The 56,915-nt window shown below is 72.3% G+C and carries 52 protein-coding genes (2 of these 52 cut by a window edge); 30 read left to right on the top strand and 22 right to left on the bottom strand.

The genetic code is table 11. The features are described from left to right. Positions 1-1,758 carry the 3' portion of a 1-deoxy-D-xylulose-5-phosphate synthase gene (gene dxs, locus ABZ801_RS19125; RefSeq protein WP_360699537.1) on the top strand. It extends 174 nt beyond the left edge of the window, so 1,758 of the gene's 1,932 nt are visible here — the last part of the coding sequence; its start codon lies off the left edge, out of view; its stop codon occupies positions 1,756-1,758. A gap of 290 nt (positions 1,759-2,048) precedes the next feature. Here dxs and ABZ801_RS19120 read toward each other — a convergent pair whose 3' ends face one another. Continuing rightward, positions 2,049-2,294, bottom strand: coding sequence for a hypothetical protein (locus ABZ801_RS19120; RefSeq protein ID WP_360699271.1), 246 nt, complete (start codon positions 2,292-2,294; stop codon positions 2,049-2,051). Between the two features lie 152 nt (positions 2,295-2,446). Next, positions 2,447-2,881 (bottom strand): hypothetical protein, encoded by a 435-nt coding sequence (locus tag ABZ801_RS19115; RefSeq protein ID WP_360699269.1) that lies wholly within the window; start codon positions 2,879-2,881, stop codon positions 2,447-2,449. Positions 2,882-3,229: 348 nt separating this feature from the next. On the opposite strand from ABZ801_RS19115, the gene ABZ801_RS19110 reads away from it, so the two are divergent. Beyond that, the gene (locus ABZ801_RS19110) at positions 3,230-4,300 is read left to right on the top strand and encodes a hypothetical protein (RefSeq protein WP_360699267.1); all 1,071 of its coding nucleotides are present in this window, start codon (positions 3,230-3,232) and stop codon (positions 4,298-4,300) included. A 48-nt stretch (positions 4,301-4,348) separates the two neighbouring features. Here ABZ801_RS19110 and ABZ801_RS19105 read toward each other — a convergent pair whose 3' ends face one another. From ABZ801_RS19105 to ABZ801_RS19080, 6 genes are all read right to left on the bottom strand, one after another. Then, positions 4,349-4,714 (bottom strand): hypothetical protein, encoded by a 366-nt coding sequence (locus ABZ801_RS19105; protein WP_344956174.1) that lies wholly within the window; start codon positions 4,712-4,714, stop codon positions 4,349-4,351. Between the two features lie 182 nt (positions 4,715-4,896). Beyond that, positions 4,897-6,243: an FAD-dependent oxidoreductase gene (locus tag ABZ801_RS19100; RefSeq protein WP_360699265.1), complete on the bottom strand. Its 1,347-nt coding sequence runs from the start codon at positions 6,241-6,243 to the stop codon at positions 4,897-4,899. Positions 6,244-6,376: 133 nt separating this feature from the next. Then, positions 6,377-8,467, bottom strand: coding sequence for a 3-hydroxyacyl-CoA dehydrogenase NAD-binding domain-containing protein (locus ABZ801_RS19095; RefSeq protein WP_360699263.1), 2,091 nt, complete (start codon positions 8,465-8,467; stop codon positions 6,377-6,379). Next, positions 8,464-9,666: a thiolase family protein gene (locus ABZ801_RS19090; protein WP_344956180.1), complete on the bottom strand. Its 1,203-nt coding sequence runs from the start codon at positions 9,664-9,666 to the stop codon at positions 8,464-8,466. The genes ABZ801_RS19095 and ABZ801_RS19090 overlap by 4 nt, the downstream gene beginning before the upstream one ends. 115 nt (positions 9,667-9,781) lie before the next feature. Further along, positions 9,782-10,963: a HAMP domain-containing sensor histidine kinase gene (locus ABZ801_RS19085; protein ID WP_360699261.1), complete on the bottom strand. Its 1,182-nt coding sequence runs from the start codon at positions 10,961-10,963 to the stop codon at positions 9,782-9,784. Positions 10,964-10,968: 5 nt separating this feature from the next. Further along, positions 10,969-11,622 carry a response regulator transcription factor gene (locus ABZ801_RS19080; RefSeq protein WP_344956184.1) on the bottom strand — a complete coding sequence of 218 codons (654 nt, stop codon included), beginning with the start codon at positions 11,620-11,622 and terminating at the stop codon, positions 10,969-10,971. A 139-nt stretch (positions 11,623-11,761) separates the two neighbouring features. On the opposite strand from ABZ801_RS19080, the gene ABZ801_RS19075 reads away from it, so the two are divergent. The 8 genes from ABZ801_RS19075 to ABZ801_RS19040 all read left to right on the top strand — a co-directional run bounded on the left by ABZ801_RS19075 (position 11,762) and on the right by ABZ801_RS19040 (position 18,020). Next, complete coding sequence (locus ABZ801_RS19075) at positions 11,762-12,595, top strand: phosphoribosylaminoimidazolesuccinocarboxamide synthase (RefSeq protein WP_344956186.1); 834 nt, start codon at positions 11,762-11,764, stop codon at positions 12,593-12,595. Positions 12,596-12,641: 46 nt separating this feature from the next. Next, positions 12,642-13,643, top strand: coding sequence for an ABC transporter substrate-binding protein (locus ABZ801_RS19070; protein ID WP_360699259.1), 1,002 nt, complete (start codon positions 12,642-12,644; stop codon positions 13,641-13,643). Positions 13,644-13,716: 73 nt separating this feature from the next. Beyond that, positions 13,717-14,226: a hypothetical protein gene (locus ABZ801_RS19065; RefSeq protein WP_344956228.1), complete on the top strand. Its 510-nt coding sequence runs from the start codon at positions 13,717-13,719 to the stop codon at positions 14,224-14,226. Then, a complete protein-coding gene (locus tag ABZ801_RS19060; protein ID WP_360699257.1) occupies positions 14,223-15,272 on the top strand; it encodes a peptidoglycan-binding protein in 1,050 nt (349 codons plus the stop codon). The genes ABZ801_RS19065 and ABZ801_RS19060 overlap by 4 nt, the downstream gene beginning before the upstream one ends. Further along, a complete protein-coding gene (locus tag ABZ801_RS19055; protein ID WP_360699255.1) occupies positions 15,269-15,958 on the top strand; it encodes an ABC transporter ATP-binding protein in 690 nt (229 codons plus the stop codon). The genes ABZ801_RS19060 and ABZ801_RS19055 overlap by 4 nt, the downstream gene beginning before the upstream one ends. Beyond that, positions 15,955-17,172 (top strand): ABC transporter permease, encoded by a 1,218-nt coding sequence (locus ABZ801_RS19050; protein WP_360699253.1) that lies wholly within the window; start codon positions 15,955-15,957, stop codon positions 17,170-17,172. The genes ABZ801_RS19055 and ABZ801_RS19050 overlap by 4 nt, the downstream gene beginning before the upstream one ends. Positions 17,173-17,230: 58 nt before the next feature. Next, positions 17,231-17,593 carry a hypothetical protein gene (locus ABZ801_RS19045; protein WP_344956236.1) on the top strand — a complete coding sequence of 121 codons (363 nt, stop codon included), beginning with the start codon at positions 17,231-17,233 and terminating at the stop codon, positions 17,591-17,593. 97 nt (positions 17,594-17,690) lie between these two features. Next, complete coding sequence (locus tag ABZ801_RS19040) at positions 17,691-18,020, top strand: tetratricopeptide repeat protein (RefSeq protein WP_360699250.1); 330 nt, start codon at positions 17,691-17,693, stop codon at positions 18,018-18,020. A gap of 68 nt (positions 18,021-18,088) precedes the next feature. Here the strand turns inward: ABZ801_RS19040 and ABZ801_RS19035 are convergent, their stop codons facing one another. The 3 genes from ABZ801_RS19035 to ABZ801_RS19025 form a co-directional block, all read right to left on the bottom strand. Then, positions 18,089-19,330 carry a ribonuclease D gene (locus ABZ801_RS19035; RefSeq protein WP_344956460.1) on the bottom strand — a complete coding sequence of 414 codons (1,242 nt, stop codon included), beginning with the start codon at positions 19,328-19,330 and terminating at the stop codon, positions 18,089-18,091. Between the two features lie 175 nt (positions 19,331-19,505). Further along, the gene (locus ABZ801_RS19030) at positions 19,506-20,087 is read right to left on the bottom strand and encodes a DUF3000 domain-containing protein (protein ID WP_344956239.1); all 582 of its coding nucleotides are present in this window, start codon (positions 20,085-20,087) and stop codon (positions 19,506-19,508) included. Positions 20,088-20,220: 133 nt separating this feature from the next. Beyond that, positions 20,221-20,529 carry a hypothetical protein gene (locus ABZ801_RS19025; protein ID WP_360699248.1) on the bottom strand — a complete coding sequence of 103 codons (309 nt, stop codon included), beginning with the start codon at positions 20,527-20,529 and terminating at the stop codon, positions 20,221-20,223. 253 nt (positions 20,530-20,782) lie between these two features. Here ABZ801_RS19025 and hemE point away from each other — a divergent pair, with 253 nt between their 5' ends. The 4 genes from hemE to ABZ801_RS19005 all read left to right on the top strand — a co-directional run bounded on the left by hemE (position 20,783) and on the right by ABZ801_RS19005 (position 24,764). Continuing rightward, on the top strand, positions 20,783-21,808 hold the full coding sequence (gene hemE, locus ABZ801_RS19020) for a uroporphyrinogen decarboxylase (RefSeq protein WP_344956462.1): 1,026 nt from the start codon (positions 20,783-20,785) through the stop codon (positions 21,806-21,808). A 76-nt stretch (positions 21,809-21,884) separates the two neighbouring features. Then, a complete protein-coding gene (gene hemG / locus ABZ801_RS19015) occupies positions 21,885-23,420 on the top strand; it encodes a protoporphyrinogen oxidase (RefSeq protein WP_360699246.1) in 1,536 nt (511 codons plus the stop codon). Then, positions 23,320-24,024: a hydrogen peroxide-dependent heme synthase gene (gene hemQ / locus ABZ801_RS19010; RefSeq protein ID WP_360699244.1), complete on the top strand. Its 705-nt coding sequence runs from the start codon at positions 23,320-23,322 to the stop codon at positions 24,022-24,024. Before hemG ends, hemQ begins: the two co-directional genes overlap by 101 nt. 110 nt (positions 24,025-24,134) lie before the next feature. Continuing rightward, complete coding sequence (locus ABZ801_RS19005; protein WP_360699242.1) at positions 24,135-24,764, top strand: hypothetical protein; 630 nt, start codon at positions 24,135-24,137, stop codon at positions 24,762-24,764. A 57-nt stretch (positions 24,765-24,821) separates the two neighbouring features. On the opposite strand, the gene msrB is transcribed toward ABZ801_RS19005, so the two are convergent. Next, positions 24,822-25,223, bottom strand: coding sequence for a peptide-methionine (R)-S-oxide reductase MsrB (msrB, locus tag ABZ801_RS19000; protein WP_360699240.1), 402 nt, complete (start codon positions 25,221-25,223; stop codon positions 24,822-24,824). A 104-nt stretch (positions 25,224-25,327) separates the two neighbouring features. On the opposite strand from msrB, the gene ABZ801_RS18995 reads away from it, so the two are divergent. Both ABZ801_RS18995 and ABZ801_RS18990 read left to right on the top strand, forming a co-directional pair. Next, positions 25,328-26,386, top strand: coding sequence for a DNA polymerase domain-containing protein (locus ABZ801_RS18995; protein ID WP_344956250.1), 1,059 nt, complete (start codon positions 25,328-25,330; stop codon positions 26,384-26,386). Between the two features lie 415 nt (positions 26,387-26,801). Next, positions 26,802-27,308: a hypothetical protein gene (locus tag ABZ801_RS18990; protein WP_360699238.1), complete on the top strand. Its 507-nt coding sequence runs from the start codon at positions 26,802-26,804 to the stop codon at positions 27,306-27,308. A 96-nt stretch (positions 27,309-27,404) separates the two neighbouring features. Here ABZ801_RS18990 and ABZ801_RS18985 read toward each other — a convergent pair whose 3' ends face one another. Beyond that, positions 27,405-28,565 (bottom strand): hypothetical protein, encoded by a 1,161-nt coding sequence (locus ABZ801_RS18985; RefSeq protein WP_360699236.1) that lies wholly within the window; start codon positions 28,563-28,565, stop codon positions 27,405-27,407. Between the two features lie 224 nt (positions 28,566-28,789). Here ABZ801_RS18985 and ABZ801_RS18980 point away from each other — a divergent pair, with 224 nt between their 5' ends. Both ABZ801_RS18980 and ABZ801_RS18975 read left to right on the top strand, forming a co-directional pair. Continuing rightward, positions 28,790-29,797, top strand: coding sequence for a hypothetical protein (locus ABZ801_RS18980; RefSeq protein ID WP_360699234.1), 1,008 nt, complete (start codon positions 28,790-28,792; stop codon positions 29,795-29,797). A gap of 42 nt (positions 29,798-29,839) precedes the next feature. Next, complete coding sequence (locus ABZ801_RS18975; RefSeq protein ID WP_344956257.1) at positions 29,840-30,343, top strand: hypothetical protein; 504 nt, start codon at positions 29,840-29,842, stop codon at positions 30,341-30,343. Between the two features lie 146 nt (positions 30,344-30,489). Here the strand turns inward: ABZ801_RS18975 and ABZ801_RS18970 are convergent, their stop codons facing one another. Together ABZ801_RS18970 and ABZ801_RS18965 are read right to left on the bottom strand one after the other, a co-directional pair. Then, positions 30,490-31,305, bottom strand: coding sequence for a hypothetical protein (locus tag ABZ801_RS18970; RefSeq protein WP_360699232.1), 816 nt, complete (start codon positions 31,303-31,305; stop codon positions 30,490-30,492). A 570-nt stretch (positions 31,306-31,875) separates the two neighbouring features. After that, positions 31,876-32,667, bottom strand: coding sequence for a hypothetical protein (locus ABZ801_RS18965; protein WP_360699230.1), 792 nt, complete (start codon positions 32,665-32,667; stop codon positions 31,876-31,878). A gap of 4 nt (positions 32,668-32,671) precedes the next feature. On the opposite strand from ABZ801_RS18965, the gene ABZ801_RS18960 reads away from it, so the two are divergent. The 3 genes from ABZ801_RS18960 (at position 32,672) to ABZ801_RS18950 (ending at position 40,211) form a co-directional block, all read left to right on the top strand. Then, positions 32,672-32,866 carry a hypothetical protein gene (locus ABZ801_RS18960; protein WP_360699228.1) on the top strand — a complete coding sequence of 65 codons (195 nt, stop codon included), beginning with the start codon at positions 32,672-32,674 and terminating at the stop codon, positions 32,864-32,866. Positions 32,867-33,654: 788 nt separating this feature from the next. Continuing rightward, positions 33,655-36,174 carry an ATP-binding protein gene (locus ABZ801_RS18955; RefSeq protein ID WP_360699226.1) on the top strand — a complete coding sequence of 840 codons (2,520 nt, stop codon included), beginning with the start codon at positions 33,655-33,657 and terminating at the stop codon, positions 36,172-36,174. Positions 36,175-36,326: 152 nt separating this feature from the next. After that, positions 36,327-40,211, top strand: coding sequence for a hypothetical protein (locus ABZ801_RS18950; protein WP_360699224.1), 3,885 nt, complete (start codon positions 36,327-36,329; stop codon positions 40,209-40,211). A gap of 133 nt (positions 40,212-40,344) precedes the next feature. Here the strand turns inward: ABZ801_RS18950 and ABZ801_RS18945 are convergent, their stop codons facing one another. From ABZ801_RS18945 to ABZ801_RS18935, 3 genes are all read right to left on the bottom strand, one after another. Further along, positions 40,345-40,914, bottom strand: a complete 570-nt coding sequence (locus tag ABZ801_RS18945) for a hypothetical protein (RefSeq protein ID WP_360699222.1) — start codon at positions 40,912-40,914, stop codon at positions 40,345-40,347. 210 nt (positions 40,915-41,124) lie between these two features. After that, positions 41,125-44,877, bottom strand: coding sequence for a hypothetical protein (locus ABZ801_RS18940; RefSeq protein WP_360699220.1), 3,753 nt, complete (start codon positions 44,875-44,877; stop codon positions 41,125-41,127). Positions 44,878-44,997: 120 nt separating this feature from the next. Then, positions 44,998-45,654 carry a hypothetical protein gene (locus ABZ801_RS18935; protein ID WP_360699218.1) on the bottom strand — a complete coding sequence of 219 codons (657 nt, stop codon included), beginning with the start codon at positions 45,652-45,654 and terminating at the stop codon, positions 44,998-45,000. Positions 45,655-45,755: 101 nt separating this feature from the next. Between ABZ801_RS18935 and ABZ801_RS18930 the strand changes: the two genes are divergently transcribed. The 5 genes from ABZ801_RS18930 (at position 45,756) to ABZ801_RS18910 (ending at position 50,559) form a co-directional block, all read left to right on the top strand. Further along, complete coding sequence (locus ABZ801_RS18930) at positions 45,756-46,328, top strand: hypothetical protein (RefSeq protein WP_360699216.1); 573 nt, start codon at positions 45,756-45,758, stop codon at positions 46,326-46,328. A 72-nt stretch (positions 46,329-46,400) separates the two neighbouring features. Then, a complete protein-coding gene (locus tag ABZ801_RS18925) occupies positions 46,401-47,612 on the top strand; it encodes a hypothetical protein (RefSeq protein ID WP_360699214.1) in 1,212 nt (403 codons plus the stop codon). 91 nt (positions 47,613-47,703) lie between these two features. Further along, on the top strand, positions 47,704-47,973 hold the full coding sequence (locus ABZ801_RS18920; protein ID WP_344956277.1) for a hypothetical protein: 270 nt from the start codon (positions 47,704-47,706) through the stop codon (positions 47,971-47,973). 28 nt (positions 47,974-48,001) lie between these two features. Beyond that, a complete protein-coding gene (locus ABZ801_RS18915) occupies positions 48,002-49,900 on the top strand; it encodes a helicase HerA-like domain-containing protein (protein ID WP_360699212.1) in 1,899 nt (632 codons plus the stop codon). Further along, complete coding sequence (locus ABZ801_RS18910) at positions 49,897-50,559, top strand: hypothetical protein (RefSeq protein ID WP_344956281.1); 663 nt, start codon at positions 49,897-49,899, stop codon at positions 50,557-50,559. Before ABZ801_RS18915 ends, ABZ801_RS18910 begins: the two co-directional genes overlap by 4 nt. A 140-nt stretch (positions 50,560-50,699) precedes the next feature. Here ABZ801_RS18910 and ABZ801_RS18905 read toward each other — a convergent pair whose 3' ends face one another. Both ABZ801_RS18905 and ABZ801_RS18900 read right to left on the bottom strand, forming a co-directional pair. After that, positions 50,700-51,362: a hypothetical protein gene (locus tag ABZ801_RS18905; RefSeq protein WP_360699210.1), complete on the bottom strand. Its 663-nt coding sequence runs from the start codon at positions 51,360-51,362 to the stop codon at positions 50,700-50,702. Further along, entirely contained in the window at positions 51,359-52,288 is a 930-nt protein-coding gene (locus ABZ801_RS18900) for a sigma-70 family RNA polymerase sigma factor (protein WP_344956285.1), read from the bottom strand. The genes ABZ801_RS18905 and ABZ801_RS18900 overlap by 4 nt, the downstream gene beginning before the upstream one ends. Positions 52,289-52,726: 438 nt before the next feature. Here ABZ801_RS18900 and ABZ801_RS18895 point away from each other — a divergent pair, with 438 nt between their 5' ends. Further along, positions 52,727-53,503, top strand: coding sequence for a hypothetical protein (locus ABZ801_RS18895; RefSeq protein WP_360699207.1), 777 nt, complete (start codon positions 52,727-52,729; stop codon positions 53,501-53,503). Between the two features lie 11 nt (positions 53,504-53,514). After that, complete coding sequence (locus ABZ801_RS18890; protein ID WP_360699205.1) at positions 53,515-54,270, top strand: hypothetical protein; 756 nt, start codon at positions 53,515-53,517, stop codon at positions 54,268-54,270. On the opposite strand, the gene ABZ801_RS18885 is transcribed toward ABZ801_RS18890, so the two are convergent. Beyond that, positions 54,227-54,937, bottom strand: a complete 711-nt coding sequence (locus ABZ801_RS18885) for a response regulator transcription factor (protein WP_360699203.1) — start codon at positions 54,935-54,937, stop codon at positions 54,227-54,229. The genes ABZ801_RS18890 and ABZ801_RS18885 overlap by 44 nt on opposite strands. Positions 54,938-54,957: 20 nt before the next feature. Between ABZ801_RS18885 and ABZ801_RS18880 the strand changes: the two genes are divergently transcribed. Both ABZ801_RS18880 and ABZ801_RS18875 read left to right on the top strand, forming a co-directional pair. Next, complete coding sequence (locus tag ABZ801_RS18880) at positions 54,958-55,929, top strand: hypothetical protein (RefSeq protein ID WP_360699201.1); 972 nt, start codon at positions 54,958-54,960, stop codon at positions 55,927-55,929. Positions 55,930-55,940: 11 nt separating this feature from the next. Further along, entirely contained in the window at positions 55,941-56,300 is a 360-nt protein-coding gene (locus ABZ801_RS18875) for a response regulator (protein ID WP_360699199.1), read from the top strand. A gap of 67 nt (positions 56,301-56,367) precedes the next feature. Here ABZ801_RS18875 and ABZ801_RS18870 read toward each other — a convergent pair whose 3' ends face one another. After that, positions 56,368-56,915: the 3' end of an ATP-binding protein gene (locus tag ABZ801_RS18870; protein WP_360699197.1), read on the bottom strand. 898 nt of this gene lie beyond the right edge of the window; 548 of the gene's 1,446 nt are visible here — the last part of the coding sequence; its start codon lies off the right edge, out of view; its stop codon occupies positions 56,368-56,370.

Here is a 56,915-nt window from a genome sequence, read left to right as displayed (position 1 = left end):
GTCTTCGAGTCGCCGCACGACAAGATCCTCTTCGACACCGGCCACCAGGCCTACGTCCATAAGCTGCTGACCGGCCGGCACGACTTCAGCATGCTGCGGCGGCGCGGCGGGCTGTCGGGATACCCCAGCCAGGCCGAGTCCGAGCACGACCTGATCGAGAACTCGCACGCCTCCACCGCCCTGTCGTACGCCGACGGGCTGGCCAAGGCGTTCCGGCTGCGCGGCGAGACCGACCGCGCGGTGGTGGCGGTGGTCGGCGACGGCGCCCTCACCGGCGGGATGTGCTGGGAGGCGCTGAACAACATCGCGGCGGGCCGGGACCGGCCCGTCATCATCGTGGTCAACGACAACGGCCGCTCCTACTCGCCGACCATCGGCGGGCTGGCCAGCCACCTGGCCGAGCTGCGGGTCACCCAGGGCTACGAGAGCGCCCTCGACCTGATCAAGAAGACGGTGCCGCGGGCGCCGGTGGTCGGCGGCGTGGCCTACGAGGCGCTGCACGGCATCAAGAAGGGCCTGAAGGACGTCCTGCAGCCGCAGGCGATGTTCGAGGACCTGGGCATCAAGTACGTCGGGCCGATCGACGGCCACGACACCGAGGCGGTCGAGCGCGCGCTGCGCCGCGCCCGCCGGTTCGGCGCCCCCGTGATCGTGCACTGCATCACCCGCAAGGGCCAGGGCTACGCGCCCGCCGAGAACCACGAAGAGGACTGCATGCACGGCGGCGGGGCATTCGACCCCGCCACCGGGCGACCGGTCGCCAAGAAGGGCGGCCCGGGCTGGACGAAGGTGTTCGGCGAGGAGATGGTGGCCATCGGGGCCGAGCGTCCCGACGTGGTCGGCATCACCGCCGCCATGCTGCACCCGGTGGGGCTGGCGCCGTTCGCCGAGGCCTACCCCGACCGCGTCTACGACGTGGGCATCGCCGAGCAGCACGCGGTCACCTCGGCCGCCGGGCTGGCGCTGGGCGGGCTGCACCCGGTGGTGGCCGTGTACGCCACGTTCCTCAACCGGGCGTTCGACCAGGTCCTCATGGACGTGGCGCTGCACAGGCTGCCGGTGACGTTCGCGCTCGACCGCGCCGGGGTGACCGGCGACGACGGCGCCAGCCACAACGGCATGTGGGACCTGTCGATCCTGTCGCTGGTGCCGGGCCTGCGCATCGCGGTGCCGCGCGACGGCACCCGCCTGCGCGAGCTGCTGCGCGAGTGCGTGGCGGTCGACGACGGCCCGACCGCGATCCGCTACCCCAAGGGCTCGGTGACCGACGACATCGAGGCCGTCGACACCGTCGGCGGCATGGACGTGCTGGCCCGCAACGACGTCGCCAACGGCACCCGCGTGCTGGTGGTCGCCACCGGGTCGATGGCGGGGGTCGGCGTCGGCGTCGCCGAACGGCTGGCCGCGCAGGGCATCGGCGTGACCGTCGTCGACCCGCGCTGGGTCAAGCCGCTGGACGAGGCGCTGGTCGACCTGGCCGCCCAGCACCGCATGGTGGCCGTGGTGGAGGACAACGGCCGCACCGGGGCCGTGGGCGACGCGGTGGCGCGGCTGCTGCGCGACGCGGGCAACGACGTGCCGGTGCGCACCTTCGGCATCCCGCAGGAGTTCCTCGACCACGCCTCGCGCGGCGAGATCCTGGCCGACATCGGGCTCACCCCGCAGGACCTGGCCCGGCAGATCACCGAGGCGGTCACCGCCCTGACGGCCGCGGCCGAACCCGAGGCGGCGCCGTCGGACGTCCCGTCCCACGAGTGACCCGCCGGCCACCAGGCGGTACGGACGCCTCGTCCTCGCCGGGCCGGCTCACCCGGGGCGGCTGACCCGCCGGTTCAGTCCGCCTCCGGGCTCGCCCTCCTCGCCCGCACGCGGGGCCTCGGTGCCCGTGACGCCACGCCGGAAGCGGCCGTCGCATCCGGCCCCGGGCATGCGCATGCCCGGGGCCGCGCTCCGTCATGCGAAGCGCGGTCCCGGTGCGTGTCTGCATGAGCGCTGGCCGGAGACGTGCCGAGGCGGTGCCCGCCGGACGCGCGGTGAGGACGCGGTCATCAGTCGGCCGCGCTGATGATCTCTCGCTTGACGACTCCCTTCGGGCCGGCCTTCAGGAAGATGTCCTTGAAGACGACGCGCCGCCGTTCCTCGTCGACCAGCGACAGGCGGATGTGCAGGAACGCCCCGTGCCTGTCGGCCTTCTGGGAGACGACCGTGAACTTCGCGTCGGCGTGCGCGAGGGCCGGCGCGCCCATGAGCGCACCGAGAACGGCGCCCGTGGTGACGGCGATGCGGATCGGCATTGACATCATGGACGACTCGCTTTCGATCTAGCGGATGGGCGGGGAGGGCCCTGAACGAGGCAGTGGCCCCGCCCGCGCGGGAGCGGACGGGACCACTGCGGGGATGTGAACCCCGGGACAACGCGCGGTTGTCAGCCGATGACTCCCAGTCGTCAGTCGACCCTGGCGAATTCCTTGAACTTGGCGACGCCCTTCGGGCCGGCGAACTTCTTCTCCTTCTTGAAGAAGGCCTCGCGGTCGCGGCGGCCCCTGAAGCCGTCGAAGCCGCCGAAGCCGCCGCCGAAGCCCGGGCCGAAGCCGGCCCCGCCGAAGCCGCCGCCGAAGCCGCCGCCGAAGCCGCCGCCGCCGAAGCCGCGGTGGTGGCGGCGGCCGAACCCGGCCACGACCCGGCTGACGGCGACCCCCTTGACGCTCGCGATCTCCTTCTTCTTCACGAAGATGGTGCCGCGATTGTGACCGCCGTGACCGAAGCCGCCGCCGAAGCCGCCGCCGAAGCCGCCGCCGTCCGCCATGGCGGCGGACGGCGCGAGCGTCGCCGCGGCGGCGGTCGCGACGCCAAGGATGGTGATGCGTTGCAGCGTGTTCATGAGAACTCTCCCCCTTCGCCGCGTTGCGGGTGCGCCGCGCCGCGGCTCGGTATTCGCCGCTGGACCGCCAGGTGACGATCCGTTGCGTACCTTCACCACCCCAATTACCCCACGAAGTCACCGCAACACGGAGCGTAGGTAATAACCGCTTTTTGTCGTCATGGGTTCGCGATGGCGTCCATGTCCCATGACGTCCGGTTCATGATCGGCATCTTCGGTCGGCCGGTTTGTAATTGATCAAGTGCGGTGAGTAATCAACTGGGCTGATCATGAGCCCCGACGCGACAGAGAGGGCTGGACATGAGCATGCGGACAACAGGCGCCGGCCGGTCGGCCGGCACGGTACGGATGGCCGTTCCCGTCCTGGCGGCGGGACTGGCGGTCGCGGGCGCGGTGCCCCCCGCGGCGGCGGCCACGGCGGCGCCGGTCGGGTGCCGCGGCGGGAAGGGGGACACGGCGGCGCTGGTGCGCGCGATCCGCGCGGGCGGCCACATCTCCCTGTCTCCCGGCTGCACCTACACGCTGACCCGGCCGTACGGCAGGGGGTCCGTGCTGCCGACGATCACCAGGAGCACCAGGGTCAACGGACGCAACGCCATGATCGCCTACACGGGCGGGGCGCCGGTCTCCTCGTTCTTCCACGTCGGCGCCGGGGCCGGCGGGGTGTCCAGCGCGGCCTCGCCCAGGCAGCACCCCCAGGGCGCGCCGTTCGCGAAGCCGCCGATCGATCTTCCCGGCGTCCTCGGCGGCCTGCTCGACGGCCTCGGATCCGCCGCCGGGCTCAGGCGCACGGCCGCGCCGGGGGCCGTGGACCAGCTGCGCATCGAGCTGCGCGACCTGCGGCTGAGCACCCGCAACGCCCGTGTCACCAGGGCGATCACGGTCCGGCGGAGCGCACGGATCTCGCTGGTCAACACCGGGGTGGTCGGACGAGGGCGGGCGGCCTACGCGGTGCCGGACGGCGGCCTGCAGGTCGCCGGTGACGTCACCGGTGACGTCACCGGTGGTACGGCCCAGCCGTGCACCGTGGACGGCGTCGCCCCGTCCTTCGAGATGGACGTCCGGCCCGCGCCGGCCCGCCGCGCGGACTCCGGCCCGGCGCCCGCCGGCCCCGCCACGTTCCTGGCCACCCTGACCCCCGCCTCGGCCCCGGAGCGGAACGCGGGCCCGCCGCTGTCGCTCCGCGCCCCGTCGGGCGGGGACTGGGGCGACGACTGGACGGACCCGGGCTGGCGGGACTTCGACTGGAGGCATTACGGCCGCGACCTCGGCAGTCTGCTGGAGACCGACCGGCCCGAGCCCCGGACGAACACCACCGTGAACTGCCGGACGGGCGTCCAAGGCCGGACGATCTCCGTCACCACCACGACGGATTCCCGCGTGTCGACCGGCCGCGTGTCGACCGGGCTCCTGCCCTGATCCCGCGGCCGGCCGGACCGTGCTCCGCCGATCCGCGACCTCGCCGGCTCAGACGCCGTCGGCGGACAGCAGCCGCCAGGAGTGGGTGACGGAGGCGCCGGGGGTGCCGAGGCCGCGGCCGCAATAGGTCCACCGCCCGCGCAGCCGCCACGGTCGTCCCGTGCCGTCCTGCAGGAACACCTGGAGGGGGAAGCAGGCGTCGTGCGCGCGGATGACCCCGGCGGGGTCGACCGCGGCCTTGAGTTCGGGTCCGCCGTCACAGCGGACGCCCATCACGCGTGTCCCCGCGTCCTGCCGCATGAGGCCCCGGATCAGGTCGTGCACGAGCACGGAGACGTAGTCCGGGCCGAGCCACCTCAGGTCGGGCAGCGTGGCGGGCGGGGGGAATCCGTACAGTTCTGGACCGCCGGTCACAGGCGCACCGTAGCGCCGACGTCACGGCGCCGTCACGGGTTTCGTGCGCGGTTTTCCACATCCGGCCGCGGTTCCCACACGGGCGGCCGAGGACGCCGCGCGTTTCGCCGGGGGCGGGACGGCCGCGCCGGCCGCGTGCCCGGCACGGTCGTCCCGTGTCGCGTGTCGCGTGGGCGGCCGGCTCAGGACGGGCGGCAGGCGGCGCGCATGGCGTCCCAGCGGGCCAGCTTGACGCGTTCGCCGCGGTTCAGCGACCGGGCCAGGGCGATCTCGGCGGCGTCCAGGTTGAGCCAGTCGGCGTAGGTGACCACCGGCAGGTCGCGCTCGGCGAGCAGTTCCTCGATCTTGCGGACCGGGGGTTCGCGGCCCTCGTCGAGGTCGGCCAGCAGATGCCGGACGGTCTCGGCGGCGTCGGACTTGTTGGTGCCGACCACGCCGGTCGGGCCGCGCTTGATCCACCCCGCCACGTACTCGCGGGGGACCGGGGAGCCGTCCGGGCCGAGGACGCGCCCGCCCCGGTTCGGCACCACGTAGGCGCGCTCGTCGAACGGCACGCCGTCCAGCGGGACGCTCTGGTAGCCGACCGAGCGCAGCACCATGCCGACCGGCAGCGTCTCGTACTCGCCGGTCCCGGTGACGCGGCCGTCGTCGCCGAGCCGGGTGCGCTCCAGCCGCAGCGCCTCGACCCGGCCGGTGCCGACGATCTCGCGGGGCGCCCGCCAGAACCGCACGTCGATGCGGCGCGGCCGGTCGCCGGGCGGTTCGCCCGTCCAGCCGTTCAGCACCGCGACGTTGCCGCGCACGTGCCGGTCGGACTCGGCCAGCGCGGCATCGGCGGGGTCGAGCCGCATGTCCTCGGGGCTGACGTGGATCCCGGCGTGCGGCAGCTCGCCCAGCTCGCGCAGCTCCTTGGTGGTGAACTTGGCCTGCGCCGGCCCGCGCCGCCCGATCATGTGGATGCGGCGGACCCGGCTGGCGGCCAGCGCCTCCAGCACGTGCTCGGGGATGTCGGTCTCGCGCAGCTCGTCGACGGTCTTGGCCAGGATCCGCACCACGTCGACGGCCACGTTGCCCACGCCGATGACCGCGACCTCCTCGACCGACAGGTCGAAGCCGTGGTCGGCGGCGTCGGGATGGCCGCAGTACCAGTTGACGAAGTCGGTGGCGGCGACGCTGCCGGGCAGGGCCTCGCCGGGCACGCCCAGGTGCCGGTCGACCATGGCGCCGGTGGAGTAGACGACGGCGTCGTAGCACTCCAGCAGGTCGGCGCGGGTCAGGTCGCGGCCGAGCTCCACGCAGCCGAAGAACCGCACGGCCGGGTGCTCCAGCACGCGCTGCAGGTAGCGGGCGATCGACTTGATGGACTTGTGGTCGGGCGCGACGCCGTAGCGGACCAGCCCGTACGGGGTCGGCAGCCGGTCGAAGACGTCCACCTGGACGTCCCCGTCGGCCTGCTTGACCAGCGCTTCCGCGGCGTACAGGCCCGCGGGCCCCGAGCCGACGACGGCGACGCGCGCACCAGGAGTCATGCGGGCCATTGTGCCCATGCCTCGCCTGAAAAGACACAGTGACCAGGGTCACGTGTCGGTCAGGTCAGGGCGGGACGTGCCGGGCGGGGAGGCGCCCCGGCCTGGGGGCGCCTCCCCGCGCGTGTGGACGCGGTCAGCGGGGGAGGGAGGCGACGCCCGGCTCCAGGAAGTGGGCGCCGGTCACCTCCTCCGACACGCCGGTGCGGTCCAGGTACGGGGTGATGCCGCCCAGGTGGAACGGCCAGCCCGCGCCGAGGATCATGCACAGGTCGATGTCCTGCGGCGCGGCGACCACGCCCTCGTCCAGCATGATCCGGATCTCCTCGGCCAGGGCCCGCAGTGCCCGCGCCAGCACCTGCTCCTCGGTGGACGGCGCGTCGCCCCCGGAGAAGATCTCCACCACCTCGGGGTCGAGGGTGAAGTCGGGCCGGTACACGCCGGTCTTGCCCGCCGCGACCATCTTGGCCAGGTTGTCCGACAGCGGGAAGCGGTCCGGGAACGCCGCGTGCAGCGTCTCGTTGACGTGCAGCGCGATGGCCGGTCCGACCAGGCCCATCAGCACGAACGGCGGCATCGGCAGGCCCAGCGGGGCCGCGGCGCGCTCGGCCGTCTCGATCGGCGTCCCCTCGTCGACCGCCTTGACGATCTCGGCGAGCAGCCGCACCAGGATCCGGTTGACCACGAACGCCGGGGCGTCCTTGACCAGCACGCACGACTTCTTCAGCTGCCTGCCGACGGCGAACGCGGTGGCCAGGGCCGCGTCGTCGGTCTTCTCCCCGCGGACGATCTCCAGCAGCGGCAGCACCGCGACCGGGTTGAAGAAGTGGAAGCCCACGACCCGCTCGGGACGCCGCAGCCTGGCCGCCATCTCGGTCACCGACAGCGAGGAGGTGTTGGTGGCCAGCACGCACTCGTCCGAGACCACGGCCTCGACCTCGGCGAACACCTTCTGCTTGACCGACATCTCCTCGAAGACGGCCTCGATCACGAAGTCGGCGCCCGCGAACGCGTCCTTGGACAGCGACCCGGTGATCAGCGCCTTGAGCCGCGACGCCTTGTCGGCCGACACCCGGCCCTTGGCCAGCAGCTTGTCGATCTCGCCGTGGGCGTGGCCGACGCCCTTGTCCAGCCGCTCCTGGTCCAGGTCGGTCAGCACGACCGGGACCTCCAGGCGGCGGGCGAACAGCAGCGCCAGCTGGCTCGCCATCAGGCCCGCGCCGACCACGCCGACCTTGGTGACGGGACGCGCCAGGCTCTTGTCGGGCGCCCCGGCGGGGCGCTTGGCGCGCTTCTGGGTGAGGTCGAACGCGTACAGCCCGGCGCGCAGCTCGTCGCTCATGATGAGGTCGGCCAGCGCCTCGTCCTCGGCGGCGAAGCCCTCGTCGCGGGGGCGGTCCTTGGCGGCGGCCACCAGGTCGAGCGCGTGCACGTAGGACGGCGCGGCGCCGTGCAGCTTGCCGTCGACGTTCCAGCGGGCCATGGCCACGGCGTCGTCCCACGCCTTGCCCTTGTCGACGGGCGCGCGCTCGACGGTGATGTCGCCGTTGAGGACGCGGGCGGTCCAGGCCAGCGACTCCTCCAGGAAGTCGGCCGCCTCGAACATCGCGTCGGCGATGCCCAGCTCGTACGCCTGCGGGCCCTTGAGCTGCCGGTTCTGCGCGAGCGGATGGTCGATGACGACCTTGAGGGCCTTCTCGGCGCCGATCAGGTTGGGCAGCAGGTACGTGCCGCCCCACCCCGGCACCAGGCCGAGGAACGCCTCCGGCAGCGACAGCGCCGGGACCGAGGAGGAGATCGTGCGGTAGGTGCAGTGCAGCGCCATCTCCACGCCGCCGCCCATGGCCGCGCCGTTGACGTAGGCGAACGTCGGCACGCGCAGCTCGCCGAGGCGCCGGAACACGTCGTGGCCCAGCTTCCCGATGGCCAGGGCGTCCTCGCGGGTCCTGATCAGCGGCACGCCCTTGAGGTCGGCGCCGACCGCGAAGATGAACGGCTTGCCGGTGACGCCGACGGCGACGATGTCGTCGCGGCCGGCCACCTGGTCGATCGCGGCGTTCAGCTCGGTCAGCCCGGCCGGGCCGAAGGTGTTGGGCTTGGTGTGGTCGTGCCCGTTGTCCAGGGTGATCAGTGCCAGGGTGCCCGCCCCGTACGGCAGCGTCACGTCGCGGACGCGGGCGTGGGTGACCACCTCGCCCTCGAAGAGGTTGGTGATGTCCGCGCTCACTTGGCGCCCTCCCAGTTCGCGTTCTCCCACAGGACGGTGCCGCCCATGCCCATGCCGACGCACATCGTGGTCAGGCCGTAGCGGACGTCGGTGCGCTCCTCGAACAGCCGCGACAGCTGGTTCATCAGCCGCACGCCGGAGGAGGCCAGCGGGTGGCCGAGGGCGATGGCGCCGCCCCACGGGTTCACCCGCGGGTCGTCGTCGGCGATCTTGAAGTGGTCCAGGAACGCCAGCACCTGCACGGCGAACGCCTCGTTGATCTCGATGAGGCCGATGTCGTCCATGGTCAGCGCATTGCGGGCGAGCAGCTTCTCGGTGGCCGGGACCGGGCCGACGCCCATGACCTCCGGCTCCACCCCGGCGAAGGCGTAGTCCACCAGCCGCATGCGCGGCGTGAGGCCGAGCTCGCGCGCGGCGTCCTCGGCGGCCAGCAGGCAGGCGGTCGCGCCGTCGTTGAGCCCGGCGGCGTTGCCCGCCGTCACCCGGCCCGCCACCCGGAAGGGCGTCTTCAGCGCGGCCAGCCCCTCCATGGTGGTGCCGGGGCGGGGCGGCTCGTCCTCGGTGGCCAGGCCCCAGCCCTTGTCGGCCGAGCGGACGGCGGTCGGCACCAGGTCCGGCTGGATCTTCCCGGCGGCGTAGGCGGCGGCGACCTTCTCCTGGCTGCGCACCGCGTACGCGTCGGCCCGCTCCTTGGTGATCTCGGGGAACCGGTCGTGCAGGTTCTCCGCCGTCGAGCCCATGACCAGCGCCGACGGGTCGACCAGCCGTTCGGCGAGGAACCGCGGGTTGGGGTCGACGCCCTCGCCCATGGGGTGGCGGCCCATGTGCTCGACGCCGCCCGCGATCGCCACGTCGTAGGCGCCGAACGCGATGCCGGCGCCGGTCGTGGTGACGGCGGTCATCGCGCCCGCGCACATGCGGTCGATCGCGTATCCGGGCACGCTCTTGGGCAGCCCGGCCAGCACGGCGGCGGACCGGCCGATCGTCAGGCCCTGGTCGCCGATCTGGGTGGTCGCCGCGATCGCCACCTCGTCCACCCGCTCGGGCGGCAGCGACGGGTTGCGGCGCATCAGCTCGCGGATGGCGCGGACGACCAGGTCGTCCGCGCGGGTCTCGGCGTACAGGCCCTTGGGGCCCGCCTTGCCGAACGGCGTGCGTACGCCGTCGACGAACACGACGTCGCGTGCGGTACGGGGCACGGTCGTCCTCCCTCGGATGATCACGGCGCCGGGCCGGGAGCGGCCCCGGCTACTCGCGGGTAACCATGCCCATCCTACTCGTCAGTAACCACTGACGGCATGCCGCCGCGCGGCGTCAGCGACCCGCCGGGACGGCCGCGGGCACGGCGGGCAGCCGCACCGTGATGGCCAGCCCGCCGTCGGGACGCGGCAGCGTCTCGATCACCCCGCCGTGCGCCCGCACCACCGCCGCGACGATCGACAGCCCCAGCCCCGCGCCCTCGGCGGACCCCACCCGGTCGCCGCGCAGCCGCCGGAACGGCTCGAAGATCGCCCCGACCTCGTACGACGGCACCGTCCGGCCCGTGTTGGCCACCCGCAGCACCGCCGCGCCGTTCTCCTCCCCGGTCGACACCCACACCCGCCCGCCGGGCACGTTGTACTTCACCGCGTTCTCCACCAGGTTGACCGCGCACCGCTCCAGCAGCACCGGGTCGCCCACCACCGTCGCGGGCCGGGCGTCCACCTCCACGGTCAGCTCGCCGTCGGCGGCCTGCCGGTCGAGCTGCGCCACGGCGCTGCGCGCCACGTCCGGCAGCGGCGTCTCGGTACGGGTGTTCAGCTCGCGCTCGCTGCGCGCCAGCAGCAGCAGCCCCTCGATCAGCCGTTCGTGCCGCGCGGTGTTGCCCAGCAGCACGTCCGCCAGCGCCTTGGTCTCCGGCGGGTTCTTCGCGCTGGCCAGCGCCACCTCCAGCACCGTCCGGTTGATCGTCAGCGGGGTGCGCAGCTCGTGCGAGGCGTTGGCCACGAACCTGCGCTGGGCGTCGAAGGCCCGGTGCAGCCGGTCCAGCATGTGGTCGAACGTGTCGGCCAGGTCCTTGATCTCGTCGCGCGGGCCGTCCAGCGCGATCCGCTCGTGCAGGGTGCTCTCCGACAGCCGCCGCGCGGTCGCCGTCACGGTGTGCAGCGGCCGCAGCATCCGGCCCGCCACGATGTACCCGATCACGACGGCCAGCACGCCCACCACCAGCAGCGTGAGCAGGCAGCTCTGCAGCAGCTGCGCCAGCACCTCGCGCTTCTGCTCGGCCAGCTGCCGCTCGGCCGCCGCCCGCAGCTCCATGAGCTCCTCCACCCGCCCGCCCAGCGCGGACTTGGGGATCTGCGTCAGCGTGGCCGAGCCGGTGCCGGACGCGGTGGTGAACCGGGCGTCGATGGCCCGCGCCGTCAGCCAGTACGTGACGGCGACCAGCGTCCCGGCCGTCACCATGAACAACGCCCCGTACACCAGCGTCAGCCGGGCCCGGACGCTGAGCCGCATCCGGTTCATATCCGGTACCCCGATCCCGTGACGGTCTGGATGACCGGGGGATCGCCCAGCTTGCGGCGCAACGTCGCCATGGTGACGCGGACGATGTTGCTGAACGGGTCGATGTTCTCGTCCCATGCCCGTTCCAGCAGCCGCTCGGCGCTGACCACGCCGCCCTCCGCCCGCAGCAGCTCCTCCAGCACCGTGAACTCCTTCTTGGTGAGCCGCAGCGGCCGCCCGTCCCGGGTCACCTCGTGGCGGTACGGGTCCAGCCGGATGCCCGCCCGCTCCAGCACCGGCGGCACGGGCCGCACCGCCCGGCGCGACAGCGCCCGCACCCGCGCCAGCAGCTCCTCGAACACGAACGGCTTGGGCAGGTAGTCGTCGGCGCCGAGCGCCAGCCCGTCCACCCGCTGCCCGACGTCCCCGGCGGCGGTCAGCATCAGGATCCGCCCCCCGTAGGACCGGTCCACCAGCATCCGGCACACCTCGTCGCCGTGCACGACGGGCAGATCCCGGTCCAGCACGACCACGTCGTAGGCGGTGTGGGAGGCGCGCTCCAGCGCGGCGTCCCCGTCATAGGCCACGTCGACCGCCAGCGCCTGCTCCCGCAGCCCCTCGGCGATCGTGTCGGCCAGCAACCGCTCGTCCTCCACGACCAACACCCGCATGCCCCGAGCATGGCCGCCGGGGCGTTAAACCGCGGTAAGCCGCAGGGTGGTCCCCGGACGGGAGGCGACCGGGCACGGCGAGTACATTGCGGTCGTGGCCGCCGGCCGGCCGATGGACACGCGAGGGCTGAGGAACACCATGGAACTGATCCACTCCGGCAAGGTCCGGGACGTCTACGCCGACGGCGACGACCTGATCCTGGTCGCCTCCGACCGGGTGAGCGTCTACGACGTGGTGCTGCCCACCCCGATCCCCGACAAGGGCAAGATCCTCACCCGGCTGTCGCTGTGGTGGTTCGAGCGGCTCGCCGACGTCGTCCCCAACCACGTCATCTCGGCCACGGACGTGCCGGACGAGTGGCGGGGCCGGGCGATCCGCTGCCGCCGCCTGACCATGCTGCCGGTGGAGTGGATCGCGCGCGGCTACCTGGCGGGCCTCGGCCTGAAGGAGTACGAGAAGAGCGGCACCGTCTCGGGGGTGGCGCTGCCGTCCGGCCTGGTCGAGGCGTCGAAGCTGCCCGAGCCGATCTTCACCCCGACCACCAAGGCCACCGAGGGGCACGACGAGTTCATCACCTACGCCGACGTGGTGGCGGAGATCGGCGCCGACACCGCCGCGCGGCTGCGGGAGACCACCCTGGAGGTCTACCGGCGCGGCGCGGAGCTGGCCGCCGGGCGGGGCATCGTCATCGCCGACACCAAGCTGGAGTTCGGCCGCGCCCCCGACGGCACCCTCGTCCTCGCCGACGAGGTGCTCACCCCCGACTCCTCCCGCTTCTGGCCCGCCGACGAGTGGCGGCCCGGCCGCGCGCAGCACTCCCTGGACAAGCAGTTCGTCCGCGACTGGAGCAGCACGCTCGACTGGGACCGCACGCCCCCCGGCCCGGAGATCCCCCAGGAGATCGTCGACGCGACCCGCGCCCGCTACGTCGAGGTCTACGAACGCCTGACCGGCGAGCGCTGGACCGGCTGAGCCGCCCCGGGCGAATCGCGACGGCGCGGGCGGGCATGGGGTGGCCATGGCCCGCTTGCGCGTCGGCGCCTGCCTGTCGTTGACGGGCGGGTACGCCAGGTTCGGCCGCCAGGCCGCGGCCGCCCTGGACGTGTGGCGCGCGGCCGACGAGAACGCCGACGTCCTGATCGAGGACGACCACAGCGACCGGCACCGGTTCCGGGCGGCCTTCCGCGGGCTCGCCGGCCGGTGCGACGTGCTGCTGGGCCCCTATTCGACCGACCTCATGCGGGCCGCGGGCGACATCGCCGCCGACCTCGACCGGCTGGTGTGGAACCACGGCGGCTCCGGCGACGATGTCGAGACGGCCCATCCCGGCCATGTCGTCTCGGTGCCGACCCCCACGAGCCGGTACGCCGACCCGTTCCTGCGGCATCTGGCGGCGGTCCGGGAATCCGCCCGGCTCTACGTCGTCCACGGGAAGGGCGGATTCGGCAGGCAGGTCGCGAACGGCGCCGAAGCCGCGGCACGCGCCCTGGACATCGACGTCGCCCGCGTCGGCGGGCTCCCGGAGCCGGACGAAACGGTCCGATGGAACCTGCTGTGCGCCGCCTCCTTCGAGGAGGACGTGCGGACGGTGACCACCGCCCAAGCGCTGCCCAACCCACCGGGAACGTTGTGCGCGGTGGCGGCGGGCGTCCGCGAGTTCGGCGACGCCACCGACGATCCCCGAGGGATCTACGGGGTGGGGCAGTGGTTTCCGGGACGCGCGCACGAACCGGAACTCGGCCTGGAAGAGACCGCCTTCATCGCCGCCTTCCGGCGACGCACGGGCATCCAGCCCGACTACCCCGCGGCGCAGGCGTACGCCGCGGCGGTGATCGCCGCGCACTGCCTCCGCGCCGCCGGAAGCCCGGCCCGCCGATCGGTATGGGCCGTCGCCACGCGCTTGCGCACCACCACCATGTTCGGGGCCTTCGCCATCGACCCGTCCACCGGTGCCCAGACCGCCCACGAGCCCGTCCTCGTCCACTGGACGCCCACCGGCCCCCAGGTCGTCGGCGGCTAATGCGGGTTTAACCCCGGGGCGGCTGGGATGACTCCTCGCCGGGGCGTGGGTTCCCGGCGGGGAGGTCATCGTGATGAGAGGCCGAGTGTGGATCGCCGCGCTCGCGGTGCTGGCCGGGGCGGCGGCGTGCGGGAGCCGGGACGGCGGGAGCGGGGTGGCCAGCGCCGGGGGAGCGGCGGCGAAGGCGTCGGCGTCGCCGTCGCGGTCGCTGAGCCCCGAGGACGCGATGCTCAAGTTCGCCCAGTGCATGCGGGCCAACGGCGTCGACGTGCCGGACCCCAAGGACGGCGACCCGCAGACGATGCGGATCGGCGGCAAGGGCGCCGACCGGGACAAGCTCCAGGACGCCATGGAGAAGTGCCGGCCGTACCTGGTGGCCGGCGGCAAGATGCCCGACCTGAAAGACCCCGAGGTGCGCGACCGGTACACCAGGTACGCGCAGTGCATGCGGCAGCAGGGCGTCGACATCCCCGATCCCGACCCCGACGGGACGTTCCGCATGCCGTCCAAGGGGATCGACCGCCAGAAGATGGACAAGGCGCGTGAGGCGTGCCGCCACCTGCTGCCGGGGACGGGCCGGTGAACGCCAAGAAGATCGTCGCCGGTGCGGTGGCGGCGACCGTCGCCGCGGGCGGCGCCGCCGCGCTGGCCCTCGGCGGCGGCGACGGCAGTGCGCAGGCCCAGGGCGCCGCCGCCCTCGGCACCGCGCAGGTCACCCGGGGAGACCTCGTGGACACCGAGGAGGTGGACGGCACCCTCACGTTCGCGGGCGAGGAGACCGTGCGGACGGGGGCGTCCGGGGTCGTCACGGCCGCGCCGGAGGAGGGGCGGTCGATCGGCCGCGGCAGAAGCCTGCTGCGCGTCGACGACCGGCCCGTGACACTGATGTACGGGAATCTGCCGATGTACCGGACGCTGTCGGTGGGAGCCGAGGGCGCGGACGTCCGGCAGCTCGAACGCAACCTCGACGCCCTCGGCTACGACGTCACCGTGGACGAGGAGTTCACCTCCGCCACGGCGGAGGCGGTCCGGCGGTGGCAGGACGACCGGGGCCTGCCGGAGACCGGCCGGGTGGACCCGTCGCAGGTGGTGTTCCTGCCGGGAGCCGTCCGCGTCAAGGAGGTCAAGGCGCCCAAGGGCGCGCGGACGAGCCCGGGGCAGCCCGCGCTGACCGTCACCGGGACGCGCCGGATCGTCCACGTCGACCTGGACGCCGGCAAGCAGGACCTGGCGAAGAAGGGCGCCCGCGTCACGGTCGAGCTGCCCGGCGGGCACCGCGCCAAGGGCACGGTGTCGCACGTCGGCTCCGTCGCCGGGCAGTCCGGCACCCAGCAGGACCCGAAGACCACCGTCGACGTGGAGATCACCCTGGACGGGAACGCCCGCACCGGAGGGCTCGACAGGGCGCCGGTGACGGTGGAACTGGAGAGCGAGCGGCGCGCGAACGTGCTGTCGGTGCCGGTCGAGGCGCTGCTGGCGCTGCGCGAGGGCGGCTTCGGCGTGGAGGTCGTCGAGGGCACGGCGCGGCGGATCGTGCCCGTCCGGACCGGAGCCTTCGGCGGCGGTCGGGTGGAGGTCACCGGGGCCGGGCTCCGGGAGGGCGTGAAGGTCGGGGTGCCCGTGACATGAGGGTCGTGGAGCTGGAGGGGGTCACCAAGCGGTACCCGGGCGGTGTCACGGCGCTGCGCGGGGTCGACCTGGCGATCGACCGGGGCGAGCTGACCGCCATCGTCGGGCCGTCGGGATCGGGCAAGTCCACGCTGCTGCACATGATCGGCACACTGGACCGGCCCACCGGCGGGCGCGTGCGGATCGCCGGGCACGAGGTCGCCGAGCTGGACGACCGGCAGCTGTCGGCGCTGCGTGCGCGGCACATCGGGTTCGTGTTCCAGTCGTTCCACCTGGCGGACGGGGTGAGCGCCCTGGACAACGTCGCCGACGGGCTGCTCTACAGCGGCGTCCCGCTGCGCGAGCGCAGGAGACGCGCCGCCGAGGCGCTGGAACGCGTCGGGCTCGGCGCACGCGCCGGCCACCGGCCGCACCAGCTGTCGGGCGGCGAGCGGCAGCGGGTCGCGGTGGCGCGCGCCGTCGTCGGGGAGCCCGACCTGCTGCTGGCCGACGAGCCCACCGGCAACCTGGACACGGCGGCGGGCGGCGAGGTGCTGCGCCTGCTGGGCGCCCTGCACGACGCCGGGACCACCGTCGTGATCATCACCCATGACCGGGACGTCGCGGCGTGGACCCCCCGGCGGGTCGGGATGCGCGACGGGACGGTCGTCGCCGACGAGCGGGCGGAGGAGGTGACCGCCCGATGAGGCGGGCGGGGGACACCGCCGCGCCGGACCGGCTGGTGGCGGCGCGGCTGAGCGGGCCGGACGTGGTGCGGGTCGGGCTGGCCGGGCTCCGCTCGCGGCGGACCCGGGTGCTGCTGTCGGCGCTGGGCATCGCGATCGGCATCGCCACGATGGTCGCGGTGCTCGGCATCTCCTCCTCCGGCCGGGAGGACCTGCTGCGCCGGCTCGACCGGCTCGGCACCGACCTGCTGACCGTCCAGCCCGGCGACACGCTGTTCGGCGAGCGGGCCCGGCTGCCGCGGTCGGCGTCGGCGATGGTGGCGCGGATCGGCCCGGTCACGTCGGTCGCCGCGACCGGCACCGTCGACGCGTCGGTGCGGCGCACCGACCGCATCCCCGACGAGATCACCGGCGGCATCGCGGTGCGCGCCGCGTCCGCCGAACTGCCCCGCACCCTGCGGATCGGCGTGCGCACGGGCACGTGGCTGAACGCGGGCACCGGGCGCTACCCCGGCGTGGTGCTGGGCGCTGAGGCGGCCAGGCGGCTCGGCGTCGACCGCGTCGGCGTCCAGGTGTGGATCGGCGGCCGCTGGTTCACCGTCCTGGGCGTCCTGGACTCCGCCGAGCTGGCGCCCGAGATCGACCGGTCCGCGCTGGTCGGGTGGGACGCGGCCGAACGGTACCTGGGCTTCGACGGCCACCCGACGACGATCTACGAACGGTCGGCGGACGCGGCGGTGGAGGACGTGCGCGCCGTCCTGGCCCGCACCGTCAACCCGGAGAACCCGGAGGAGGTGCAGGTGAGCCGGCCCTCCGACGCGCTGGCGGCCAGGGCCGCCGCCTCGGGCGCGTTCACCGGGCTGCTGCTCGGCCTCGGCGCGGTGGCGCTGCTGGTCGGCGGGGTCGGCGTCGCCAACACGATGGTGATCTCGGTGCTGGAGCGGCGCCGGGAGATCGGGCTGCGCCGGTCGCTGGGCGCCACCCGCGGGCAGGTGCGCCTGCAGTTCCTGGCCGAGTCGCTGCTGCTGTCGGCGTTCGGCGGCGCGGCCGGGGCGGTGCTGGGCGCGGCGGTGACCGTGGGGTTCGCCCTGTACCGGGGATGGCCGCCGGTCGTGCCGCTGTGGGCGCCCGCCGGGGCGGTCATCGCGACCCTGGCGATCGGCACGGCGGCCGGGCTGTACCCGGCGACGCGGGCGGCGCGGCTCTCGCCGACCGCGGCCCTGGCCACGGTCTGAGGGACCGGTGCATCATGGGGACGAGCCGATGATCGCCCCCCGGAGGTGTTGCGCCGCCATGCCCGTGCCCCGTCCGGTCCGCGACCGCTGCCGGGAGTTCCTCGGCCTCGACACGGACATCCGGTACATATTCCCGGCGCTGACGGCCGGCGGCGGCACCGGGTTCTTCTTCGTCGTCACCGACGACCAGATCACGGTCATCAGCACCGGCGCCACCGGGCGGGGCAAGCTGAGGAGCGTCTGGGGAAGCTACCCGCGCGGCACCCGCATCGGCCCGGTGGAGACCGGCGCGGGTGCCGCGTTCGAGTTCGGGGGCGCCTGGTTCGAGGTGGACGACGAGTACGTGCCCGTCATCAACGCCGCCGACGCCGAGGTCTTCGACCGCGACAACCTCCCGCGCGACCCGCTGCCCGACCTGTAGCCCGCGCGTTCAGCCCCGCGTCGCCCTCCGTCCGCGACGGCGCCGCGCCCGCGACGGCCCCCGGAATAGCGGCGGGCGGCGCGCCGTTGACGTCGCCATGGACTGGTTCGGGCAGTACGAGACCTACGAGCGGGCCCGCATGTACTTCGACCTGCGCGACCCGGCCGCGGCGGCCCGGATCCTGGAGCCGCTGGCCGAGGAGCAGCCCGGCAACCGGGCCGTGGTCGAGCTGCTGGCGCGTTCCTACTTCCACTCCGCCCAGCTGGGACGGGCCGAGCAGGCGTTCCGGCGGCTGCTGGAGCTGGCGCCGGACGACGCCTGGGCGCACGAGGCGATGGCCCGGACGCTGGAGCGGCAGAGCCGCTCCGCCGAGGCCGCGCCGTACCGCAAGCTCGCCCTGGCCATGGGCGGCAAGACCGGCTTCTGACCCGCCGAGACGCAGGCGCCCGCCAGGCCGCACCGGCCTCGCGGGCGCCTTCGCGCGTCCGGCGCCGGCTACAGCTCGCCCTTGGCCTCCAGCCGCTGGAACGCCTTGGCCAGCGGCTTGGCCACCAGCTTCACCTGCCATCCGCGGGCGCCCAGCTCGCGCAGCGCCGCGCCGATCGCCTCGGGGGTCGGCTCGGCGGGCGGCGACCACGCCAGCCGCCGCACGTAGTCCGGCTGGACCAGGTTCTCGGTCGGCATGGTGTGCTCGTCGGCCAGCGCCGCCACCACCGCGCGGGCGGCGGTCAGCCGCTTGGCGGCCTCCGGGTCGCGCTCGGCCCAGCGGTGCGCCGGCGGCGGGCCGTCGCCGGGGACGTTGGCCTCCGGCAGCGCCCGGTCGGGCAGGGCCCGCGCCCGCGACACCGCGCGCAGCCACGCCGTCTGGTGGCGGCGGGCGCCGCGGCCCCGCATCGTCGGCAGCGCCTGCAGGTCCGCCGGGCTCTTGGGCAGCTGCTGCGCCAGCTCGATGATCGCCGAGTCCTGCAGCACGCGTCCCGGCGACAGGTCGCGTTCCCGGGCGATGCGGTCGCGGGCGTTCCACACCTCGCGCACCACCGCCAGGGCCCGCCGGTTGCGCACGCGGTGGATGCCGGACGTGCGGCGCCACGGGTCGGGACGCGGCGGCTTGGGCGGCGTGGCCAGGATCGCCGCGAACTCCTCCAGCGCCCACTCCAGCTTGCCCGCCGCGTGCAGCTTCTCGTGCAGGGCGTCGCGCAGCTCCACCAGCAGCTCGACGTCCAGCGCCGCGTACCGCAGCCAGTCCTCCGGCAGCGGACGCGTCGACCAGTCGGCCGCCGAGTGTCCCTTCTCCAGGGTGAAGCCGAGGATGTTCTCCACCATCGAGCCGAGCCCCACCCGCGGATAGCCCAGCAGCCGCCCGGCCAGCTCGGTGTCGAACAGGCGGTGCGGCCGGATGCCGACCTCGCCCAGGCAGGGCAGGTCCTGGGTGGCGGCGTGCAGCACGATCTCGGCGCCGTCCAGCGCGGCGTCCAGCCCGGACAGGTCCGGCAGCGCCACCGGGTCGATCAGCGCGGTGCCCGCGCCGCGGCGGCGCAGCTGGATCAGGTAGGCGCGCTGGCCGTACCGGTAGCCGGACGCGCGCTCGGCGTCCACCGCGACCGGGCCGGTGCCGGCCGCGAACGCGTCGATGACACGTTCCAAACCGGAGGCGGTGGTGATCACCGGGGGCACGCCGTCCCGGGGCTCCAGCAGCGGTACGGCGCCCGGGGGAGGCGCGGTGCCGGCGGCGTGCACCGCCCGCTCGGCGGTGCCGGCGGCCGGCCGTTCAACGGTGGACGGGTCGAGGGTGGACTCCTGCTGTGAGGCGGCCGCCGCGGCGGGTACCGCGGCGGACTGCGCCCCCGCCGCGCCCTCGTCGGCGGCTTCGGTCTCGGACGCTGTGCTTCCCACGTCCCCTACCGTACGTCGCTCAGTGTCCGGATCCGCCGGGACGATCCGGCAGCGTGCTCACACCGGACGGCGGCAGGCCCGCCGTGGTGCACATCACCTCGCACCACGCCAGCACGTGCCCGGTGAGATCGTCGCCGGTCGGGGACCAGGAGGCGCGCAGCTCCAGCTCGGTCGTGGACGGCTCGCCGCGCTTGTCGCCGAAGCTCTCCGACACCGCCCGGGTGACGGTGCCGGACACGCCCGCGTACCCCGCGGGCTCCAGTGCCTCCAGCAGCCAGCTCCAGGCCACCGAGCCGATCAGCTCGTCGGCGGCGATCTCGGGCTCCAGGTCGGCGCGGATGTAGGCGACCACGCGGAAGCCGCCGGTCCAGCCGGCGCGGCCCTCGGGGTCGTACAGCACGATCAGGCGGCCCGTGGCGACCTCGGTCTCGGCGTCGGTGCCGGCGTCGCGGTAGACGCTGCCGGACAGGGCCGCCGCGTAGGGCGCCAGCCGCTGCGGCGCGGGCATGTCCTCCAGGTCGAGCTCGGGCCGGATCGGCTCGCCCTCCAGGATCGCCCGCAGCGTGTCGCGGGCCCGCCGGAACGGCGCGGGGACGGTCATGATCGGACCGCCGAGGTGGCGGCCCCGCACCGGCGCGCGGTGCGGGTGGCTCGTCGCGGCGCCGGGCGCGGCGACGGGGGGTTGAGGCGGAGACAGAGGCACAGCACAGGTTTCGTCTCGGGGGCGCGCGCCGTCAGGCTACGGCCCGCTGGTACGCGGCGCGGCCGGTGGCGGATACGCCGGGGGCGGAGCCGGGAGCGGCCGGGGACCCGCCCGCGGCCGGGCTGCTCGACCCGCCGCGCGCGGCGGCGGACGGGGCGGTGGACTGGGCCGTCGAAAGGACCGTCGACGAGGCGGGGACGCCGTCGGATCCGGGCGGCAGGCCGATCAGGACCGCGGCCCCGCACTCGGTGCAGACCCTCTCGGGGCAGTCCGCGCCGTGCCCGTCACGGCAGGGCGGCTGCTCGAAGAGGCGGTCGTCACCGCAGGTGGAGCAGTACAAGGGGACCTCCCTCGGCTATGACACGGATCACGTTCGCATGCGGCGGTGACAGAATGCGGGACTTCGCTCGGCGTGTCCGGAACTTCGTGCGCCGCCACGGCGACGTCCTTGATCGTGCCCGATCTTCCAAAGTGCTCAGAACGGGCGGACCGCAGGCGAGATGCACGGGGTGGTGCGTCCGGGCGGGGGTGTTCGTGGGAGCATCTCACCTGTGGTCGTAGACGCCGTTGGATCCAAGGACGCTCCTTCCGGGCTGCAGGACAGCCCCTTCCTGAGGGCCTGCCGCCGCCAGCCCGTGCCGTACACGCCGGTGTGGTTCATGCGCCAGGCGGGCCGGTCGCTGCCCGAGTACCTGCGGGTGCGCGAGGGCGTGCCGATGCTGGAGGCGTGCGCCCGGCCGGACATGATCATCGAGATCACCCTGCAGCCGCTGCGCCGGTACGCGGTGGACGCGGCGATCTTCTTCAGCGACATCGTCGTCCCGCTCCGGGCGGTCGGCGTGGACCTGGACCTCAAGCCGGGCGTCGGCCCGGTGATCGCCGACCCGATCCGCAGCCCCGCCGGCGTGGACGCGCTGCGCCGGCTGACGCCGGACGACGTGCCGTTCGTCACCGAGGCGGTGCGGGGCCTGGTCGGCGAGCTGGGCGCCACCCCGCTGATCGGGTTCGCGGGCGGGCCGTTCACGCTGGCCTCGTACCTGATCGAGGGCGGCCCGTCGAAGAACCACGAGCACACCAAGGCCATGATGTACGGCGAGCCGCAGCTGTGGGACCGCCTGCTGGGACGGCTGGCCGACATCACCATCGACTACCTGAAGGTGCAGGTCGAGGCCGGGGCCAGCGCGGTGCAGCTGTTCGACTCCTGGGTGGGCGCGGTCGGCCCGCAGGACTACCGGGCCTCGGTGCTGCCGCACACCCGCCGCATCTTCCAGGCCCTGGAGGGCCTGGGCGTGCCGCGCATCCACTTCGGCGTCGGCACCGGCGAGCTGCTCGGGCTGATGGGCGAGGCCGGGGCCGACGTGGTGGGCGTCGACTGGCGGGTTCCGCTGGACGAGGCCGTCCACCGCGTCGAGCCGGGCAAGGCGCTGCAGGGCAACCTCGACCCGGCGCTGCTGTTCGCGCCGTGGGACGTCATCGAGGCGCGGGCCCGCGACGTGCTGGCCCGGGGCCGCACCGCCGAGGGCCACGTGTTCAACCTGGGCCACGGCGTGCTGCCCTCCACCGACCCGGACGTGCTGGCGCGCCTGGCCGACCTGGTCCACGAGGCGTCCGCGTCCTGACTCACGGTGCGTCCCAGGGTGATCCCTGGGGCGACCCTGCTGCCGGTTCGCGGAGACCATCTGGAATCGTGGAGGCATGACCGAGCGGGAGGCAAACGGGGGGCGGCCGCACGCCGTCGTGATCGGCGGCGGAATCGCGGGCCTGACGGCCGCACGGCAGTTGCTGCGCGGCGGGGCGCGGGTGACGGTCCTGGAGGGCTCGCCCGACGTCGGCGGCAAGCTGCGGGTCAGCGAGGTCGGCGGGATCCCCGTGGACGAGGGCGCCGAGGCCATGCTCGCGCGCCGTCCCGAGGGCCTGGAGCTGGTGCGCGACCTCGGCCGGGCCGGCGACCTGGTGCACCCGGGGACGACCTCGTCGGCGATCTTCAGCCACGGGGCGCTGCGTCCCCTGCCGTCCGGGCAGGTCATGGGCGTGCCGTCGGACCTGGCGGCGCTGGCCCGCGCGCAGGTGCTGTCCCCGATGGGGCTGGCCCGCGTGCCGCTCGACCTGGTGCTCCCGGCCACGCCGCGCGGCGCCTCCGACGTGTCCGTGGCCGACTACGTCGGCGCCCGCCTCGGCCGCGAGGTGGTGGACCGGCTCGTCGAGCCGCTGCTGGGCGGCGTGTACGCCGGGCGGGTGGAGGAGCTGTCGTTCGAGGCGACGATGGCGTCGGTCGCGGTCGCCTCCCGCAGCCACCGGTCCCTGATCTCCGCCGTCCGCGGCATCCGGCAGGCCGCGCCCGGCAACCCGGGCCCGGTGTTCGCCGCCCTGGCCGGCGGGCTGGGTTCCCTGCCGCACCTGGTGGCCGACGCGATCACCGCCGGGGGCGGGACGGTCCGCACCGGGGCCATGGTGCGCGGGCTGCGCCGCACGCCCACCGGGTGGCGGCTCACCGTCGGCCCGGCGCGCTCGCCCGAGTACCTCGACGCCGACGCGGTCGTGGTGGCCGTGCCCGCGGCGCCGGCCGCCCGGCTGCTCGCCGACGAGGTGCCCGCCGCGTCCCGGGAGCTGGCCCGCATCGACTACGCCAGCATGGCGATCGTCACGCTGGTCTACCCGGTGAGCGCGTTCCCGCGCCTGCCCCGCGTCAGCGGCTACCTCGTCCCGGCGGTCGAAGGCCGCGAGGTGAAGGCCGTCACGTTCAGCTCGGTCAAATGGCCGCACCTGCGCGAAAGCGCACCGGACCTGATCGCCGTACGCTGCTCCATAGGACGGTACGGAGAGGAGCACACGCTCCAGCGCTCCGACGACGACCTGCGGGCCGCGGCCGTCACCGAACTGGCCGTCACCTGCGGGCTGGACGAGCTGCCCATCGCCTGCCGCGTGACGCGCTGGGGCGGGGGGCTGCCCCAGTACAACGTGGGCCACGCCGACGTGGTGGCCCGGATCCGCGCCGCCGTCGCAGGTCAGCCGGGGCTGGCCGTGGCGGGCGCCGCGTACGACGGTTTGGGTATCCCGGCCTGCATCGCCACCGCCCGCGCGGCGGCGACCCGGGTGCTGGAGCATCTCGACAGTCGGGGAGAATTGAGTCATGGCAGCGACGGAGAAGGCGAGCAGGCCCAAGGCGCGGGACCTGAACCAGGTGATCCGCTACACGATGTGGTCGGTCTTCCGGGTGAGGACCCCCGGTGAGGTCGCCGAGGGCCACGCCGCCGAGGTGCAGGACCTGCTCGACCAGGCCGCGCAGAAGGACGTGACCACCCGCGGGGTGTACGACGTGGCGGGCCTGCGGGCCGACGCCGACTACATGTTCTGGTGGCACGCCCCCAGCTCCGACGACCTGCAGGAGGTCTACGCCCGGTTCCGGCGCACCGCGCTGGGCCGCGCCAGCGAGCCGGTGTGGTCGGTGATGGCGCTGCACCGCCCCGCCGAGTTCAACAAGAGCCACATCCCGGCGTTCCTGGCCGAGGAGGAGCCGCGCGGGTACGTGTGCGTCTACCCGTTCGTCCGCTCCTACGACTGGTACCTGCTGCCGGACGAGGAGCGCCGCGCCATGCTCGCCGAGCACGGCCAGATGGCCCGCGGCTACCCGGACGTGCGCGCCAACACCGTCTCCTCGTTCGCCCTTGGCGACTACGAGTGGATCCTGGCGTTCGAGGCCGACGAGCTGCACCGCATCGTCGACCTCATGCGGCACCTGCGGGGCGCCAGGGCCCGGCTGCACGTCCGCGAGGAGGTCCCCTTCTACACCGGCCGCCGCAAGCCGCTGACCGAGCTGGTCGCCGGCCTTCCGTAATCCTCGTGCGCCCCGGGGCGGCGCGGCCGTGATCGGAGGCGACGACCGGAGGATCCCCCGTTGTCCCGTCTGGACGGAACGTTCGGCGAAGTGCCTGTAGAGTGCGGCCCGTGACCAAGGCTCCCCCGAAGCACGCCCGTGGCAGGCACGCCAAACCACCGTCCGAGCTGGCCGTCCGATGGGACCGGATGGTCAAGGAGGCGCTGGGGGAGTCGGGCAGACGCAAGCTGCGGGCGGCGGGGGCCGGGACGGCCTCGCTGGCGCTGATGGGCGTCGCGGCCGTGGTCGTGATGTCGGCCACCGGCGGCGGCGAGGAGGCGCCCCGGGCCGCCGTCGCCGCCGAGCGCGGGACGGGCGCCCACGGCGCGACGCGCGCCAGGACGCCCGGCGCGTCCGCGTCGGCCGGCGCCTCGGCCACGGCGTCGGCGGGCGACCCCGACGAGGTGCCCGACGCGCTGCCGTACCTGCAGCGCAAGGACCCCGACAAGAAGATCACCAAGCATGTCGAGGACGTCCGGCGCAGCGGCGAGTTCCTGCGGGTCTACACCGACCTGGAGGAGGGCGACGAGAACTCCGACCCCGCCGTGTCGCTGTGCGAGTGGACCACCGAGTTCCTCGAGGAGGGCGGGGACGAGGAGCCCCGCGTGTTCGTCCACGGCAAGAGCGAGGACAACGGCAGCGTCGTGCTGGCCAACAAGCAGAACGACAAGGACGACTGCAAGGTGGGCGAGACCCGCTGACCCCGGCCCGGACGCGGCGGCGTGCCCCCGCCCGGGCCGCCGGGCAGGGGCGGGAGATCACTCGGCGGGTTCGAGCGTGAGGCTGATGCTGTTGATGCAGTACCGGTCGTCGGTCGGGGTGGGGTAGCCCTCGCCGTGGAAGACGTGGCCGAGGTGGGAGTCGCACGTCGCGCAGCGCACCTCGGTGCGCACCATGCCCAGGGACCGGTCCTCCAGCAGGGTCACCGCCTCCGACTTGGCGGGCTCGAAGAACGACGGCCAGCCGCAGTGGGACTCGAACTTGGTCTCCGAGCGGAACAGTTCGGTGCCGCAGGCGCGGCAGCGGTACACGCCCACCGTCTTGGTGTCGGTGTACTCCCCGGTGAACGGCCGTTCCGTCCTGCCCTCGCGGAGCACGTGGTACTCCTCCGGCGACAGCTGCGCCCGCCATTCCTCGTCGCTCTTGCGGATCTTCTCCATGCTTCGACGGTACCCGGGCGCGGCATGGGGTGACACGCCGCGTTCGCCCGGGTGAGGCGGTGCCTGGCCTGGGGGTTGTCGGTGGCGTGGGTTAGCGTGCCAGCATGGCCGCGCCAAGCATCCAGATCCCGGTGGGGGATCGTCTCGTCAAGGTGTCCAATCCCGACAAGGTCTACTTCCCGCAGCCCGGTTACACCAAGCGGCGGCTGGTGGAGTACTTCGTCTCCGTCGGGGAGGGCATCCTGCGCGCCACGCGCAACCGGCCCACCACGCTGGAGCGCTGGCCCGGCGGGGTGTTCGAGGGGGCCCGGCTGGCCACCCGCGACAACCCGCGCGGCGCCGACGCGTTCTACCAGAAGCGGCTGCCCAAGGGGGCGCCCGACTGGGTGGAGTCGGCGCGCATCGACTTCCCCAGCGGCCGGTCCGCCGACGAGGTGTGCCCCACCGAGGTCGCCGTGATCGCCTGGGCCGCCAACCTGGGCACGCTGACCTTCCACCCCTGGCCGGTGCGCGGCGCCGACGTCGACCATCCCGACGAGCTGCGCATCGACCTGGACCCCCAGCCCGGCACCGGGTTCGCCGACGCGGTGCGGGTGGCGCTGGGCCCGGCCCGCGACCTGCTGGACGAGCTCGGCTACACCGGCTTCGTCAAGACCTCCGGCAAGGCGGGCGTGCACATCTACGTGCGCATCGAGCCGCGCTGGACGTTCACCGACGTCCGCCGGGCGGCGCTGGCGTTCGGCCGCGAGGTGGAACGCCGCGTCCCCGACCTGGTCACCACCAAGTGGTGGAAGGAGGAGCGGGGCGAGCAGATCTTCATCGACTTCAACCAGAACGCCCGCGACCGCACCATCGCCTCGGCCTACAGCGTCCGGCCGCTGCCGCACGCCCCGGTCTCGGCGCCGGTCACCTGGGACGAGCTGGCCGACGTGGCGCCCGAGGACTTCACGATCGCCACGATGCCCGCCCGGTTCGCCGAGGTCGGCGACCTGCACGCGGCCATCGACGACCGCGCCTTCTCCCTGGAGCCGCTGCTGGAGATGGCCGACCGTGACGAGAAGGACCACGGCCTGGGCGACATGCCGTACCCGCCCAACTACCCGAAGATGCCCGGCGAGCCCAAGCGCGTCCAGCCCAGCAAGGACACCGACCTGCGCTCCTGACCCGCGTCCCGCCCACGCCTTACAACGTCAAGGGCGGCGGTTTTGACTCGTCAGGTGGATGGAGTGGTCAGTGGCGGTGGTCGCGGGACGGCGGCGGGAGAGGGGGCGGTGCCGGGAGAGGGGGCGGCGCCGGTAGAGGCCTGTCGCGGGTGAAGCCGGAGTGTGCCATGTCCTGAATTCGTCCGGCGGTCGGCGGGTCCGGCAATCCGGTGTCCCGATGTTGTTGCGGAGCGGCGCATCGGCAGGACGGTTCTCCCTGAACCTCAGGCCCCCCGCCTCGCTGGACACAGGCGTGGCCAGGAGTGGAGCACAGCGGGGTGGAAACCCGGGGCTGGGAGGTCTGCGACGCGGCGGGCTTATCCGACGGATCGACTCGTCGATCCGCGGCGGCGCACACTGTCGAACCCCCAGAGACGTGGAGAAGCCGATGCTGGAACTCGATAGAGCCGGGACTTCCCTGCTGGACGTCCTGTTCCCGAAGAGGACCGCACCGAAGCCTGTGGGCGGCAGGTACATCGGCCTGCCGGACGGGCGAGCCCTCCACCGGGTGCTGGCATCCGGCCGCGCGGGCCATTGGGCTTTGGTGACCGTGCACGTGGCGGAACTCGCGAGGCTCGACGACGAGCATGCCGTGAAGGTGCTGCGTCTTCTCGTCGGCCGCCTCGACGAGATCCTCAACGATGACGCGACGGTCTACCAGACCGGCGGCGGGCTCGCCGTACTCGCCGGCCCGGGTGACGACCGGTATCAGATGCGGCACGGCACTCTGCTGCTGCGGAAGGCGGTCATCCGCAAGCTCACCGAACCAGATCTCTCGTGCGCCGGTGTCCCCCCGCTGACTCTCACGTTCGAGGCGTCCACCGGCGAGCTGTCACGGTTGCGTGCGGGTGGCGGAGCACGGTGCCGCAGCGGGAACGTCTGAGACGGCCCGGCGCCGTCTCGCACGACCGGCACAGAGGTCAGCCGGCTTCGCAGAGGAAGCCGGCTGACCTGCCGGATACTGTCGCCGTCAGCGAGCTCAGGGGGTCGGCCGGGCGCCCTCCGGTTGCCGCGGGCGGGGTTCGGCCCGGTCGGGCATGGCGGCCAGGCCCGGCAGGCCGCCGGCGGCGGCGCGCAGGCCGGCGACGTGGACCCGCCCGAGGTCGCCCAGCATGATGTCGTAGGCGATGTCGCGCATGGCGGCCGGGCCGAGAGACGAGTGCATCATCCCGGCGATGGTCTCGATCAGCACCCGCTCGTAGGTCTCGAAGCGCACCGAGCCGGCCACCGCCGGGTTCCACTCCAGCCCGTCGCCTCCGCCGAGATGGATCCGCAACCCGCCGGTCACCGGGTGCACATGGTCCAGATCGATCTCCCCGGCAAGGTGACCCCGGGCCGCCGGGGTCCCGTCGTCGGTGAACAGCAGCACCGGAACCGTGAAGGTCACGCGATCGGCCGCCTCGCGCGGCCGGGGCGTGGCGATGCCTCCCGGCGGGGGCGGGACCTCGACGTGGTCGAGCCCGGACAGCATCCGGAAGGTCGCCAGGTCGAGCACGCGGTTGAGGGCCAAAGCCGTCGCCCGGGTCACCGTCTCCGGTTCGCCGGGCTTGCGGGCCAGGTACCCGCCGAAGCCGTAGGCGATGACGCGCTCCCGGACGGGGGAGCGCATGAACACACGCAGCCGCAGGCCCGCGACCGGCAGTGCGAACTCGGCGTCCGTGTCGGTGATCTCGGACCGGGCGTATCCGTCCTCGGTCCTGGTCAGCTTCCCGGCCAGGCTCAGGCTGCCCTCGTTGTGCGCGCGGGTCAGCGTCAGCACGTACAGTTCGCCGTCCAGTTCGGCGATCACGTCGTCGCCGAGCACGGCCGACAGCGCGCGGGCGGTCTCGCTCAGCTCGTGCAGGGTCCTGCGGGGCATTCGCGGCCGCAGCACGTTCTGTGTGGTGGTCTGGCCGCCGAAGCCGGATTCGATGTGCTCGACCTCCCGCTCGGCCTGCCTGGCGGTGTAGTCGCGCAGGCTGAACGCCACCACCTCCTCGTCCGTCCGCACGCCACAGGTGGCCTTCAGCGCCTTCTTGGCGCTGAGCGGATAGGGGATGGCCTGCCTGACGTATCGCGTCGCATCCACGAAGACCGGGACGTCGTCGCCGAATTCGCGCCGGAGATAGAACTCTTCCTTCACCTGCGTGGTGGAAGTCACGTGCGCCTCTTCCGCATCCGGCCGCCGGCTGGGCGGCCGGCGGCAACGTCGTCGCCTGGCCGCGTCCGGCCCAGGCGTGGCACCGGTCGCCCAGGCCGGTGCTGCTTCCTGCGTTACCGTTTCGGGGCGGGCCTGATCGGCAAGTAACGGAAGACACCTGCGGGTCGCCCGTCGGCTGGGACAGTCATGCGTGATAGGACGGCGGCCGACCACTGGGGAGATCGATGTACAAGCTGACCGACTACCTGCTCGCCATCCGCACCACCGGCTCGCCGCCGGCGCCCGCGGGAGTCAAGACCGTCGACCTGGTCCCGACCGGGAGCGACGACGTGATCTCCGCGACGCTCGGCGGCCTGCGCGCGAGCGGGCTGACGGCCGCCGACTTCCGCTCCCGGGCGATCTTCCTCGCGCCCGACGGCCCCGCCGGCCTGGTGACGTACGCGGCGCTGTGCGGGTTCTCCGGCCGGCGCGTCGACGCCTATGCGGGAGGTACCGTTCTGGCGTTCTCCCGGCTGGGCGACGACGGTGCGTCCTTCCCGGATGCCGGACGTCCGTCCGAGTTCCTGCTGTGGGCCCAGGTCGGGGGTCCGGTCGCGGACGGGATCCCCACCGTGCACCTCGGCTCGGCCGGGCAGGAAATGGTCAGCCCGCAGGCCGCCACGGTGATCCGGTACGCGGCGCGGCTGCGCATGGTCCCGCCGGACTCGGCCAGGGACGCGCTGGCGATGTTCGTACTCGTCGCGGCTCTGCGGCGGCGGGCGGACGACCGGTTCCCCTTCCTGTCCACCGGAACCGAGCCTGTCCCGGTCGGCAAGAACGCTCCGGACCAGGGGATCGACCTGGAAAGGCTCCGGCAGGAGGCGGTGCGGTACCGGCAGGAACTGCGCATCGCGCGCAGAGGCGCCGACATCGTCCCGCCGGTCCCCCTCTCGCCGCACGACCGGCGGATCGCCGAAGCCAACGGGGTGGACGTCCGGACGCTGCTCCGTCGGCTCGGTTCCTCCGCCGACGAGGAGGACATGTGGCACTGCCCGCGTCCGCGCCGGCACAGTAACGGTGACGAGCGCCCGTCGATGAAGGTGTACGAGAACGGCAGGGCCAGATGTCACCGCTGCGACGCCGAGCGGATCGGGCCGGTCCGCCTGGCCGTCGACGTGCTCGGAGTCACCCCCGACGAGGCCGCGAGCTTCATCCTGGACTCCGATCACGTGGTCGACCCGCGTGCCGCCTGAGCGAACGCCGCCGATCGGCGGGCTACCCGGTGAGGAGATCCGATGACGCGATCACAGGACCGCCCGAACATGGTCCTGCTGACCGTGAACGGGCGGGACATGGGCCTGATCCACCGCAGCGTGCTGGACCGGGTGGCCGAGATCGCCGACCGGCTGGGCTGCCGCGGCGCCATGGCGCTGGGCGGCCCGCCGGCCTCTTTCGCCGGCGCCGACGTGGCGCGACTGCGGCGTGACCTGGACCAGGTCATCGCCTTCGCGGACGCCGCCCGGCGCACCGGCTGGACGCTGGGAGACATCGCCGTGGCCCCCGGTGAGCAGCCGGAGCCGGTGCTGGACACGCCCCAGGGCAGGCTCTGGGCGCATCCTGTCCGCGGGTTCGAACTGCACGGGGCCGACGGCGTGCGGCGGGTCACCGAACTCGCCGAGCCGCGCGGGACCGCCCGGCGAACCCCGCTGGCCCGTCTCATCACACCACTGGCCGAGGCGGCGGCCCGCGCCCAGGTGCTGGAGGTGCACCAGCGGGAGCACCGGGCGCTGAACACCTGAGCGGACGCGTGTGCCGAGCGGCTGTGCGGGCGCGGACACCGAACGTCTCGTCGGAGGTGGGCACGGGTGCGGGCGCCGCTGCCGGAAATGTGGCGGGCGGCGCCCGGCGCCTTTCGCGAGCGGGCCCGCCGCCGCGGCCCGGGTGGTCAGGTCAGCGGCGTGAGCCTGCCAGGGGCCGCGGACGGCCCGGAGACGGCGAACCCCAGTGCCGTCGGAATCCGCGTCTCCGGGTTGGCGATGAGGGCGCCGACCTGGCCCGCCGCCGCCATCCCCTCCGCCACCGCCCCGGGGCGGACGCCCACCACGTAGTCGGCCTCCATGGCGTTCGCCGCGGTGACGCACCCCGTGGGCAGCGTCGCGTACGCCCCCAGGTAGACCCGGCTGCCGACCGGTATGAGCGAGGCGAGCGCACGCACCACGATCCGCGCGGCCGGTCCCGTCACGGTCACCGCTCCCATGCCCTCGAGTGTCCGCCTGACCTGTGCGAGCTGCTCCTCGGTGAGAATCCCGCCGGCGAGGAGCGCGGTCGCGTCGAGGCCCGTGCCGCTGCGGCGGCTCACCACCACCGAGCCGCCGATCCGCGAGACGACCGCACCCGTCCGCGCACGTGACGCCTTGATCGTCTCGATGGCCCGGCGGGCCGTGGCCAGGTTGGGGAACCCGGGGACCTGGTACACGCCGTGCCTGCCGCAGACGGTCACCTCGGTGCCCTGGATGTGCACCTCGTCGACGCGCTCGTCGCGCCACAGCTCACCGAGCATGTGGCTGCCGCTGAGCACGTCGTAGACCCGGCCGGCCATCGCCCGGTCCCCGTCGGTGTAGTGGGTGAGGACCTCCATCCAGATCGCGGCCATCCGCGGCCGGAGGGACTGCGCGATCCGCTCCGCGGCGACCCATACCGGCTCCGTCGCAGGCGGGAGTCCCGGCCCGCCCGGATCCGCGGGCTCCTGCGCCTTCGGCATCGCCACGTCCGCCGGTGCCCCGGCCTGTGCCGGAGCCTGTGCCGGGGACGGCGGGGGCGCCTGCGTTGGAATCTGTGCCGGGGGCCGGGTCTGTACGTGGGCTTGTACGGGGCCCTGTGCTGAGGGCTGCGCCGGAGGTTGTGCTGGGCCCTGTGCGATGGGCTGAGCGGAAGGCGGGGAAGGCTGCTGCGCTGGGGGCGCCTCGGGTGCCGTCTTGCCCTGTGGTGGCGCCGCGGCTCCGGTGGCCTGACCAGGGGCGGTTCCTGCGACCGAGTCCCAGGACGAGAACAGCGAAGCCCATTCGTCCTCTGCCCCCGGCTGCGCGGCCTTCGGCTCGGGTGAAGAGGAGGCCGCCGCCCCGGCCGCCGCCTTCTGCTCGGCCGGGGTGGGGGGCTTGTCCTGCGAGGCCTCGGCGTCCGGCGGGTACTCGACCTCCGGGGTGACGCCCAGGGCCGCCCAGAAGTCCCACCCCGCAGCGGGGGCCTGATCAGCCGCCATATTGATCATTTCCTTCCGTACGATCGTGCGATCCGTGCGACTGGTGAGAGATGTGCCGGTCAGGGGCGTCGATCATCGGGACCCCAGGCCGAGCAGTCTCCGCAACCGGCCGTCCTGACCGTCCGCCGGCGGCGGGGCCGTTTCGAACACCGGGTCCGCGGTGACGACCCGCAGGATCTCGCGAAGCGTCGCCGCCAGCTCCGGAGCGGCGCGCAGCGCGCCCAGCCGGCGATCGTTCGCCGCCCGCGTCCATTCCCGGTCGTCCGGGATCAGCCCGACGAACCGCCATCCGGGCAGCAGGTCCATGACGTCCTCCGGGCCGCAGCCGACGTCGGCGCGGGCCCGGTTGAGGATCAGCGACAGCTTCTCCGGGGCGACGCCGCCGCCTCGGGAGTGCTGCGGGAGGGTGATCGCTCGCAGCCAGGAACGGGCGGCCTCCAGCGTCACCCGGTTGGGTTCGACGGGAACCAGGATCGCGTCGGCCTCGGGCAGGACCAGGTCGGTGAACGTGGTGTGGTAGAGCTCGGCGACCGGCGTGTCGACGAACACGAAGTCGAACGCCGTTCGCAGCACCGCCAGGATCCGCCGGTACAGCGCCGAGTTGATCAAGGCGGGGTCGGCGTTGACGACGTCCGGTGGCCCGAGCAACGCGTACAGGCCGATGTCGGGGACGTGCGCGAGATGGTTGCGCACCGTCTGTGCCGAGAGCGTTCCGCTCTCCCGGAGCAGGTCCAGGATCGTGGGGGACTCCAGGTTGAGGTAGCGGGCGACGTCGGCCTGCTGGAAGTTGGTGTCCACCACCACCACTGTTCCGCCGCGGCCGACCGTCTGAAGGTGCTCGGCCGCATGGACCGCCAGGCTCACGGTCGTGCTGGTCTTGCCCACGCCGCCCTTCGCCGACGCGACGGCGATGACGCGGCCGGCCGCCGGTGCCGCCGTCGCGGCCGGCGGCCGAACGGGCGCCGCCGGCGGGCCCGGCCAGCCGTTCGAGGAGGCCGGGGAGGGCGCCGCACCCGTGTTCGGTTCGGACACGGGGGCGGAGTCCGGCTCCCGCCCCGAATAGGGCGTTGCCGGGGGGTGTGGCCCTGGCTGGGACCGCGGGCCATCCGGTGCGGCGTGGAGGCTCGTCCCTTGCCGGGGGCCTGACGTGTCCCGGCGCCCTCGTTCGTGCTGGGGCCATGGCGCGATTTGGGACCAGGACGTGGGCTGGGCCCCCGATTCGGGTTGAGGCCCTGGGGACGGCTGGGCGTGTTCGGCGGGCTCTGGGGCCGGGGCCGCGGCGGGGGCCGGGGCTGCCGCCGGGGCGGGGGCTGCCGCGGGGGGCGGGGCCGTGGCCTGGGGTGGCGCCGATTCGGGGACACCGAACATCGCCAGCAGTTCCGACAGCCTCAGTTGCCGGCCGGTGACCCGCACCCTCGGGTCGAAGACATCACCGCGCTCGGCGAAGAAACCGTGCACCAGCACGGTGAACCCGCTGCCGGCCAGTCCGTTGGCCAGGACGGTCACCCCGGCACCGGGGACGTCCTCGACGAACCCCGGTGCGAACAGGAACGCGGCGGGGGGACTGACCCGCCCGCTCTTGGACAGGGTGCGAAGTTCCGCCGCGGAGGCGGCGTCGAACACCGCGGGGAACCGGCCGGTCTCCCGCAACTTCAGCGCGACGCCCGGGGCCCCCGCCACGACGAGGTTCGGGGCAGTTGCCATCACAGTGTCCTCAGAGCTCTGGTTGTCGACCGGCCGACGGGGCGACCGGAGTCTCCTAGTCCGACTGTGCGGACAACGGCGGCTGCCGCCAGCCGTGAATGCCGGACTGTCTCCCGGAGAGCTCACACAACCTGGGAGATGACACGCATGGTCAACCTGAGGGCCACGTTCGGGCGGCTCACCGGGACAAGCCGCGCAGGTCGTTCCGAGGCCGACACCGCCACCATGTGGACGACCCCGTACGCATGGCGGACCGCCGACGGCGTCTACGTCGGCCACAACGGCGAGGTGTGGATGTACCGCACCGTGCGGCTGTCACCGATGAAGTGGGAGGATCCCGAGCAGCAGCTGTCGCTGGCCGCGCCGCTCGCCCGGCTCCTGGACGACCTCGGCGGGACCTCGCGCCAGCCCATCGGCGGCCTGGCGACCCTGTCCAACAACCGGCGTGTCCACCTGGTGTCGATCACCTGGGACGACCTCGTCACGCCGCCGAGGGACAACACCGAGATGCTGCGCGCCTACCAGGCGGGTGCCTTCGGGTTCCTGGCGCCCAAGCGGGTTCTGTTCGTCGGCGTGCAGCTGCGGTCGTCGCTGCGGGACCAGGCGGCGAAGGCCGACCGGCGCTCCGGCGGCGGCATGTCGATGTTCAGGTCGCTGACCGAGCTGGTCAAGGAGTCCATCGCCGAGGACGTCCCGGACCTGGCCCCGTACCAGCGGGATCTCGAACTCGTCACGTCCCTGTTCGACCGCGCCGACGCGCAGCCGCCCACGCGGCAGGAGCTCGACCAGCTGGAGTCCTGGTACAACCTCGGGCGCGGCCCGGACGCGGTGATCGAGGAACTGCCCACCCGGCTGGCCGTGTCCGGTGTCGGGGAGCTGGAGATGTCCGCCGTCATGCGGTTCGAGCAGCCGATCATGCCGTCCCCGTACGCCCAGTGGGCGCTGGAGGCGATCAGCCACCCCGGCGACGCCCCGCACGTCGTCTCGATCCGCGCCGAGCTGGAGCCGCCGAATCTGACGCGGGCGCGGGCCCGCCGGGCGCAGCGGCGGATCATGTCGAACATGGAGGAGGAGCGCAAGACCCAGGACCTGGAGAAGGTGGAGCTGTCGGAGACCTACCAGCAGGCCAAGGAGGTCGAGGACTACCTGGCGGGCTCCAGGCAGCCCATGCTGGCCAACTGCAGCTTCGTCATGGCGCGGGAGGTCACCGACGCCACCGAGACCTACCTGGACTTCCTCTCCCAGAACTACGGGATCCAGATGAAGCCCCTGGAGCACCGGCAGATCCAGGCGCTGGAGGAGACCCTGCCGTGCTCCTCGGTACGGGTCAACCCGTTCCTGCAGGACGTGAACGTGCCGATGGTCTCGCACGCCGGACTGCAGTCGTTCTCCCATCTGGGCGACGACACCGGGGTCTTCGGCGGGCTCATCGACCCGGACGGCACCCCCTTCTTCGTCGACCCGCTCGGCGCCCCGCGCAAGAACCTCCCGCCCGTCTTCGGGATCTTCGGTGATCCCGGCAGCGGAAAGACGTTCTTCGCCCAGTCCGTCGCCGTGCAGTCCGCCCTCAACGACCTGCCGGTGATCTTCGTGAACCCCAAGGGCGGCGACTCGCTGTACGGAATGGTGGACTACGCCCAGGGGCTGGGCGTGCCCAGCGGGCGGGTGTCCATGTCGGCACTGGAGGACACCCCCGGCGCCTTCGACCCGTTCCGGTACGCGCCGCCGACCATCGCGGCGGAGATCGCCAACGTGCACATCCTGTCCGCGCTGGACGACTACCGGGACGGCCTGTCGCTGCCGGAGCGGCTGGCCCTCGGCTCGGGCCTGAAACGCGGTGCCCTCAACGGCGCCCGCTGCGTCTGGGAAGCCCTGCAGTACGTCCCCGGTGACGAGGCGGAGCGGCTGCGCGGCCTGATCGAGCAGCAGATGGAGGCGTCCAGCATGTTCTCCCTCGGCATCGCGCTCCGGCCGCTGCCCCGCCTCGACGTCCAGCAGCGGCTGACGCTGGTCGACTTCGACCGCGACCTGGGGCTGCCCGAGGGCAAGACTCCGAGCGAGTACTCGGCCTCGGAGCGGATCGCGCTGGCGGCCGTCCGCCTGGTCATCCGGGCGTCACTGGAGATCCTCATCGCCAACCGGTCCGGCGTGCTGATCGTGGACGAGGCGTGGACGTTCCTGTCGCAGGCCGAGGGCCTGGCCTCGTTGCAGCGCATCTCCCGGGAGGGCCGGTCGCTGAACATCCTGCCGGTGTTCCTCACCCAGCGGATCGCCGACGTGGTGACCAAGGACCTGGAGTCCTACCTCAGCCGGGTCCTGGTGCTCAAGCTGAACGAGGCCAGGGAGGCGGAGACGGCGTTGAGGCTGTGCGGCCTGGAGCCGACTCCCCGGCGGCTCGCCGAGATCCGCGAGTTCGGCCCGCTGCCGCCGGAGGGCGACCGGCCGGCCCGCTGGGCGCGCGGCATCTTCCGTGATCTGGTCGGCCAGCACGCCCAGGTCGTGCTGGGGCCAACGCCTCCTGACGCCGCGGCGGCCTACAGCACCAACCCCGAGGACCGCCGCAGGCGCGAGGAACGGCGCCTGGCCCTGGAACGCGCCGACCACGACGCGGCGGTGCTCGCCGCGGCCCCGGCCGAGGAGGGAGCGGACGCATGGCTCGTCGACTGAGGCGACCGACGCGGCGTCCGGCGCCCGCGCGCACGCCGCGCTCCGCACGGCGCCGCACCGGCGCCCCGTCCGGCTCCACACGGCCGCGGCCCTCGGGCCCGCGACCTTCGAAACCGCGGCCTTCGGGACCGCGGCATGGGCTTCAACTGCTGGTGTGGGCGCTCGCGCTGACGGTGTTCTGCGGGCTGGCCGTGCTCTCCGGGCACACCGTCGGATCCGGGTCCGGATCCGAGAAGACGGCATCCGGAGCCGCCGGACCGGCCACGCCGGTATCGGCGGCTCCCGGTTCGACGGTCACGGGCTCCCCGGCCACCACGGATACGGGGGGCCAGGTGGTCGCGGCCCCCATGGCCCCTCCCGACGGCGAGTCGACCGACAACGGCTGGGAAGAGTTCGAGGTCGAAAAAGATGGCTGTGCCGCGTACAACGAGAAGCGGGACTTCCTGCCGCTGAACCGGTGGACCTCCCTCAGCCTGCACACGGTGGACAACGCCTGGATCCTCAAGACCCGGCTGTTCATCTCGATGATCGCCAGCCTGATGTTCATGGCGGCGGGGCTGGCCTGGCGGATCATCGGCACGCTCATGGGGTTCGGTTACTCGTTCGACATGATCTGCAGGGCGGCCGATCCGATCAACTCCGTCGTACGGAGCTTCTCCCTGTACGCGTCCTGGTTCCTGATCCCGGCATGGCTGTTCGTTCTGATGGCGGCGGTCAAACGGTGGACCGGAAACCAGCGGAAGGGGCCCGCGTCCGCCATGCGCATGATCATGGGGTTCCTGCTGGCGACGGGGACGATCTTCTTCATCGGCGACCAGTCCGACCAGCACCGGGACGACCCGACGGCGGCGTACACGGTGCCGTGGATGGCCAAGACGGTGCAGAGCTGGTTCGGCAGCGCGTCGGACTCGCTGCGCGACCTGCAGAAGATCGGACGGTTCGACAACGGCGCGGAGACGAACCCCGTCTTCTATGACACGAACCCGAAATGGGCGGGCAAAGTCACCTGTGCGGCTCTCGACAAGGCACTGTACGACCGGTATATGTCCGACAACGGGAAAAAAAGTTCGCTGGGCCTGTCGGGCAGCGAGGCGATGGTGCAGGTGAGCAAGATCTGGGAGATGTCGCTCATCCGTTCCTGGCAGACCGCGCAGTTCGGTGAGGGAACCGAGCAATATCCCTCTCCGGCCCATGCGTCCTGCCGTCAGCTCGAAGCCAACTCCAGTGTGCACACGTTGCAGAAACTGGCGGCCTACGACCTGTCGACCGGCAACGAGATCGGCACCACCACGACCGAGATGCCGCGCGGGTTCTACCTCGATCCCCCCGGGGACGAGAAGATCATCATGGTCGCCTGGGGTGCCTGTAAAGGGGACGACGACGGGCGCGGAAGCAACCACACGATCCCGCAATGGGACAAGGCCAAAGACGACGACCTGGATGACAAGTCGGAATCATGCGGGCACCTCTACAGCAGCGCACCTACGGTCGATACCGGCGACATCTGGTCGTTGAGCCGACTGCATGACGGGGTCGACACCTTCTATTTCAACGGCGGTGATGAGCTCGACGACAAGTTCGGCGAGTGCTACACGTCCGAGGAAGCCTGCCGTTACAGTTATAAATTCGTCAGTGCCTGGCTGGGGGCCAATCAGGTCGATCGGCTCACCCAGGGCCTGATGTCGTTGATCGTCGCCTTTGTCTTCCTGTTCGTCCTCGGTCCGATGGCGATCGGTATGACGGTCTCCGGCGTGGGACTGGCGGGTCTTGTGATGATTCTTCCCATGACGTTGCTGTTGCTGGGCATGGGCCTGCCGCAGGGCATGAGACTGCTCAGGCTCACCGGTGCGGCGGCGGCCGGCGACTTTCTCTTCACCATGGGCCTGACATTCCTGACGATGTTCACCGACACCACTTATCAGGCCATTCATGCGACCTTCGGCGATTCCACTCCGAACTTCTTCGAGCAGATCGCGCAGGGGGCGGCTCCGCTGGTGGCGCTGTTCCTGTTCCGGAAGATCAGCAGGATCCTCGGCATCGGCGACATCTCCACCACGACCGGGGCCGTGGGGTTCGCCGCGGCCGCGGTGCTGAAGGGCAGCGGCGACCGGAGGCTGGCGCGCGACTCGGGCCGCCTGATGTCCCGCGGACTCGGCCGGCTCGGGATGGGCCGGATGCGGCTGGGCGCCCTGGACGAGCGGTCGCTGCAACGGCGAATGATCAACAACCGGGCGACGCGTGGGATGACCAGAGCCACGGGACGAGGCGTGCGGAGGGCCACCCGGCCGCTCACCGACTGGGTGCGGGACAGGTACGACGCCGGTCGCGCGGGCTTGCGAAGGGGCACCATGGCCCTGCAACGCGGAGCTGTGTCGGGATCGCCCGCACAGCGCGCCGCGGCGTACACCGGGCTGACCGCGGGCATGGCCGGGCTGACGATGCTGGCGCCGCCCGCCGTGCTGGCGACGCTGCCGCTGATGGCCTTCACCGGCGGTGCAGCGGCCCTGCGCGGCGGCCAGGCCATGTTCGGCGGCGGGCGCCGCGGATCCGGTGCGGGAGGCGGGGCGGCGGGCCTGAAACCGGGCGCGGCGGCGGGGATGCCGGTGGCCAAGAGCTGGCGGGCGGGCCAGCGACAGGCCGATGACTGGCACCGCAACATCATCCGGGTCAGCGATGACGAGGAGCGCGAGAGGCTGATCAGGGAGCACACCCTGGACGGGCTGAACATGCTGCGCGCCCGGCAATGGGGTGCCGCGCACGCCGATGGCCTCAACCCGGAGTTCACCGGATTCGCCAACGACGAGGAGAAGATGCGGGCGCGCGCCGAAATGGCGAGGAGGATGGGGCTGAAGCCCGACCAGATCATGATCGGCGACCATGGCCTGGCCATCCCCGTTCCACCCCGGTTCGACCGGACGACCGGACGGGTGGTGTACCCGGAAGACATGACCGTCGATGACTTCGCCACCAACCCGTACAACTTCTTCGACCCGTACACCCTGCAGCGCAAGATGGTCAACGGAGCCCCAGAGAACGACGACCAGTTCATCGCCCGGCTCGCCGCGCAGGCGCGGGAACGCGGCTACATCAACGACAATGGCGAGTACATCAACGTACTGGCCGCCCACGGAATCGACACGAGCCGTCCCGAGGTGCGGGAGCGGGTGGCGCACGTCATCAGCGGGGGCACGGACGAGGAGATTTCCAGGATCACCATCACCGCTCGCCGGTCGGAGGACACCGCCGTAAGGACGGCCCGGGAAGAATGGGCCCAGGCGGAGCTGCCGGGCACCGATATCCGCCGGCAGCGTGACATGGAGGCGGTGCACAGAGTGGCGGAGGCCGCGCAGCGCGAGATCGGTGACTTCCGGAAGATCCGGGTGGAGATGCCGGACGGCGGTTCCGGGACGGCCGAAGAACTCCATCTTCGGCTTGAGCAGGACCTCACCAGACTGATGAGCGTCGTTGCGGAGGTGCAGGATCTTCATGATGCGAATGCCGCGGGGTTCGCGGGCGACTTCCCGGCGGAGTTCGAACGGCTGACCGGCCTGCAGCAGGAGGTCGCCGCGAACATCGACCGGCTGAGCGCGCAACTGCGCGACGCGGTCGACGCGTCCGCGTCGGCGCGCGGCGTCTGCGATCTGCGGGTACGACTCGCCGATCCGAGCACCGTCATGGACACCGAGGAGCTGGAACGGGTCGCCGAGCAGATCACCGCACAGACGCGGCGGGCACAGCAGGACTGGCACGAGACGATCGAGAGGCTGGCCGGCTCCATCACGCGGACGCCCCACACCACGGCCGACACCGATGCCCTCATCGACGCCCTCGACGAGTTCAGGGACACGATCAGGCGGCGCGTCGACAGCGAGGAACGGGACAACAAGGAGGTGTTCGACAGGTTGGAGGACATGCGGCGGTCCCTTGAGAGCAGCCGACGGATGACCCAGATCGACCCCCGGCTGACTTCGAGCCGTCCGGTCGACATCCGTCAGCTGTTGAGGGAGATGTACGAGCGTGAGGTCACCAGGAACTAGCGTGCGGAATCCGGTGAGCCGGACCCGGTGATCCGGACAGAGAACCGGATAGGAAACCGGATAGGAAACCGGCCTCCACCCCGGTGTGGGGTGGAGGCCGGCCGGATTCGAACGAGTCTTCCGGGAGTACTCGCTATTCCGGGCAGACCACGTATTCCGGGTCCGTCGGGCAGGTGCCCAGCGGATGGTCCTCGGCGTAGTCCGTGAGCGCCTGCTTGAAGGCCTTTTCGGAGCTCTGCGTCCACTCCTTCGACTCGGTTGCGGCGAAGGCGCGGTCCAGAGTGAGAACACCTTCGTTGAGAATGCCCGTGATGGGCCCGTCCTGGTCAAGGTCGTCGAACCGGAACCAGTTGCCGCTGCTCCGGCCGGTGAAATGCCTCCTGTCCCTGACGCCTGGACGAGGCAGGCCGCCCGGCTTCCCGGACTCCTCGGAGAAGGCGACCAGAATGTACTGGCCATCGATGTACCCCGAGGAGCCGGAGACGGTCAGCCGAAGCTTCCTGTGCTCCTCTTCACGTATGAGGGTGAAGATGTACGTCTGAGAGGAGGCCTGGTTCTTCCCAGGAGTACCTCCCGTGGGGTCGTCCTGACCACTCGTCAAGGCCCCGGCCAGCAGGGCCACGACCACGCCCAGTACCGTCACGACGGTGCCGAGGGCGGTCAGGATTCGCCGTCGCGTTTCCGGCTTCGCGCGCAGTTTCACGGTCATTTCCTTCCGCTACGAAGGCGCGCGGGACCGGATCCTTGAACCCGACCCCTGTGCGCCGTCTGACAAGACGTCTACAGGGCCGGGTTCGGCTCTGTTTGTGTGTGCCGGTCAATTCTCGCCCAGAGCGCCTCGCTCTCGCAATCGGTCCGCGGCATATGAGATTGAATCTGCTTGGATACGCGCGGTGCCGCCTGTCGGCCGGGGTCACACCTTGCTGCGATCGAACCAGCCGACCCAGGTGGCCTTGCCGTAGTCGCGCTCGACGCGGGAGACGTCCTTGCTGGTATTGGTGTGCACCTTGTAGCCGTCGGCCAGCTGCATCGCCACGTGACCGTCATTCGGCTCCACCAGGTCTCCCGGCTTGGCCTGGCTGAGCGGAATCTTCCGCATCCAGGGAACCGCCCGCAGAGTGTGGGTGGTTGGAGCGTTGCCCCGGTAGAGGTTCGGAACCGCGCTCCGGTAGGCACGGGAAACGAAGCTCGAACAGTCGGCGTAGTTGTCCCAGTTACGTTGTGGATCGCACATGCAGTAAGGGAGGCCCAGATGGGTCAGCGCCCATTTGATGGCCTTCGCCGCCTCTGGAGTGCGGGCCTTGGCCACCGAGTCGACGCACAGCTTGTGGACGCCGATCTCCGCGGCGCCCTGCCGGAGGGTGTTCTTCGGGGCCTTCTTGGGGCAGCCGTCCGGACCGACCTCGACCTGCGTGGCACCGGGGGCGGAGCCCGCCTCCGAACCCTCGGCGAGGGAGCCGATCGGCTTGCCGGCGCTGTCGAACGGGGGGATGACGCCGCCGAAGAACCAGGCGTACTCGACGGCGCGTTGCTCCAGCGGGATGGTTACCCCCTCCGTGCTGCCGAGCCAGCTCCACGCCTTGGTGGCGTCCGGAGCGATGGGGGCGCCGATCGCCGTCAGCGGGCGCAGCGCCAGCCGCGGAATGACCAGGGTGTCCTGACCGAGGACCGGGGGCGTCGGCTCGTTGGCGTCCTCCCTGCCCTGGTAGTAGTTGGCCAGGCCGTTGAGATTGTCCCCGTTCGCACTGTCGCTTGCGGCCAGACCGGTGGCGATCTGCGCGAGCGCGGTGTTGAATCCGGGAGCCCAGGATCCGATGACACAGGCCCTGTCCGAACTCGGGTCGGTCAGGCCATTGGCCGCTGCCAGATCCGACAGCTTCGGCTCCCACTCGCTGTAGACCTTCTCCCTGCTCGGGGGATCCTCAAGGTCCGCGAAGTCCTTGGCATGCGGGGCGATCGCGGTCAGGAAGCCGGTCATCACCTGGGTGCACTTTTCAGACGTGGTGAACTCGGTTCCCGGTCCGATCGTCGAGAACAGCCGCAGGTCGGTGCCCATGGCGATGCCGAGCTTCGCCCAGCCGCCGACCATGGGCTGGAAGACGCCGAGGTCCTGCGGGCGTTTCTTCGGTTCGATCCTCTCGACGGAGAGCACGAGTTTGGCGGCGCCCGCGATGTTCTCGTCCACATCGCACCGGTCCCTGACCCCGGCCGCCTTCGCCTCCTTCTTGGTCATCGGGAAGATGCCCTGGCGTCTGTCCTTGTCGTCGTCACAGCCCTTGGTCTTCCACTTGCCGGCTCCGTAGCTGACCGACATCGCCTCGTTGACGAGGGTCTTGACGGCGGTGGCCCGGTCGGTCTCGACGGAGTACGCGAACTCCTTCCCCTTGTACCTGCCGCCGGTGACCAGATAGAGGTCCTGCAAGCGGGTGGCCTCACAACGCCAGACTGAGATGATCTTGAAACTGATCGACCAGGGCTTGTCGGGGTCGTCCGGCGGGGGCACGGTGCACGGCCGGTCGGGATCGGCGGAGCGGTCCACGAAGATCCCGGCGACTTCGATGATCTTGCCCCAGTACTTCCGGGCGTTCTCCTGGTCCTTGGCCGACCCGTTGGGCTTCCACTCCGGGCTCTCAGAATCGGCGTGGACGCGCTCGGCCGTCTTGGTGAGCTGGCGGGCGACGAAGAGCGAGGAGTCGCACGGATTCTGGGGATCGAGGCCGTCCATCCGCATCTGGGCCGCCGCCGCGGGACTGATCAGGTACGGTCCCGACCCCTGGTTGTCCTTGCCGCCGATGCCGGGGGTGGGATTGTCGACTGCGCAACCGTCGGCGTACAGGCCGGTGCCTTCGGCGGCGCCCATGTCGGCGGGGTCCATGCCGGCGGCGGGCGGGCCGGCCTCCGCACGGGACGTGGCGGGCCGCCCCATGGTCCCGTCGGCCCCGGCACGGAACGAGGCGGGCTGCGCCCCGCCGCCTCTGGGCGGGTATTTCCTGGCGGCATCCCGCATCTTCGACATCACGTCGTCGACGTACTCCCACACCGTCGGGTTGAAGGAGCAGGCTGCCGGACACTCGTCCCACATCCTCGGCGAATTCGCCCATACAGGATAGAAGTGGGCAGCTGCGACCTGCTGCCACTTCCTGTACGTTTTCCACTTCGCCAGGATGTTCTTGGTCGCCCAGCGGTCCTGCACGCTCGGCGGCGCCTCGCACGCGGTCTGGTAGCCGCCGAATTTGTTCCAGGTGCTGGAGATGACCTGGTAGGCGCCGCAGGCGTCGCTTTCGCTCGTCCCGGCCCGGGCCTTGTAGTCGCCGTTCGACTCGTGCTTGCGCAGCGCGTACAGGAACCAGCCGAGCTGGTGGCCGAGGTCGCCGGCCGGCGGTGTGGAATGGCCGCCGGAACCGCGTACGGCGGCGGTCGAACCGGGGCCTTCGACGCCTCGGACGGGCCCCGGGCCCGCGCCGCTGGTGTTGCCGACCTCCACGGCGCCACCGCCGCCCTCCCCTGAAGGGACCTCCGACGCCTTGCGCCCGGGGTCGCGGTCGATGTTGTCGTACGGGCTGTAGCGGGCGAAGTCGGTCTGCGTCTTGGCGATGCCGGCCAGGATGGTCCACGGCGGCTTGGCGTAGTCCTCCGCCCCGCCCTCGGCGGCCCGGTCCGCGGCGTTCTTGAGGATCTTCTGCCATCCCTCGGGGAAGTACTCGGCGACCTTACGGTCCGAGGCCTCCTCAGGCTGGACCTGCTCGTCATCGGACGTGACTCCGATGCCCAGGATCATCGCGAGGAGCAGGATGATGACCAGGGGCAGAGCCAGCACCGGCAGGGCGGCGGTCATCAACACCCGGAGCTTCCCGTGGCTCGCCCCCGAGCCCTTCCCCGAGCCGCCGGCCTTCTTGTTCTGTTCGCTCTTGTTCTGTTCGCTCTTGTTCTGCTTGCTCTTGTCCTGTGTGCCGCCCTCGCCGGTCCCCCCGCCCCCGGCCCGGAAACCGCGCCAGGCCGATTCCGGCGCCAGCTTCCCGAGGCGAGACCCTTGCACTCTGTCCAGAAATCCCTGGGCCGGGGCGGAATGCTTGACCCTGTCGGAGACACCGCGCGTGTACAAGCTGAGGCCCCTGGCGAGCGCCTGACCCACTCCCTGCCCCCCAGCGTCGAGGGCCTTGTCTCCCAGGGGGGCGCCCTTCAGCGGCGCCCCGAGGTGCTGTTCGGCGGCTCGGGTCACAGTCGCACCGGCGGCCTGGGTCGCCTCGTCGACGACCTGATCCGCCATCCGCCGCGTCAGGCCCTTTTCAGGCTCGTCGTCCGTGGCGGGCCCCTGGGCCGCCTTCGCGGCCGCGTCCAGCGCCTGTTGCGTGGCGAAAGGGTTGGCCGTGGACGGAAGCTCGACGGCTCCGCCCATCAGCCCGGCCTCGCCGTACGGGGCCTTGCCCAGTCCGTCCACGCCCCGGTCGGCGGCCGCTTGCGCGGCGAGGATGTCGTCGACGTGTGGGGGCCGCTGAGCCGCCGAGAGCGCACGGGGATCGGCCTCCGACAGGGGGACGACCACGGGCGGATGGCGGGTGGGGTCGTCCGGGGGCTCCAGATCGTCCAGCAGGTCCGGATCGTCCAGCGGCTCGGGGGCGCCAGCCGGGTCGGACGGCTGCCGAGGGCTCCTGTCCGGCTCGTCCACGCGGTACCTCGCTCAGCTCTGCGGCTTCCCTGGATCGGGGTGATCGCCAATGACCGTCCGCCGCTGCGCAGAGAGGGCAAGGAGACGGGACGCCGGGGGGATACCGGAGGGGGCGCCGCGCTAGCGTGCGCGGATCGCGTAACCGGACTCGTCCCGCTCTACAAGGATCTCCACGACGTGGGTTCTCGCCGTTCCGCCATGTCTGATCGTCGCGCTGAACCGGTACTGGCTGTTTCCGGTCACCGAGGGGTCCGTGACGGTGATCTCTCCCACCACCGATCCCGGCGGTGTCGGTGTCCTGGCCGGGGTGGGCCGCGCCGCGCCGACAAAGGGGATTCCGGTCCAGTCTCCGGTCGCCGTGGCCTTGGCGGCGGCCATGGCCACATTCCGGGCACCGGCCGGGACGACCGTCGTGCCGCCACCGGTCACCGGGACGCTCATCGCGGCGGAGGCGGTGAAGTCCTTGGCGGAGACTCCCGCGGGAGGCGTCTGAGAAGGAGCCGTGGACGTGGTGGACGGCGCGCTCGCCGCGCCGGGCGTGGTGCCGGAACCGCGGGGGTTCAGCGTCTCGACGGCGTACGGTGGCGGCTTGCTCCCGGTGGTGGCGCCGCCGGAGGATTCGCCGCGCCCCACCACCGCGCCGACCACCAGCATCATGACGATGCCGCCGACGGCGACCCAGACCGCGACATCCCACCATTCGGGCAGTTCGGTGCGGTCCCACGGACGTTGCCGCCGCCGGTAGCCCGCACGGACGTAGTCGGTCAACTTCGGCATACCGGTGACCGTCGCCGCCGGACGCGCGCGGGCAACCGGCGCGCGGTGACCAATCGCGAATCGGTCTGGCGTCCGGGACGTGACCGCGCACGGTCCCAGGCATGAGCGAGGACGAGCCCGTCAAAGGACCGGCGATGCTGGCCGCGACCAACATGCTGAAGCCGCCACCGACCGTGATCGGCAGCGTGAACAAGCAGGTCACACTGCCCCGTACGGTCAGGCTCACCACGCTCATCGGGATGCTCGCCGGCGCGACGCTCGGTTTCCTGGCCGCCTTCCTCATCGCCGGTCCAGGCCTGAAGGCGCTGATGTACGGTCCGACGCTCGGCGGGGCGGTCGGCTGGGGGGTCGTCAACTTCTCACCGTTGCCGGGGGAGTCGCTCGCCAGGTGGCTGGGGTTGCAGATCAACGAGACCCGCAACCGAAAGCTCGTTCTCGACGGCCGGCCCGTCCGTCTCTACGTGGGCATCGCCCCACTGCGCCGCACCGCCGCGGGAACCATCCGGATGGTGCCGGGCGGCGTTCCGATGGACGCCGTCCGCTGGGACCCGCGCGGTTACCCGCAGCAGGAGATGCCCGGCGAAGTCCGGCTGCCCGGCCGCCCGCGCAAGGGCCGTGGGCTGACCGCGTCCTCCCGGAAACCCGCCCGCCGTGGGCGCGTCCGGCGCGACTGAGCCTCCGCTACTTGCGCATCGGCGGGACGGCCGCACGGTCCTGCCTGCGACGTGACAAATGGGGAGAGGACGATGCCGGAACAGTCACCCACCCGCTTCACCATGGTGCCCGCCCGGCGTTCCAGCGAGCCGACCGCTCGCAGGCGGGCCAGGAGAATCCTGGGTGCGCTCTTCCTCGCGGCGGGACTCAGCGTCGTCGCCACGGTCGTCGCCCTCGCCAAGGGGAGCACCAAGCCCGATCTGTCATCGGTCGACCCGCAAGGCCGCGACCTGGCCTACACGGCGGCGGTGAACTTCCTGGCCGGCACCCGGCAGAACGTGCCCCATGCCGAGTCCTTCAAGCCGGAGACGGCCGTCAACCAGACCGCTGACGGGCGCAGCACTCCGCTCGACTACCGGTCGCTGAGCTGGGTGGGGTTCAGCCCCCAGCATTTCGGCTCGGAGAAGCTCGGCTTCACCGATTTCGAAGTGCACCACTTCCTCGTCGTCCTGGGAAGCCCCGGGGAACAGCCTTCACAGACCCCGAAGGCTTCGTCCGGAGCGCCGAGTGGCCGGCCGTCCACGCAGCCGGGCGGCCGACCGGCCACGGCGCCGAGCGGGCAGACGTCCGTACCGGGGGCCGCCGGCTCGCCATCTGCGAGCTCGACGGTCTCCCCACAGACCGGCCCTCCGGTCTCCGCCAGTCCCACCGCGACCGCGACCGCGAGCGGAGGTGCGGAAGCGGCGGCGCCGGCATCGAACGTGCTCCAGTTGGACGTCCCCGTACTGCTCGACCCCAAGGGACCGCTTCTGGCGGCCTCGCCCGCCTTGTCAGTCTGGAAGAACGGGGTCGGCAAGGTCGGGGGAAGGGCCGACTACACCAACTTCAGCGGCCTGACCACACAGGTCGGCAACGCGACCAAGAACCAGATCCTGCGGTGGGCGGGGGCCTATTCCACGGGTGATTCGGCGGGCCTGCTCGCCGTCACCGGTGACCAGAACGACTCCCACCGCTATGCGGGGCTGTCGGGGTTCTCCCTGGCCGATTCCCCCCAGGCCGTGCAGATCCTGTCGGCGATCAAATCCGGGAACGGCCAGGTCATCGTCCGGGTGCGGATCCTGCTCGCCAGAGCGGCGCCCGCCGGAACGGTGCCGGGCCAGAACGGCGCCGACCAGCGGTTCACCACTTTCGCCGATTTCGACCTGCTGGTGGGAGCGACCGGAGCCCAGCCTCCGGTGCTCGCCTGGGGACCGGCCGGCTCCGCCGCGGAGCTGGAGCCCTACTACAACGCCTTTACCAACTGACCGGGAACCCACAACCGGAGGAATCACGATGTCACTCCCTGGTCTTGACGTACTTGCGGCGCCGATTGGTGAGGAAGGTGCCAACAGCTTCTTGGAAGACTCGCCGGCGGGCAGGGCGCTCGTGGCGATCTGCGGCGCGCTCGCGGTCGTCATCGTGGTGTTCGCGGTGTTCCGGATGGTCAACGGCATCGGCCGGGGCAGGCCGGGCGAGGCGTTCAGGTCGCTCACGTTCGGTCTGCTGATCGGCGGGCTGCTGTTCAATCTCAACCTCACCACCTCTGGGGTGAGGGCCATGGGCGACATCGTCGGCAAGGTCTTCGAGAGCATCACCACCGTCAGCAACAGCAACAACGACAACTGACGCCGGTGCCGCAGCGCAGGGGGTGAATATGGCGTACAGCGGAGGGTCGGGGTCCGGGGCCGGAGACGACAGTGGCGGCTACCTGTTCACGACCGTGGTCATGGTGGCACTCGCGTTCCTGCTCGTGGCCTTCGTCCCGGCCGTCTGCGCGGCGGTCGTCTTCCTCGCGCTGCGCCGGGTCCTGGCGCGCCGGGACTGGGCCATCCTGACGCTGGCGGGCGTGGCCGGATTCGCCGTGTACGCCAGGGCGAACGCGCTGAGCTACGGCTACTGGCTGCTCAGCTTCGCCGACCGCGGCCCGGGGGACCCCCTGCGGGTCCCCGTCACCGTGGTGCTGTGCGTGGCGGCGGTGCTGGCGGGCTGCACCGGCATGATCATGGGCCGGGCGATCGGCTCGCCGGTCGCCGCGCTCAGCTCGTTCCTGCGGATGAAGACCAAGGTCCTCGCGGTGCTCGACGGGACGTGGATGCGCCGCAAGGAGTCGGTCGACGATCCGATCACGCCCACGAAGGTCCGGCGGGACATGCTGAAACGGCGGGTGTCCGGCAGGGTGCCCCTGAGCGAGATCCCCGCGGTGCGCGGTCCGCACGCGACGGAGAAGGCCAGAAGGACGCCGCTCAAGGCCAAGGCAATCCCGATCGGACTGGGGCGCCGCGACCGGCCGGTGTTCCTCAGCGTCCAGGAACTGGGCATGCACGGCGCCGTGGTCGGCTCCACCGGCAGCGGAAAGACGGTCACCCTGATGTGGATCATCGGGGCGGCGCTCGACATGGGGTTCGACGTCACCGTCATCGACATGAAGGAGGACACCGAGCCGGGCGGCCTGCGCGACTTCCTGCGTGCCTACGCGCGGATGCATCGCGTGCCCATGCAGGAGATCGCCCTGGGCGACGAGCGGCCGGGCTACTGGTTCAACGCGCTCGCCGGCATGTCCGCCGACGAGGCGTTCGACACCATCATGACGATGGTCGAGTTCGACGACGCGTACTGGCAGGCACTGAACCGCAAGGTTCTGCAGCAGGTCGTCCAGATGTGCTACCAGGCCGGCGAGGTGGCGCCGGACCGGTTCCCCCCGCCGACCATGCTGGACATCGGCAAGATCATGGAGCAGGGCGAGCACATGAGGGGCGCGGTCAAGGAGCGGGTCCTCGCGATCGACCGGGTGCACGGTGCCGGTTACTGCGTGGAACGCTACCCCAACGTGCTGCGGCCGTCCCGCGACGAGGCCAACTCGGCGGCCAGCTTCGGCACCAAGCTGACCGGACTGTACGACTCCGGCGTGGGGCGGCGCGTCCTCGTCCCCGGCGGCGACCGGCAGATGATCGACGTCCGGCGCGACGGGCTGACCTATGTCGGGCTCAATTCGCTCGGGCAGCCCGACATGGCCAAGATCCTTTCCTCCTCGGCGCTGCAGCGCCTGTCGGTGTACGCCGCGCAGCGCATCCAGGGCCGCGCTCCCAAGGACCGGCCTCGGCTGATCGTCGTGGACGAGGCGAACTTCATCGACCGGACCATCGCCATGAACATGCTCTCCCGGGTCCGGTCGGCGTTGTTCAACATGATCCTCTGCACCCAGGGGCCGACGGACTGGATCGACAAGGACGGCGACGACTGGTCCCGGCTGACGCAGAACATCAACTGGCTGATCGCCATGGCCCAGTCGTCGCCCGAGTCCGCCGAGAAGTGCGCCGAGTTCCTCGGCATGCGGGACAACAACAAGTTCTCCGAGCGCCTCGGCCGTTCCGGGCATCCCCAGCAGTTCAACCTCATGGAGGAGGAGGAATTCATCGTCTCCACCCAGGAACTGCGGGACCTGGGCACCGGTGAGGCGTACCTGCGGGTCAACAAGCCCGAGAGCAGGGTCGAGTACGTGGTCGTGCCGATGCGGACGCAGGAACTGCGCTGGTACGAGGAGCGAGTGTCATGACCGCGATCCGGGTGAGACCACGGGCGGTGGCGGTCGAGGTCGCGATCGTCGTGTCCCTCGGGGTGGCGCTGGCGGGCGTTTCGCTGGGGCTGCTCGTCCTCCAGTACGGCGGGGCGCTCCGGTTCGGGACGACGGACCTGCTCATCGCCGCCGCGGCGGGTGTCGCGGCCGCCTCGGTGGTGCGGGTGACCGTGCGGCTGCACCGCCGCTGGAAGAAGTCGATCGGCCGGTTCACGGCGGCCGCCGCGCTGTGCGCCCTGGCCGGGGTCGTGGGGGCGCTCGTGGTCCTGATTCCGAGCGAGTGCCCCGGCGGCCTGTTCAGTACGGGCCGGTGCGGGGTGCGTGAGGCGGCGGCCTGGGGACAGGTGGCCGGACTGGGGGCGGTCGTCAACTTCGGGGCCGCCGGGCTCACGCTGGCGTTCGTGCGGCTGGTGCGGGCGCTCCCGGGAGCGGTCTGGGGGGTGATCAGTGACGGGACGGCGCAGGGCGTCATCTGGATCAGGACGCTGGGCGGCGCGCGGCGGCGCCGGGCCGTGCGCGTCGGCCGGCGGAGGCCGGACGGGCCGCGACGCGACCCGCGGGAACCGAAGGGGCGGCCGACACCCCGCCGCGCCGACGCCGAACGCGCCCGTCGCACGCGACTGCGCAGCCGCACCTGACACACCAGGCCCGGGTCCGATCCGGGTCTGACCGGGGTCTGATCCGGGTCCATGCGCGCCGTGCCGGATCGGGCCGAGACGTCAAGCCCAGGAGAGTCATGGCCGCGGCGACGGTCGTCCCGGATCGGCGGCGGGCGGGTTCAGGGCGTGTGCGGACGCCAGATGATCGACGAGACCACCAGCAGGACACTCAGGCAGGTGATGACGAAGGTGACGAGGGCCGGCCCCAGGGCGATGCCGCCGGGCCGTGGCAGCCGGTTCACCAGTGCACGGCGGGCCGGCCGTCCGGGGGCATCGTCATCATGAGCGGGCCGGTCGTCGAGGACGGGCCGGGAGGCATAGCCCTCGTTCGCGAGGTCGTCGGTGTACCAGGCGGTCTGCGCGCCACCGGTGGCAGGGGCCTGGACGGCGTCGCCGGAAGGAGCCTCCCAGGCTGCCGCCGCGCCGCTCTGGCCCGCGCCGCCTGCCCCGGGCGCGGCCTCGAAGGCGATCGTCGTCCTCGGTTCGGCCCCCGGAGGCGCCATGTTCATGCCGTTCCAGGTCTGCGACGTCCCGGAAGACTCCCAGCCGTTGCTCTGCGCAGGGCCAAGGGAAGAGGGACGACCGTCGGCCGCATCCGTGCTCGCGCCACCGGGGCCGGCTCCGCCGCGCGGCGCCACCGGCGGCTCGTCGGTGCCGGCCGGCTGCTTCTGGAGGTCGGCCGGCGCCGGCTCCCCGGCGGCGTCCGCGGTGTCGTCGATGATGATCCACGGGTTCTGTGCCCAGTTCCCGTCGACCGGCCTCGGCTCCCGCTCGTCGTTCATCCCGCCCGTCCCTGGAACGTTCCCGGATCGTCCGACGCCTCCATGATGGGCTCGACGAGCTTGGCCAGCGCCTTCTGCTGGATCTGCCGGACCCCTTCGCGCGACAGCCCCAGCCGTTCGCCGATGACGCGCAGCGACTGCTCCGGATCGCCGTCCAGCCCGAATCGGCGCGTCAGCACGTACCGTTCGCGGGAGTCGAGGTTGGGCAGGCCGCGGCTGCTGATGGCGCGCAGATCCAGCCGCAGCAGCACCTCCGTCTCGATGCTCGGGGAGGAGTCGGCCAGCCGTTCCTCCCACGGAGCCTCGTCCTCGGCCTGGCCCCCCGCGGGCGCGTGCAGGCTGTCGAGCCGTGGCGCGTCCAGAACCCGGCGCACCTGGGCCTCGGTCACCCCGGCACGCCGGGCGATGACGGCGTGGTCCACCGGGGCGTCCGGCCCGGCCTCCTCCAGATACGCCCGCTCCGCGGCCAGGATGGCGGGGCGTTTCTCGAAGTCCCCGGGATTGAGGTTGGGGTGGTCGGCGTCCCGCACCGCGCGCAGCACCTCCCGCTGGATCGGTTTGAACGCCCAGCTGGCGAACGGCCCACGGTCCGGGTCATAGGAGGAGATCGCCCACAAAAGCCCGACCTTGCCGGCGCTTTCGAAATCCTCGATGTGCTCACTGGACCTCGACGTGAACATGGCGACGTATCTGCGAACGAGACCGAAGTTCATGTTCAGTATTTCGTGGGTCACGTCCTCGAGTTCACGTTCGGCTCGGCGCAACGCCAGTTCCGAGAGCATGTCCAACTCGTCTGCGTCGGCCCTGGCGCGCAGGCCGGTGAGCTGTTGCTGTAGCTCCTTGCGACGCGCGAAGAGCATGTCGTTGCGGCTGCGGAACTCCTCGGCGGTGGGGCGCCCGCCGCCGAGCGGCTGCACGTTCTCCATCCGTCTCCCTCGCCGTTGGTGGCTAATGCGAGATTAGACGCGCACGATGCCGGGAATGCTCGGACCAATCAAGATCGTTGACATGCCCATGACCCTCCTGAACCGGCCGCGGATACACGCGGGTTCGCGTCGATCGGATGAAGCGCGCGGCAAAGCCCTAGATGAGCGCCGTGCCCGCGCGAGGTCGCGAATCCGTCTGACCGCGGGGGCCGGCGGCCGCGTTGACACAGAATTGATCGCCCGTGGTGCGCACGTCGAATCGGCGGTGGTCGTCCGGTGCGCTCTCGGTGCACGCGCGCGAGGTAATCTCGCGTGACCCGGCAAACGCCGGGTTGCGGATTCTGGAACGCGCGGACTGTGAAGGTCAGGGGCAGGCGACCCGGCGCGGAGTGAGACCGGCCACCTGGCCCCGCTTCACAAACGAAAGGACCAGCAGCGGTGCGAACGATCCTGAGCGACTTCGGTCTCGAACCTGCGGTCGTCGGGACGACTGTGACGGCGCACATCAATTCGAGCGATCCCGACGGGTTCCGCTGCACCGTGTACGACGTCGCCACCCTCCAGGCCCGCGACGCGCTGTTGCCGCGCGCAGACGCCTACGAACTCCCGGCGGGGGCCACCGCTCCCGAGTTGGCGGTGGGGGACAGCGTCATCGCGCTGGTCGTCGGCGTGTCCGGCGAGGGCCGGCAGGGCGGTGAGCGGCTTCTGCTGTCGGCCACCGCGCCGGAGCTGGTCGAGCGCGTCCTGGCGGGCTTCGTCGAAGAACTGCTCACCGGCAAGGTCGTCATCAAGGCCGTGGCGCGTGTCGCCGGTACCAAGACGAAGATCGCCGTTGCGCCAACCACCAGGGGGGTCGACGCACGGGGAGCCTGTATCGGCCGGGGGGCGAGCCGGCTCCGGGGGGCCGAGAGCCTGCTGAACCGCGGCTTCGGCAAGGAACGACTGGAGATCATCGAGTACTCCGCCGACCCGGTGACCTTCCTGACCAACGCCATGAACCCGATCCAGGTCACCGACGTCCTCGTCCACCGGGACAACGCGATCGTGGCGGTCGAGGAGCACCAGCTCTCCGGCGGGATCGGCGAGGGCGGGCTGAACGCCCAGCTCGCCGGGCGGCTGACCGGGCACTACGTCCGGGTGGTCAGGGCCGGCACCGACCTGCGCGCGGCGCTCGACGAGCTCGTGTCCAGCGCGGGCACCGCGGTGAGCGGCTGAGGTCCGCCGCGTTGCAACCCGTGGTCGTGTACGCCCGGGCGGGGATCCCGCCGCGCGGCGTGGAGGATCTCAGCGGCCCCGGCGGGACGTGCCTGGACCGGGATTCGCTCGTCGCCGCAGGCCAGGCGCTGACCTGGCGGGCGGCCTTCGCCTGCGGTCCGGTCGCCGCGATCCCGCTGACCGCGGCGACCGCGGTGCTCGTCGACGCCGTCGCGGGCAGGGAGCCGGAGCAGTGGCACGACAGGTTCGCCCGGGGCGCGGTGCATCGGATGGCGGGCGAGCTCACCATTCTGTCGGTGACGGCCGGGCTGCTCGCCGAGACGGCCGGACGAAGGCGGGACGAGGACGTGGAACTGTTCGGCTCGGCGGTCGAGGGGCTCGCCGGGCTGCTCGTCGCCATGCAGGAGCCCCAGATCAGCGGCGAGCGGGCGGACCGGATCGTGGCCGACACCATCCGTACCCATGGCGCGCTGCTGGGCGGGCTGACCCGCCAGCGGGTGACGGTGCGCCGGCGGGGTGACTTCACGGTCCGCACCGTGCGTTCTGTCTCCGAGGACCTGACACGGCCGGAGTTGGAGCGGGCGCGGACCCGGATCGGGCTGCCCTGGCCGACCAGGGTCGACAACGGGCTCGGCGACCATGTGGGGCTGGCCGGGTGGCGTGCGACCATGCAGGCCAACGGCGACCAGATGTGGTGCCGGGTGGAAGGGGAGCACACCCTCGTCACGGAGTTGTGGCTGCGGAACTCTCGGGAGCCGCCGGAATGAGGTATCCGAACCCGGTCACGGTCACGATCACGTCCTCGCCGAGTTTGCGGCGCAGCCGGGAGACGTGCTCGGCGAGCGTCCGGGACACGCCTTGGCTGGTGCCCCACACATGCAGCATGAGCTCCTCCTTGGAGATCGCCCGGCCACGGTTGGTGGCCAGGAACTCCAGCAGGGCGTACTCCATGGGGGCCAGCCGCACCACTGTCCCGTCCCGGAAGACCTGCCGCGCGGCGAGATCGACCCGCACCGGCGGAATGTCCAGCAGGGCACCGCGGGTGTCGTCGGTCCGTCCGGCGGTGGGGGTCGCGCTGCGCCGCAGCACCGCCTGGATCCGGGCGAGCAGAACCTCCGGCTCGAACGGCTTGGCGACGTAGTCGTCGGCGCCGAGCCGCAGTCCGAGCGCCTGCTCGTGCGGCTCGCCGCGGACGGTCAGCAGGATCAGCGGCGTGGTGTTCCCCCCGTCGCGCAACTGGTCGACGAGGGACAGCCCGTCGATGTCGGGGAGGTTGATGTCCAGCAGGGCGATGTCGACACCGCCGCGCCGCAGCACCAGCCGGGCCGACTCGCCGTTGGGCGCGGCCTCCACCTGGTGCCCGCGTCTGCGCAGCAGGCCCGCGACCACCTTGACGAGTCGTGGATCGTCGTCCACGACCAGGACCCGTGCCATGACGCCATGCTACTGGAGATATGAACGCCGTTCGGAGCGATGGTGAGTCGCGCGCGGTACCGCTGAAACGCCGGCTGCGGTACGGCACGGTCGCCTCCCTGATCATGCTGGCCGGCCTCGGGGTGACCGGCTCGCCGTACCACCGCGTCGGTCCCGGCCCGGTGATCCAGGTCGGCGGCCCTGCCGACGGGTCCTGGTCGGTCACGACGGTCCGGATACGGCGCAGCACCTGGTTCCAGTGGGCGGTGGCCGAACTGAGCGGGGAACGCACGATCAGGGGCGGCGGCGACAGTTCCCCGGCGACGGCCACGGCGACGGACCGGGCGATGGGCACGGCACAGACCAACGCCGTGCTGGTCGCCGCCCAGCTCGCCGCCCGCCGGACTCCGGGGGGCGGTACCGGGCTGCAGGTGACCGACGCGGCCCCTGCCATCGGACTGCGGCCCGGCGACATCCTGCTGGCCGCCGGGGACGCCGAGGACCTGGCCCCGTTGCGCACGCAGGCCGACCTGCGAACCGCGCCCCGGCGAACCGGCCTGCGCGTTCTCGTCGTCCCCAGGAGCTCCGACGACTCGTGGGGGAAGGCCGAGATCCGGCGGATACCCGCAGCCCGCCTCGCGCGGGTACGGGCCCGCCCGGACGTCTCGGCGACCGCCTACCCGCTGGGCGCCGTGCGCGGGCCGTCGGCCGGGCTCGTCCTGGCCTTGGCCCGCGCCGACGCGCTCACCCCGGGCGACCTGACCGGCGGCCGCCGCGTCGCCGGAACCGGGGGGATCGGTCCCGACGGCACCGTGACCGGCGTCGGCGAGGTCGCCGACAAGGTCCGTGCCGCGGTGGCGGCACGCGCGGACGTCTTCTTCGTACCGGTCTGGCAGCGCGCCGCCGCCACCGCGGCGGCCCGGGGCACCGGGGTGCGGATCGTGCCGGTCCGCTCGGCGACGGAGGCCGTCGGCTGGCTCTGCGCCACCGGCGGCCACGCTCCGATCTGCTAGGTTCTGCCGCCATGCGGGTGCTCATCGTCGATGACGACCCAGGAGTGGGCCGGCTGCTACGCACGGTGCTGGAACGCGACGGGAACGAGGCGGTGCTGGCCGAGGACGGCGAGCACGGCTGGCGCGAACTGACCGGCGCCGCCCCGCCACAGTTGCTCATCCTGGACCGGATGCTGCCGGACATGGACGGCGCCGATCTGCTGGCCCGTCTGCGCGCCGACGCCCGCGGCGCCGACCTGCCGGTGCTCATGCTCACCGCCGCCGTCCACGCCTCGGGCGACCTGGCCGACGGCACGCTGACCCGGGTCCTCGCCAAGCCCTTCGACCTCGCCGATTTCCGCGCGGCCCTCCGCGACCTGCGCGCCGGCTGACCGACTGTGCTCCAGCCGACCAGGACGGATCCAGCAGGGGCCGCGGGCGGTCCCGGGCCGGCCGGACTCAGGTCGCGTGGTGCGGGTCCGCCCAGAGGGGCAGGCGGAGCCGCACCTCAAGGCCGCCCGACGGCGCGGGGGCGAGCTCGAGCCGGCCGTTCATGGCGGTCATCACCGTGGCGGTGATGTACAGCCCCATCCCGGACCCGGGCAGGTCCCGCGTGGCCTCCGACCGGTAGCGTGGCCGCAGCACCAGGTCGCGTTCGCGGGACGGGATCCCCGGGCCCCGGTCCGCGACGCTGATCACACCGGACGTCCCCTCCCGGTACGCCGTTATCTCGATCGTGCCGTCGGGCGCGTACTTCTCCGCGTTGCCGAGCACCAGGAGCAGGCACTGCCGCAACCGGACCGGATCGCCGCGCACGGTCAGGCCCGGTGCCGCGGCGACCAAACCGCGCGCCGCCACCGACGGGATGCTCCGCAGCGTCCTGCGCAGCAGCGGCTCCACCTGCACGGGTTCCGCCCGCGTCGCGGGCGGCGCCGCCGGGTCCGGGCCGACCAACTGGACCAGGTCGCCGATGACGTGCCGCATCATCTCCACGGCGTCCTGGATCG

The organism is Actinomadura sp. NPDC047616 (assembly GCF_040642915.1).
GTDB lineage: Bacteria > Actinomycetota > Actinomycetes > Streptosporangiales > Streptosporangiaceae > Spirillospora > Spirillospora miaoliensis.
This window is presented reverse-complemented; position numbering and strand designations above follow the sequence as displayed.

Excerpts from the sequence above, each read along its gene's own strand:
- ABZ801_RS19115 (WP_360699269.1), bottom strand. The coding sequence starts at position 2,881 with ATGAACACGCTGCAACGCATCACCATCCTTGGCGTCGCGACCGCCGCC.
- ABZ801_RS19065 (WP_344956228.1), top strand. The coding sequence starts at position 13,717 with ATGAGAGGCCGAGTGTGGATCGCCGCGCTCGCGGTGCTGGCCGGGGCG.
- ABZ801_RS18995 (WP_344956250.1), top strand. The coding sequence starts at position 25,328 with ATGGCCGCGCCAAGCATCCAGATCCCGGTGGGGGATCGTCTCGTCAAG.
- ABZ801_RS19055 (WP_360699255.1), top strand. The coding sequence starts at position 15,269 with ATGAGGGTCGTGGAGCTGGAGGGGGTCACCAAGCGGTACCCGGGCGGT.
- ABZ801_RS19075 (WP_344956186.1), top strand. The coding sequence starts at position 11,762 with ATGGAACTGATCCACTCCGGCAAGGTCCGGGACGTCTACGCCGACGGC.
- ABZ801_RS18915 (WP_360699212.1), top strand. The coding sequence starts at position 48,002 with ATGGCGTACAGCGGAGGGTCGGGGTCCGGGGCCGGAGACGACAGTGGC.
- ABZ801_RS18955 (WP_360699226.1), top strand. The coding sequence starts at position 33,655 with ATGGTCAACCTGAGGGCCACGTTCGGGCGGCTCACCGGGACAAGCCGC.
- msrB (WP_360699240.1), bottom strand. The coding sequence starts at position 25,223 with ATGGAGAAGATCCGCAAGAGCGACGAGGAATGGCGGGCGCAGCTGTCG.
- ABZ801_RS19050 (WP_360699253.1), top strand. The coding sequence starts at position 15,955 with ATGAGGCGGGCGGGGGACACCGCCGCGCCGGACCGGCTGGTGGCGGCG.
- ABZ801_RS19040 (WP_360699250.1), top strand. The coding sequence starts at position 17,691 with ATGGACTGGTTCGGGCAGTACGAGACCTACGAGCGGGCCCGCATGTAC.
- hemQ (WP_360699244.1), top strand. The coding sequence starts at position 23,320 with ATGGCAGCGACGGAGAAGGCGAGCAGGCCCAAGGCGCGGGACCTGAAC.
- ABZ801_RS18875 (WP_360699199.1), top strand. The coding sequence starts at position 55,941 with ATGCGGGTGCTCATCGTCGATGACGACCCAGGAGTGGGCCGGCTGCTA.
- ABZ801_RS19110 (WP_360699267.1), top strand. The coding sequence starts at position 3,230 with ATGGCCGTTCCCGTCCTGGCGGCGGGACTGGCGGTCGCGGGCGCGGTG.
- ABZ801_RS19080 (WP_344956184.1), bottom strand. The coding sequence starts at position 11,622 with ATGCGGGTGTTGGTCGTGGAGGACGAGCGGTTGCTGGCCGACACGATC.
- ABZ801_RS18930 (WP_360699216.1), top strand. The coding sequence starts at position 45,756 with ATGAGCGAGGACGAGCCCGTCAAAGGACCGGCGATGCTGGCCGCGACC.
- ABZ801_RS18905 (WP_360699210.1), bottom strand. The coding sequence starts at position 51,362 with ATGAACGACGAGCGGGAGCCGAGGCCGGTCGACGGGAACTGGGCACAG.
- ABZ801_RS19120 (WP_360699271.1), bottom strand. The coding sequence starts at position 2,294 with ATGCCGATCCGCATCGCCGTCACCACGGGCGCCGTTCTCGGTGCGCTC.
- ABZ801_RS19045 (WP_344956236.1), top strand. The coding sequence starts at position 17,231 with ATGCCCGTGCCCCGTCCGGTCCGCGACCGCTGCCGGGAGTTCCTCGGC.
- ABZ801_RS18910 (WP_344956281.1), top strand. The coding sequence starts at position 49,897 with ATGACCGCGATCCGGGTGAGACCACGGGCGGTGGCGGTCGAGGTCGCG.
- ABZ801_RS18925 (WP_360699214.1), top strand. The coding sequence starts at position 46,401 with ATGCCGGAACAGTCACCCACCCGCTTCACCATGGTGCCCGCCCGGCGT.
- ABZ801_RS19070 (WP_360699259.1), top strand. The coding sequence starts at position 12,642 with ATGGCCCGCTTGCGCGTCGGCGCCTGCCTGTCGTTGACGGGCGGGTAC.
- ABZ801_RS18935 (WP_360699218.1), bottom strand. The coding sequence starts at position 45,654 with ATGCCGAAGTTGACCGACTACGTCCGTGCGGGCTACCGGCGGCGGCAA.
- ABZ801_RS19100 (WP_360699265.1), bottom strand. The coding sequence starts at position 6,243 with ATGACTCCTGGTGCGCGCGTCGCCGTCGTCGGCTCGGGGCCCGCGGGC.
- ABZ801_RS18975 (WP_344956257.1), top strand. The coding sequence starts at position 29,840 with ATGACGCGATCACAGGACCGCCCGAACATGGTCCTGCTGACCGTGAAC.
- ABZ801_RS18970 (WP_360699232.1), bottom strand. The coding sequence starts at position 31,305 with ATGCCGAAGGCGCAGGAGCCCGCGGATCCGGGCGGGCCGGGACTCCCG.
- ABZ801_RS18980 (WP_360699234.1), top strand. The coding sequence starts at position 28,790 with ATGTACAAGCTGACCGACTACCTGCTCGCCATCCGCACCACCGGCTCG.
- ABZ801_RS18885 (WP_360699203.1), bottom strand. The coding sequence starts at position 54,937 with ATGGCACGGGTCCTGGTCGTGGACGACGATCCACGACTCGTCAAGGTG.
- hemG (WP_360699246.1), top strand. The coding sequence starts at position 21,885 with ATGACCGAGCGGGAGGCAAACGGGGGGCGGCCGCACGCCGTCGTGATC.
- ABZ801_RS18900 (WP_344956285.1), bottom strand. The coding sequence starts at position 52,288 with ATGGAGAACGTGCAGCCGCTCGGCGGCGGGCGCCCCACCGCCGAGGAG.
- ABZ801_RS19030 (WP_344956239.1), bottom strand. The coding sequence starts at position 20,087 with ATGACCGTCCCCGCGCCGTTCCGGCGGGCCCGCGACACGCTGCGGGCG.
- ABZ801_RS19085 (WP_360699261.1), bottom strand. The coding sequence starts at position 10,963 with ATGCGGCTCAGCGTCCGGGCCCGGCTGACGCTGGTGTACGGGGCGTTG.
- ABZ801_RS18880 (WP_360699201.1), top strand. The coding sequence starts at position 54,958 with ATGAACGCCGTTCGGAGCGATGGTGAGTCGCGCGCGGTACCGCTGAAA.